The 43956-nt window shown below is 67.6% G+C and carries 35 protein-coding genes and 1 pseudogene; 17 read left to right on the top strand and 19 right to left on the bottom strand.

Annotated features, from left to right (window positions below; all coding sequences use genetic code 11):
* Positions 1 to 153 precede the first annotated feature (153 nt).
* The 5 genes from ABZ194_RS25385 to ABZ194_RS25405 form a co-directional block, all read right to left on the bottom strand.
* Complete coding sequence (locus ABZ194_RS25385) at positions 154 to 975, bottom strand: integrase (RefSeq protein ID WP_355599512.1); 822 nt, start codon at positions 973 to 975, stop codon at positions 154 to 156.
* Position 976: 1 nt separating this feature from the next.
* Positions 977 to 1852 (bottom strand): sigma factor-like helix-turn-helix DNA-binding protein, encoded by an 876-nt coding sequence (locus ABZ194_RS25390; RefSeq protein ID WP_355599513.1) that lies wholly within the window; start codon positions 1850 to 1852, stop codon positions 977 to 979.
* A gap of 146 nt (positions 1853 to 1998) precedes the next feature.
* Positions 1999 to 2271, bottom strand: a complete 273-nt coding sequence (locus tag ABZ194_RS25395) for a hypothetical protein (RefSeq protein WP_355599514.1) — start codon at positions 2269 to 2271, stop codon at positions 1999 to 2001.
* Positions 2268 to 2675, bottom strand: a complete 408-nt coding sequence (locus ABZ194_RS25400; RefSeq protein ID WP_355599515.1) for an ATP-binding protein — start codon at positions 2673 to 2675, stop codon at positions 2268 to 2270. The genes ABZ194_RS25395 and ABZ194_RS25400 overlap by 4 nt, the downstream gene beginning before the upstream one ends.
* An 81-nt stretch (positions 2676 to 2756) precedes the next feature.
* Entirely contained in the window at positions 2757 to 3611 is an 855-nt protein-coding gene (locus ABZ194_RS25405) for a helix-turn-helix transcriptional regulator (protein ID WP_355599516.1), read from the bottom strand.
* 440 nt (positions 3612 to 4051) lie between these two features.
* Between ABZ194_RS25405 and ABZ194_RS25410 the strand changes: the two genes are divergently transcribed.
* On the top strand, positions 4052 to 5071 hold the full coding sequence (locus ABZ194_RS25410; protein WP_355599517.1) for an IS630 family transposase: 1020 nt from the start codon (positions 4052 to 4054) through the stop codon (positions 5069 to 5071).
* A gap of 93 nt (positions 5072 to 5164) precedes the next feature.
* On the opposite strand, the gene ABZ194_RS25415 is transcribed toward ABZ194_RS25410, so the two are convergent.
* The 3 genes from ABZ194_RS25415 to ABZ194_RS25425 all read right to left on the bottom strand — a co-directional run bounded on the left by ABZ194_RS25415 (position 5165) and on the right by ABZ194_RS25425 (position 10106).
* Complete coding sequence (locus ABZ194_RS25415) at positions 5165 to 6430, bottom strand: hypothetical protein (RefSeq protein WP_355599518.1); 1266 nt, start codon at positions 6428 to 6430, stop codon at positions 5165 to 5167.
* A gap of 185 nt (positions 6431 to 6615) precedes the next feature.
* Positions 6616 to 8400: a Helicase associated domain protein gene (locus tag ABZ194_RS25420; RefSeq protein ID WP_355599519.1), complete on the bottom strand. Its 1785-nt coding sequence runs from the start codon at positions 8398 to 8400 to the stop codon at positions 6616 to 6618.
* 716 nt (positions 8401 to 9116) lie between these two features.
* A complete protein-coding gene (locus ABZ194_RS25425; protein WP_355599520.1) occupies positions 9117 to 10106 on the bottom strand; it encodes a DUF4238 domain-containing protein in 990 nt (329 codons plus the stop codon).
* A 90-nt stretch (positions 10107 to 10196) separates the two neighbouring features.
* Between ABZ194_RS25425 and ABZ194_RS25430 the strand changes: the two are divergent.
* The 3 genes and pseudogenes from ABZ194_RS25430 to ABZ194_RS25440 form a co-directional block, all read left to right on the top strand.
* Positions 10197 to 10541, top strand: a pseudogene (locus tag ABZ194_RS25430) (Imm21 family immunity protein); the annotation flags it as partial.
* 461 nt (positions 10542 to 11002) lie between these two features.
* Positions 11003 to 12208, top strand: a complete 1206-nt coding sequence (locus ABZ194_RS25435; protein WP_355599521.1) for a methyltransferase domain-containing protein — start codon at positions 11003 to 11005, stop codon at positions 12206 to 12208.
* A 102-nt stretch (positions 12209 to 12310) separates the two neighbouring features.
* On the top strand, positions 12311 to 12499 hold the full coding sequence (locus ABZ194_RS25440; protein ID WP_355599522.1) for a hypothetical protein: 189 nt from the start codon (positions 12311 to 12313) through the stop codon (positions 12497 to 12499).
* A 39-nt stretch (positions 12500 to 12538) separates the two neighbouring features.
* Here ABZ194_RS25440 and ABZ194_RS25445 read toward each other — a convergent pair whose 3' ends face one another.
* Both ABZ194_RS25445 and ABZ194_RS25450 read right to left on the bottom strand, forming a co-directional pair.
* Positions 12539 to 13417 (bottom strand): DUF3037 domain-containing protein, encoded by an 879-nt coding sequence (locus tag ABZ194_RS25445; RefSeq protein ID WP_355599523.1) that lies wholly within the window; start codon positions 13415 to 13417, stop codon positions 12539 to 12541.
* The gene (locus ABZ194_RS25450) at positions 13414 to 14229 is read right to left on the bottom strand and encodes a HipA family kinase (protein ID WP_355599524.1); all 816 of its coding nucleotides are present in this window, start codon (positions 14227 to 14229) and stop codon (positions 13414 to 13416) included. Before ABZ194_RS25450 ends, ABZ194_RS25445 begins: the two co-directional genes overlap by 4 nt.
* An 800-nt stretch (positions 14230 to 15029) precedes the next feature.
* On the opposite strand from ABZ194_RS25450, the gene ABZ194_RS25455 reads away from it, so the two are divergent.
* The 10 genes from ABZ194_RS25455 (at position 15030) to ABZ194_RS25500 (ending at position 29685) form a co-directional block, all read left to right on the top strand.
* Entirely contained in the window at positions 15030 to 16061 is a 1032-nt protein-coding gene (locus ABZ194_RS25455; protein WP_355599525.1) for a conjugal transfer protein, read from the top strand.
* Between the two features lie 155 nt (positions 16062 to 16216).
* The gene (locus ABZ194_RS25460) at positions 16217 to 16486 is read left to right on the top strand and encodes a hypothetical protein (protein WP_355599546.1); all 270 of its coding nucleotides are present in this window, start codon (positions 16217 to 16219) and stop codon (positions 16484 to 16486) included.
* 47 nt (positions 16487 to 16533) lie between these two features.
* Positions 16534 to 19221, top strand: coding sequence for a TcpE family conjugal transfer membrane protein (locus tag ABZ194_RS25465; RefSeq protein WP_355599526.1), 2688 nt, complete (start codon positions 16534 to 16536; stop codon positions 19219 to 19221).
* Between the two features lie 252 nt (positions 19222 to 19473).
* Positions 19474 to 21966, top strand: coding sequence for an ATP-binding protein (locus ABZ194_RS25470; RefSeq protein ID WP_355599527.1), 2493 nt, complete (start codon positions 19474 to 19476; stop codon positions 21964 to 21966).
* Positions 21963 to 24362, top strand: coding sequence for a type IV secretion system protein (locus tag ABZ194_RS25475; protein WP_355599528.1), 2400 nt, complete (start codon positions 21963 to 21965; stop codon positions 24360 to 24362). Before ABZ194_RS25470 ends, ABZ194_RS25475 begins: the two co-directional genes overlap by 4 nt.
* Positions 24363 to 24364: 2 nt before the next feature.
* Complete coding sequence (locus ABZ194_RS25480; protein ID WP_355599529.1) at positions 24365 to 25027, top strand: hypothetical protein; 663 nt, start codon at positions 24365 to 24367, stop codon at positions 25025 to 25027.
* Entirely contained in the window at positions 25024 to 26112 is a 1089-nt protein-coding gene (locus ABZ194_RS25485; RefSeq protein WP_355599530.1) for a bifunctional lytic transglycosylase/C40 family peptidase, read from the top strand. The genes ABZ194_RS25480 and ABZ194_RS25485 overlap by 4 nt, the downstream gene beginning before the upstream one ends.
* 14 nt (positions 26113 to 26126) lie before the next feature.
* Positions 26127 to 26519 carry a (deoxy)nucleoside triphosphate pyrophosphohydrolase gene (locus tag ABZ194_RS25490; RefSeq protein WP_355599531.1) on the top strand — a complete coding sequence of 131 codons (393 nt, stop codon included), beginning with the start codon at positions 26127 to 26129 and terminating at the stop codon, positions 26517 to 26519.
* Between the two features lie 79 nt (positions 26520 to 26598).
* Entirely contained in the window at positions 26599 to 28254 is a 1656-nt protein-coding gene (locus ABZ194_RS25495) for a hypothetical protein (protein WP_355599532.1), read from the top strand.
* Positions 28255 to 28338: 84 nt separating this feature from the next.
* Positions 28339 to 29685 (top strand): hypothetical protein, encoded by a 1347-nt coding sequence (locus ABZ194_RS25500; RefSeq protein ID WP_355599533.1) that lies wholly within the window; start codon positions 28339 to 28341, stop codon positions 29683 to 29685.
* 122 nt (positions 29686 to 29807) lie between these two features.
* Here the strand turns inward: ABZ194_RS25500 and ABZ194_RS25505 are convergent, their stop codons facing one another.
* The 9 genes from ABZ194_RS25505 to ABZ194_RS25545 form a co-directional block, all read right to left on the bottom strand.
* Positions 29808 to 30569: a succinate dehydrogenase/fumarate reductase iron-sulfur subunit gene (locus ABZ194_RS25505; RefSeq protein WP_355599534.1), complete on the bottom strand. Its 762-nt coding sequence runs from the start codon at positions 30567 to 30569 to the stop codon at positions 29808 to 29810.
* A 2-nt stretch (positions 30570 to 30571) separates the two neighbouring features.
* On the bottom strand, positions 30572 to 32464 hold the full coding sequence (locus ABZ194_RS25510; RefSeq protein WP_355599535.1) for a fumarate reductase/succinate dehydrogenase flavoprotein subunit: 1893 nt from the start codon (positions 32462 to 32464) through the stop codon (positions 30572 to 30574).
* A gap of 10 nt (positions 32465 to 32474) precedes the next feature.
* Positions 32475 to 33260, bottom strand: a complete 786-nt coding sequence (locus ABZ194_RS25515; RefSeq protein ID WP_355599536.1) for a hypothetical protein — start codon at positions 33258 to 33260, stop codon at positions 32475 to 32477.
* 289 nt (positions 33261 to 33549) lie between these two features.
* Positions 33550 to 33999, bottom strand: a complete 450-nt coding sequence (locus tag ABZ194_RS25520; protein ID WP_355599537.1) for a response regulator — start codon at positions 33997 to 33999, stop codon at positions 33550 to 33552.
* Complete coding sequence (locus ABZ194_RS25525) at positions 33992 to 35578, bottom strand: ATP-binding protein (RefSeq protein WP_355599538.1); 1587 nt, start codon at positions 35576 to 35578, stop codon at positions 33992 to 33994. Before ABZ194_RS25525 ends, ABZ194_RS25520 begins: the two co-directional genes overlap by 8 nt.
* A complete protein-coding gene (locus ABZ194_RS25530; protein WP_355599539.1) occupies positions 35575 to 36729 on the bottom strand; it encodes a SpoIIE family protein phosphatase in 1155 nt (384 codons plus the stop codon). The genes ABZ194_RS25525 and ABZ194_RS25530 overlap by 4 nt, the downstream gene beginning before the upstream one ends.
* A gap of 111 nt (positions 36730 to 36840) precedes the next feature.
* Positions 36841 to 37605, bottom strand: coding sequence for a hypothetical protein (locus tag ABZ194_RS25535; protein ID WP_355599540.1), 765 nt, complete (start codon positions 37603 to 37605; stop codon positions 36841 to 36843).
* On the bottom strand, positions 37602 to 38903 hold the full coding sequence (locus ABZ194_RS25540; RefSeq protein ID WP_355599541.1) for an AAA family ATPase: 1302 nt from the start codon (positions 38901 to 38903) through the stop codon (positions 37602 to 37604). The genes ABZ194_RS25535 and ABZ194_RS25540 overlap by 4 nt, the downstream gene beginning before the upstream one ends.
* An 81-nt stretch (positions 38904 to 38984) precedes the next feature.
* Complete coding sequence (locus ABZ194_RS25545; protein WP_355599542.1) at positions 38985 to 39917, bottom strand: LysR substrate-binding domain-containing protein; 933 nt, start codon at positions 39915 to 39917, stop codon at positions 38985 to 38987.
* A gap of 198 nt (positions 39918 to 40115) precedes the next feature.
* On the opposite strand from ABZ194_RS25545, the gene ABZ194_RS25550 reads away from it, so the two are divergent.
* The 3 genes from ABZ194_RS25550 (at position 40116) to ABZ194_RS25560 (ending at position 43734) form a co-directional block, all read left to right on the top strand.
* Positions 40116 to 40889, top strand: a complete 774-nt coding sequence (locus ABZ194_RS25550; protein WP_355599543.1) for a succinate dehydrogenase cytochrome b subunit — start codon at positions 40116 to 40118, stop codon at positions 40887 to 40889.
* A 58-nt stretch (positions 40890 to 40947) separates the two neighbouring features.
* Positions 40948 to 42876, top strand: a complete 1929-nt coding sequence (locus ABZ194_RS25555; RefSeq protein WP_355599544.1) for a fumarate reductase/succinate dehydrogenase flavoprotein subunit — start codon at positions 40948 to 40950, stop codon at positions 42874 to 42876.
* Positions 42877 to 42996: 120 nt separating this feature from the next.
* The gene (locus tag ABZ194_RS25560; protein WP_355599545.1) at positions 42997 to 43734 is read left to right on the top strand and encodes a succinate dehydrogenase/fumarate reductase iron-sulfur subunit; all 738 of its coding nucleotides are present in this window, start codon (positions 42997 to 42999) and stop codon (positions 43732 to 43734) included.
* Positions 43735 to 43956: the final 222 nt, after the last annotated feature.

The following is a 43956-nucleotide window of genomic DNA, read 5'->3' on the forward strand; positions in this document are numbered from 1 at the left end:
CCGCGCTGAGCTGGATCTGCCGACTCACATCCAACCCGCTCAGGCCTGGCCACCGCGAGCAGCGACCCGGTGAACGTTCCCGGTCACCGCACTAGAGGGCTATGCGGCAACGGTGGGTCGGTGATGGCGAGCGTCTAGAGGGGATGATGTGTCCTAGGAAAAACTCCAGAACACAGCTGTGGCATCGTCATACGCCTTGCCCCGAGGCCACCGGGAACCGTCCGGGTCACCGCGTTCGGCCTCACGGGTCCGGCGGATCAACTCCTCAGGACCGGATCCGTCCAGCAGATCGAGAACCTGCCGCCAGGTGGCCAAGCCGAACAGATCGACCAGCCGGGAGGCCCCGTCGCTGAGCAGCGCGGCGGCCCGCAACCGATCAACCGGGACGCTTCCCGTCAGGGCGTGCTCGGCCGCCAGCGGGTCGGCGGCGGCGACCCAGAAACCGCCCTCGCGGTTACGGTGCTCGCGCAAGGTCTCCACATACCGGCGAAACGCCTCGGTGTGCTCAGGGCTTCCGCTTCTCAGGTCGTCCATTCGCGCCCGGTAACGCGCTCCGATCCGTTCCACGCGGTCGTCGCAGATCACGATCGGCTGTGCCGGGCCGGTGTCGAGAACCACAACGGAGTCGGCCAGCACCAGCCACTCCACCGCGTCTTCGGTGCGGCGCAGCATCGCGACCGTGGCCGAGGGGGACCCGGCGTGGGACAGATCGCAGGTGAAGTCATGCAGCGAGGCGACGGTCCTGATCGCCTGGGAGAGGATCTCGGCTAGGGGGCCGGTGTTCTGGGTCACGGCGGCCAGCAGGGTGGAGCCGAGGGTATGGGCGTACCAGGCGACGCCGTGAGAGCAGCCCGACTCCAGGCCCGCCGGAGTGCCGGCCCCGTCCACGACGACCACCGCGTTGGAGGTGACCCCGGCGAAGTCCTCGTTGGGCCGAGCAGGGGAGGCGGGTTCGGTGGCCAGGCGGAGCCGCATGTCAATCGTCCTCGCGATCTTCCCTGTGGTCTTCTTCGTGGTCGTCTTCGTGCCGGTAGAGCGGGGCGACGAGCTGTGTGCGGACCGGTTCCCCGGTTTCGGGGTCGTATGCGACGCTGACGACGGTGGAGAAACGCCGATCACCGACCTGGCCCCACAGGGTGGCGATCTCGGCGGCGAGCAGGTCGATCACCCCCAGGGAGCCGTTGGGGTGGATACCGGCGATGGCCAGGAACGTGCCGTTACCGTCCGGGCGAGGCAGCCGGCCCAGATAGGCCGAGTCGGCCGGCTCCGGTGGGGTGGTCTGGCTGCCGGAGCGGTAGACGGCGCCGGTTCGCCTGTCGCGCAGCAGCCAGCCGAGGTCATCGCGCTCCCACCGGATGACCGGGTCGGTGTCGTAGGCGGCGCGCATCTGCTCTGACATGCGGGGGCCGCAGATGACGAGCAGGCCGGGCCGGTTGAGGTCGATCTTCCCGTCGACGGAGACGTTGTCGGAGGCCACCGCGAGGCCGAAGGAGCGGGCAAGGTCTTCCAGCCGTTTTCCCGAGCGCATGTCGTCCAGGGTGAGCATGGGCCGGTTGTGTTCGGGGTCCAGCCGCAAGGGGGTCACCACGGTCACCGCGCCGGTGCCGAGGAAGGCGCCCTCGGGAGCCGGGCCGGTGTGCTTGATCTGGTGGATGCGCCCGCGCGACAGCCCGGCCTGCTCAGCGATCTGAGCGTAAGAGACGCCTTGGGCGTGGAGTTCCTGGATAACGCGGCGGCGCAGCCGGGCGAGCTCGGTCACCTCCTGCTGCGCGGCGTTGAGCCGTTCGGTCGCGGCCCGGATCAACCGGTACGGGTCGTCGATGGCGGCGATCCGCTCAAGGTCACTCGGCACGGCTACATCCCCTCGGTGATACTCCGCCGAGTCTAGACCCCTAGACGATATGCGGTCGATCGCCCAGAAGAGTACAGATGTGAGCCTTTCGCCGGTGCTGGGGCTCGTCGCCCGGATCGCCGAACGTTTCCTCGGCACACCCCGGGTCATCGCGCCTGTCCTGTCAGCAGCGCCGCCCACAGCTTCCGTGTCTCGCCCTCACGGCCTCGGGAGGTCTCGGCGACGGTTCGGTGCGCGCCCTGTACGGTGCGGCGGATGAAGAACTGCCCGCCCGCCGAGCACAGCTCGTAGACGACCGACCGGCAGCCACACGTCCAGTCGAGCACCCGGCACCGCTCACCGAGGCGCGGCCTAATCCAGGCCAGCCGGGCAGGGTTGGACTGCGGCACGGGCAGATGGGAAGACAGGCAGCCGCTCATCGCGGGGACACCTTGTAGGGGGCCAGGTCCATGGAGGCCCACACGATGCGCCCGCCGGAATCTCCGGTGACGCCCCAGTTCATCGCGAGTCCGGCGACCAGTGTCAGGCCGCGCCCGCCCTCCCCGTCCAGCGGCGGGGGAAGGGGGCGCGGGATGCGGGGGCCGCCTTGGTCCAGGACGCCGAGCCAGACCTTGTCGCGGTCGATCTGGATGGAGACGGTGAAGCAGCCGCCGAACCGGCCGCTTGCGGAGTGGCGGACGGCGTTGGTGGCCAGTTCGCTGACGATCAGTTCGGCGTCGTCGACCCCGGGCCATCGGCGAAGGAAGGCGGTGACGAACCGGCGGGCCTCGGCGATGGCCACGGGGGAGCCGGGGAAGGTGCGGGACATGCGCCACGGTGGCATGGCGAGCTCCGATGTCTAGGGGGCTATACATCCAGGCTGCCAGGGTAAGAGTGACACTCCAAGTATCTCAAGGCATTCGACTTATAAATAAGTCTCTTCGTTGAGGCGGGTCGCCAACTCCTGATAATCCGCCCCGACCTGTCCCAGAAGATTCCGCAGCCCCTCGCCGTACACCGCCACCGCCGCGAACGCCTCGAAGATCTCCATATGAGCGGCCAGCTCGTCCGGCCCGCTCAGTGTGAGATCACCGGTCAGGCTCTCCACCACACTCACCGCACCGTCAAAGACCGTGAACCCGTGCAACGGAAGAGCCGGAGCCTCCACCGACCACGGCACCACCCCCAGCCGCACGCAAGGAAGCGTCGAGATCTGAACCAGCCGATCCAGCTGAGCCCGCATCAACGCCGGCGACCCCGGCCAGGTCCGCACCGCCCCCTCCGCCAGCACAAAGCAGAACTCCCGCCCCGACTCAAACAGAACGGCCTGCGCCCCCACCCGGACCGCCGCCGCCCTGGCCACGTCCTCACCATCGACATCCCGGCCGAAGGCCAGAACAAGCCGCGCGTACTCCGCCGTCTGCAACAACGCCGGAATCATCCCCGACTGAAACGACACCACCCGACGAGCCGACCGCAACCGGGCCGCGTTCGCCGACTCCTTGCCGGCCAACCCCCCTTTGAGACGGGAAACCTCATCGCGCAGCCGCGCAAGCAAGGCATCCAACTCCCCGCGGCGCACCTCATCCAGCCCCAGGGCCTCGGCCAGCCGATCAACCGTATCCGGGACGGGAAGAAGCTGCCCCGTCTCAATCTGAGAGATCGTCGGCTGAGTCACCCCAGCCCGCAGCGCCAGCTCCTTACCCGTCAGCCCCGCATCCTTACGCAGCCGACGCAGCAACCCACCCAACACCCGAAGCCGATCCCGACGATCCTCCACACCCAGCGTTCTACCAGCCACCCAACTGCCGGAGGCCGCCCATCCGGGATCACTGCCGAATTGTTCTCATGGGTATCAAGGCGGCGGCGCGGCGCGCCGCCGCACGGCCCGCCGCCCGAACGCCGCCCGAGCGTGCGGCGTGGGCGCCGGTCTCGGCCGGCGGCGGGACCACGGGCCGCCCACCGCACGGAGCCCCCGCCGTACCAAGCCGCACCGCCGACCAGGGATGCGCCGCCGCAAAGATGCAGCACGACGATCGCCATGCTATGGCCGGCCATCACACGGGGTTGGGGGCGATCGAAGGTCTGGGACTTCGTTCCTCAGCCCCAGCCCACCGAGAGGCAAGATTTGGCGCAGCCGCGTTACGACCAGGAACGCCTTGATCTAATCCGTTCATAGGTTTCCGGACTCTTGCCGGTGTTGTATGCCACGATTGACGCATGGCGAAGTTGGGGCGGCGGGCCACCTTTGAAGAGCGCCTACGCGCGTGTCAGTTGATCGAAAGCGGCAAGTCACCGGATCTGGTCGCCGAGATCCTCGGCTTCGGTCGCGCCACCGTCTTCGAGTGGTTGCGCGAGTACCGCACGCTCGGCCCCGGCGGGCTGCGCACCAAGAAGACCCGCGGGCCGGCGGCCAAGCTGACCGACGTCCAGCTCGCCCGCCTGCATGCGCTGATCGTCGGTACCGACCCCCGGCAGCTGAGCTTCGGATTCGCGCTGTGGACCCGGGCGATGGTGGCCGAGCTGATCCGCCGCGAGTTCAAGGTGAAGCTGTCGCCGGTGAGCGTCGGCCGCGTCCTGGCCAGGCTCGGCATGTCCCCGCAGCGTCCGCTGTATCGCGCCTACCAGCAGAATCCGGCCGCGGTGGCCGAATGGAAGCAGCAGACCTTCCCGGCCATCGCCGCCGAGGCCAAGCGGCTGGGCGCGGTGGTGTTCTTCGCGGATGAGGCCGCGGTGCGCACCGACCACCACGCGGGCACCACCTGGGCGCCGATCGGCTGCACGCCGGTGGTGGCCGCCACCGGGGCCCGCCGCTCGGTCATGATGATCTCGGCGGTCAGCCCTCGCGGTGAGCTGCGTTTCCAGCTGTTCGACCAGGGCCTGGACGCTGATGCGTTCATCGGGTTCTGCAAGCGCCTGCTCGCCGATGCCAACCGGCCGGTGTTCCTGATCGTCGACAACTCCCGCGTCCACCGGGCCAAGAAGGTCAAGCGGTTCGTTGAGGACAGCCGGGGTCGGCTGTCGCTGTTCTTCCTGCCGCCGTACTCGCCTGAGCTGAACCCGGACGAGTGGGTGTGGAAGAACGTCAAGCATGACCGGATCGCCCGTGCCTCGGCGCGCAGCGTGGAGGAGCTCAAGACGTTGGCGCTGGGCGCGCTGCGGCGCTTGCAGAAGCTGCCCGCCCTGGTGCGGTCCTTCTTCGCCGATCCGCATCTGGCCTACATCGGGGAATGCCTCTGAAGAGTCCAGAAACCCATGAACTGGTTAGATCATCCTGCAGATGCAAGACCTGGATGGGGCCATTTTGGCATGGCTTTTGCCTAAGAGGTTGTGCTAGCTGCGCTTGAACATGTCCGAGATTTTTTGAACACCATCAAGGCGCTCCGCCGCCTGTGGATCTATAGCCAGAAGTAGTTGAAGCGCGGAGAACGCAAGACACGCGACTATTATTGGCTGAGAGAGCGGGCCCAGCAGACTTTCGAAATATGTCCATATAGCCAGGGCGGTTCCCGCGGGGATTGTTATCGCAAAGAACCGCTTTGCTGCTCTAGTAAATCGCCCTTGAGTGAGCTTGATGTCGGAAGCTTCTTCGGGCACCAATAACTTCCAGTTGCCTTCTGTGGCATCGACAAGCGCCTGTTGCAACGATTTGTTAACGTCGCGAATGTGCGTGCCGATGAATATAAATTGTAGTTGCCATCTTCTGAATGCGAAAGCTATTCCATTTGCATGAGAAGCGATCTCATATCCGGCAATGCCGTAATGGCGTCGCATAAGTCGAGGCCATGGTCCGCTCGCTATTCTAGATAATTCAACGCATTTTCTGTCGAACCATTCTCGACGGCCGATCAGAACCGATTCGTGTGCGCTAGTCCTGTGTGCCAGGCTACTGTCTAGCTTGCTGGCTAAGTCAAGTAGTCCCATAAGGATAAGCGCTGAACAGTATTCGGCCCTATAGGTCAATATTCTAGGGTCGATGTGAGTGGTTATGAGTATATTGAGGCGGAGAAACAGATATATCAAACCTATGAGACTTGCAGCGCTCAACGTCCAAATCATTCCATATGAAAATGAGTAGATTGCTATCTGTTGAGGTTTAAGTGTTAGAGATGGGAACAGTTCTGCCAGGAACGCCGGAGGCTGGAGTGTGACTGTGTTCCAGGCCGCTTTAGTGGAGTCTTGGAATATGTGAAAACGCCAACTCATATATATGGCTAGAGCTGTGCCAGCTAATTGGGCTAGAACGGTGCCTCGATGGCGCTGTCTAAGGCGGATGGTGGCGAGTAGCTCTAGTGCAATGAGGGCGCAGAGGGCGCCGAACACTCCACTACCATCTAAATTTGGCGGCGGCAAAAAGCTGTTTATCATGAAGAAGAGGGCTGCTAAAATCGCTGCAGCAATGCTTATCTTAACGCGTGGTTTAGACTTAAGTGCGGCGCGCAGTGGGGGAAAGTAGTTCTGTGCTTGATAGGACCGCGCTGCGTCAAATATTACTGGCCTCAGTCTGTCTATTGTATCGGAATCAATTTCACTGAGATCTTCGAAATCTGAAATGCGTTTGTCGATTGCAGCGTAGAATTCGCGGCTGTAGTCGCCCAAGAGAGTTGAGTACTCTCGGCGGGTTGCGCTCGCTGCACGTCCGATTTTTCGCAGGACAGGTCGCACCTTTTGCTCCACATGGTAGGGGGATTTCCTGTACATACTCGGAGCACGCCGAGGATCTCGCAAGCCTTCTAACTACTTCTAACGCAGGATCTAGTGCCGTGACGCTTTTTAGGCACTCTCTAGTTCCATTCCTCGCCATACTGTGCGAGCAGCGCCCTGAGACGCTGGGCTCGCTCGTTGTCCTGTCCCCGCAGCTTGCTCCTGTACTTGTGCTTCCACTTTGCAAGAGCATGTTCGTGCTCATCGCCGAGTGTCAGGGAAGGCTTGAGGTGGCCATTTGCTTCTCCAAAGGCAGCTAGAGCAGCGATTTTGGAGTTCCAGGCGTCCGCATTCTTGCTCCAAGTCCAGCCGGGAAGAGATTCCAGCTTCTTGATCTGTTCGACAGGCAGCTGAGGTCGGCTGGAACGCCAGTTAGTGATCCACATACCGATCTTGTGTCCCTCCCATACATCTTTGTCCTTGATGCTTGCGAGAGTGGTGTCCAGTTGGCGGCAGTAATCGGAGAGCACATCGATCTGCTCGTCGAAGCGACTGTCACGCGGTGTCCAGCACCAACCCGGAATCTTGTCCATCGCCTGGATCTGGTAGGCCGGAAGGTCTCGCCCGTCGTTTAGGAGCTTTCTGCGGCGCTCGCGCAGCTTTTGGGCCCACCTTCGAGCGGGCCGGACATCGGCATCGGGGTGACGCTGACCGGTGCCCTGCCAGTTGAAGGCGTACTGGTACTGATCGAGGCCCTCCCAGAACCTTCCGCTTTGCACGTCGAAAGTCCAGGAAGGTATAGCTGTGAGATGTTTCTGGCGCTCCTTGGAGAGCGTCCCCTTCCGGAAAGAGGCGCGCTGTGTGTAGCACCAGGTGCGCAAGTCAACGTCTTTGAGGAGGATCCCATAAGGGATATTGCAGTGACCGAAGTACTCGTGGAAGCTGACTAAGATCTTATACATCCGATCCCACTTGTCCTCAAAAGTATCGGATTCGGCTTTGGATGTGGGGTTTCCAAGGCGATCGATGATCCAGCTGTCCGACAGGTTCTTGGCTTGGAGGCATCCGGCCCGGCGATAATCCTCGGCAGCATCTGCGGGAATGTAACCGAGGTTGGAGAGGTGGGTGATCACAGTGGTCGCGACGCGGTAAGGATGGGCATCCTTGCCAACGGTAACGTCGAAGACGGGGTCAATTTTGGTGAGATTGTGTTCTCGGACTCTAACCACTGCCCAACCCGCCTCCCTGAGGTGGCCGGTTTTCACCGTGTCGCGCTCCAGTCTCCCCGGGAGACCATGACTGTAGGCGCCGTCAAATTCGACTATGAGACGCACCGAGTGATCCGCGATGTCAACTTCTTTCGCCCCTTCGCCGTCGACCTTGATCTTGTTGAGCTCAGGCGAGATGGTCAGGAATCTACTGAGCTCAGCCTTGAGCCTCAGTTCGGGCCGCGAGGTGCGAACGAGGTAACAGTTAGGACAGCCAGTACCTTCCCGGGTTGCGCTGCCGGCCCGATCTGAGACTGACGCTGGCCAGGACGGATGCTTAGGATTGTTCAGGCAATCCCAGATGATGCGCTTGTTGCTGGCTATCGACACCAGATCGGGAGTGAGCGGAAGGTTCCTCTCCTTGTTCCAGGAGAGGATCAAGTCTGGACGTAAGAGGGATAAGCGGTTGGCGTTCGTGACGTTCGTGCCGAGCTTCTGACTGCGAGGGCATTCTGGGCATTTCGCGGGGTATCTCGAACGAGTGCGCGTACTAATCAATGCTTCATAGGAATTGTGACCCTCTGGGCATTTCCACCACCGCTTCTGTCTGCTTGAACTAATCGAGAACTGGTCTGGTGTGAAGGGGAAATTCTTCTCGTAGTCCCAGTCTGCGGCCACATCCGGGTGACACAGCGAGAGACGATTCGCGTCGGTCATCCTCGCCATAGTGGACCCCTGAGCAGCATGTGAGCACTGGTTGCTAGCTTCGGAGCGGTCTTGCTTGTCAACCGGACGCCCCAGCGAGAAGGGTCGCATGAGCTACTGACAATTTGAATGCGGCGACGGACCCTCTTTGAGGCCCGGCGAATCTAGGCACGGGCTGCTTTCGCTGCCCGCGATGGTGCCGAACGGGCTGGCTATCCCAGGAAGAACACGGGCGCAGGCCGCTTCCACCTTCGGGCGTTGCAGGTCGCTGATCTCGCCCCCGATGATGATCCGCTGTGGAGTCCGGACCGGCTGACCTCAGACGTCCTGGAAGCTCTGCCCTTGGGCTTAGAGCAGGCAAGGGCTTGGGTGATCGATTGGTGCACCCGTCCTCGACACGAGATCTTAGCCTTACGCATGTGTAAGAATATCCCCGGCCCAATGGAGTTGATCCCGGATCGACTGGCGGTGGGTCCGGTAAGAACTCAGATCGATCCCTGGTCGGCCCTTCAACCTCACCTGCCGTGACGTGCAATATACGTGCAATGATCATGGTGGCGAGAGCGGTGCAGAGATATAACACCGCAGGTCGGAAACCGTGCCATGCCGGGGACGGGCATGGCCTGTAAAACCGTCGGCGTCGCTAGCCGAAGCTTGGAGCCCCTCCATGCCTTTTGTCGATGTATCGAAATGACCTCACCTTAGGGTGAAGATGAACAGGTGGCTGTCTAGACTTCTGTTGAGCGATGTTTTGGTCGGTACCGGCAAACTTCTCTAACGAACTTCTCCGTTTCGCTATCTGGCCTGAAGAAGACATGTCGATTAGCGGCGATGGCCTGTAGCTTATTCAGATCATCGACCTTGGACTTGGGAATAGAGCCAATCAAATTATTGGGGCCAAGGGCGATTAGATGCTTAGGGCCAATAGGTAGAACGACAGTGTGCGCGTCTCCGATGGCCATGTTGTAAGTTCCGTCGTGGCGCATCGTAATTGCAGGATTGTCGCCGATAATAAAAGCACCCGATTCGGGTGCGATGATCTCAATTTTAAATTTGGCTAGAAAGAATCGAATTTTATCGAACATCTCCTCAATGTTGTTTCGAAATAACCTTCCACTCTTATGGTCTTTAGTTGGAGTGGAGTTTTCCATAATGCGATCGAGGTATGCCCCCAGGGTGTGTGGTCCCGGCAAATGCAAACCCGTCTCGCGCAATGCTTCGACTCGCAATAATTCTTCATTATTTCGTAGGAGGGTGGTTCGTAGTCTTTTATAGACGTCAGAGAAAGCGTTGTGATGGACCTTGTGGTAGCGATGAGAACGGACCATATGCACTGCAATCAGATTGCGGAGCGTTTCGGCATGTTTGGGATCGTTGAATACCGTTCCGTCATGCACGGCCATGAGCGTAGGCGGAACCTCCTGCTCTACCCTTCCCCATAGATTTTCCGCAGAAGCCGATTCGATTCTTACGAAGTCTTCAACCCAACCGCATGCGCGAGGTGACTTTGGCTTCTGGGAACGTTCTGGATAATCTAGATCAAATTTGATCAACTGTAGGCCGCTGCTCTTGGGTCTCGGTACGGCGAACTGTTTCAACAGAACTTGAGACACCACATGCTGCCTGGACACATGCTGAATTCCGACGGTTGCCGGCGTGCCTCCAGCGGATGCACCTTGTGAGGTATGAGCGGCCGCCTCGTCTTTTTTGGCAGTCACGAGCTAATCCTGCCAGATGCGGTCCGATGGCCCAGCCGATTTCTGTAGGTCCAGCGGTTTTTGTGATGGGGATGCAAAACCGTCGCTGGCTACATCGGTTTGATCGATGTCGGACCGGACAAGGCCCTTGTTCTCGGTGACCATCCCGTCGACACCGCGTTCCTGTCCGAATACAACCTCTTTGTCCGATGGGTCGCTACGGACATCCTTCAGGCTGCTACCGAGGTGGTCGGTTCTGCGCAGTGGGAGGAGGAATTGGTGTGGGACATCAGAGGAGCCATTCTTCTCTTCGACTCCGTCCACGGTCATGCCTACATCGACGTCGAGGAACATCTTAGGGTGGACCTTCCACCAGGGCGCTACACCGTCCGTGCCGCTTATGCTCAGACCGAGGCCGCCTACATGGTGATCGTTCAGCTTGTCCAGCAGATCTGATCCTGTGGGATATGCGCGGGATGATCTTCCAGTCCCTATGCTGGAGCACATGTATCGCAGCAGCTCAGGGCCGTTGTCGAGGCCAGGAACGCAGTCCTCTTGAAAACCGCTAGGGCCGGTGACGGTCCTCGTGGGTTCGAATCCCGTGCTCTCCGCTGAAAAGGCAAAACGTCGAGAGTCGGTCTCGGTGTCCACATCCAAGGGGAAACGCCCGCTCAGCGGCTCCTCAGTGAGAACGGAGGGGGATCGGCGATGTATGAACCTATCGCGGAAACGTCTACCAAGCCCCTCTGTATGACTCTACGCTTACGAGTGAACGCTCTACGTCAGGAGTCAAGTGGGGAGAAGCGCATGGGAACACATGAAGGTCCCCGCAAGCCACCCCCGAAACCCGTAACGCTGCCGAAACCGCACCCTGACGGCAGCCCGCCACCGGGGCAGCACGAGAAGCCGACGCCGAAGTGACCTCCGTCGTAAAAACACCCTGGCAGGAATTACGAGAACTCCTGCTGAAGACCGGGACGATGGCGCCGGACTGGGCGCGGGCGGGCGACGCGGTTCCCCGACGGGTCTTTCTCCCCGACCTGATGTGGCCCTTCGACAACGACCTCGACATCCCCGTCTCCAAGACGGCCGACCCTGAGGCGTGGAGCCGCTGGGCCGATTCCAACGTCCCCATCACCACCCAATGGGACGATGGTCACCACACCGGGACCGCGCCCGGCGAGTGGCGGACCAGTTCCAGCTCCACACCCAGCCTGGTGTTCTCCATGTTCCGGGACCTGTCGGTGTTCGACGGCGCGAGAGTGCTGGAGATCGGGACGGGGACGGGCTGGTGCGCCGGTCTGCTGTCGGCCCGGCTGGGTGAGCGCAACGTCGTCTCGGTCGAGCTCGACGAGGCGGTGGCCGACCGTGCGCGCGAGGCGCTGCACGCGGCCGGATGGCATCCGGAGGTCGTCACCGGCGACGGCCTGCTCGGCTGGCCGAACCGGGCACCGTACGATCGGATTCTGGTGACCGCCGCTGTCCGTGACGTGCCCCGGGCCTGGATCGACCAGGCCCGGCCCGGCGCCGTCATCGTGATGCCCTGGGGCACGCGCTACAGCTATCGGGACGCCGTCGCCCGCCTGGTCGTCGCCGACGACGGGACCGCGGGCGGACGTTTCACCGGGCCTGCGGGGTTCATGCCGTTGCGCTCCCAGCGCCTGGACTGGCCGCGGCACACCGATTACATTCCCGGCGACAACTGGCCCGCAGGCACTCGTGAGTCGGTGACCAGGCTGGCCGCGTCGTCGGTTGTTCCGGAGAACTCCTACGCCGCCGCCGTGTTCGTACTCGGGCTGCTGGTCCCCGACTGCGTCCACAACCACGGCCGTGCTGACGACGGCACGCCTGTCATGTGGCTGTACGGGCTGGCGGATCGGTCATGGGCGGCGGTGTACTTCTACGGCGTAGACGGCCGCTCGGTCTCCCAGGTGTATCAGGGCGGTCCGCGCAACCTGTGGGACGAGGTGGAGGCTGCCCACGGGTGGTGGGTTGATCGGGGGCGGCCGGGACATGAGGAGTTCGGGCTCACCGTCATGGCGGACGGGCAACAACGCGTGTGGCTGGGTGATCCCTCCAACCTGGTCTCCCGCATGACGGCCGGGCCCGGCGGGACGCGGTGAGGACGCTCTCTCCCATCGAAAATCTCGGCGGGGGACCTCGCCTTCAGATGATGGGGAATGCCGTCCTTAACGGCCCGGTCTCGTACACGCGGGGGCTGGTTGGTGACCTGTGTACTTCTCGTCGAGGATGACATCGTCGGCCCCACATCCGCGGGGTTGGTTTCCGCGCCGCGCCGCCACGGTTGGGGGCGGTCCAGCCAGCCCCGCGTCTGCGGGGTTGGTCTGCTCGGGTACGGCGCGGCCCTTAACGACGTCGTGGTGCTGGCAGCCGACCTGGAGCGCACCGGCTGAACCCATGGCGAAGCGCCCCACTCCCACAGGTGGGGCGCTTCACCCAGCCGACTCCAGACCCTTTACCAGCATCTCGGCGCGGGCTCCCACAGCGTTGGCATCATCCAGCGAGTGAACCTGCGCCCCCAGACCGGCGAAGATCTCTTTCGCCTCGTCGAAACAACGCTCCTGCGACGCGGTCTCCGGTGGCATGACGACCACCTGTAGATCCACCGCCGCGTCGATCGTGCTGATCTGCCGGGTGGCTGTGTCGATCACCCGGGCCTCTTCGCCGCCTCGGAGCCGATCCAGTGCGTACCCCCATGCCTTCACCTGCATCGACACCTCATCGAGGCTGGATCGCCTGAACGACCATGCCTGCGTCAACTGCACCGCGTGCCCATTGGCGATCGCGAAGTCCACCGTGTAGTTCACATGAGCGCCCACGAACACCTGGGGGCGCTTGCGGACCAGTGATGGGTCGATGTCCACGCGGCGGTATACGTCTCGGAGCTCGCGGGTGATGGCGTCTTTGTTCATTGAGACCTGACGGGGCTGGGGCACCGGATCAATGATCATGTGCCCGAATATGAGTTCCAACGCTTCCTGGGCGCTATTCGCCAGGATCGGTGCCGGCGGGCTGAGCTGGACGATATTGCGGTGATCGTGGTGCAATCCCCGCAGCCACTCCTCGTCGAGGATCTCACTCTCCAAAGGCGTGCGCTGGGCATCGATCATCGTCTCCAGTCGCAGCATGAAACCGCTTGCGACGTCCAGCACGGCGACGGGGGCGAACCTGCGGATCCGGTCGGTCCTGCTGAGCTGGCGGATTCCCCAGTCTCCAGTGACCGGATCTCCCGCTATCGCCCCGTAGTTGACAAACTCGCCTGTTTGTGGATCGGGGAGACATCTGATGATCGAGTAAATATAGCGACTCATCTGGACTTAACCTCCCTTCCAACCAATGCTCGGATACGACTGGCGACAGATGGCGCCCGGTATTCAAGGAACCAGCCGAGCGCCTCCAGATCGCCGTTACTGACTGGCCACGATGCTGGCACGCCACACAGGATGTTGACGAGAGCATCGCGATTGATTTTCTCAAGGGCCACCGACACTTCCTCAACCGCCTCCTCGTTGAGGTCGCGCGGAACGTCGGGGAGCTCGTTGGGCTCGTCGGCACACTGGACCAGGTACCGCCTCTCCCAGCATCCGTCGTTAGAGGGCAGGTAGAGGCCGTGGTCGTGGCTGTAGACGCTCTCGTCGTTGTCGAGGTCGTACAGCCATTGAGGATCACCCCCAAAGCACCAGTCCCACAACGCGTAGACGCCCGCCTGCCGCCGCCGGTTGTCGTCGCGTGTGCGTGACTCCAGGGCATACCGACGTTCAATGACTTTGGACAGTGCGAGGCTCGCGTGGGCCAGCCCTGCCTGGAGGTGTCCTTTACCCAACGGCCAGCCGGCCAGTTCCTCGGGGATGCGGATGAGGTTGCTTTCGCATACGGGTGCGTTGATCAGCCGTCCGACGTTGGACACGATGTGCTCGATGGCCACGGACATTTTGGAGTGTTGTGGGCATGTGTCGATGCACTTGACCCAGTATCTTCGGCCGTCATCGGCGGCAGCCAGGAACGGGCGCGCGAAGCTGTTTCCACCTGTCGACAGGAGAGCGGTCATCCTCAAGTCGTTGAAGTCGTCGTTCCGATCCTTGATGAGACCGTTCCAGTCTTCCAGCTCAACCAATGCGACCACTTCTCGTAGTGGAGTGGAGGGGCCCCGCCTTGGAGCACCTTAGAGCAATAGCGGAATCGCGGTGTCAGGTTTTGTCGGATAGAGACAGGTGGAAGGGATCTGCGGTTCAATGTGGATTGCGGACTTTGCTGTTATATCGGGCGGCCTGTAGCTCTTTACTCTTTTTCATGAGGTTTTTGGGTTGGGCCACCGGTGGGGCCGTGGACGAGGTGTCCCGGGCGATGACGACCTCTGAATGCCCGGCCTGCGCGACGTGCGGGCGGCCGGGGCTAGCCGGGGCTATGGGTGTCAGGCGCGTCACCGACGCACTCGCTTCGCGGGCGGACCGAGCCTGTCCTCTCGGCGGTGCCGCCACGGAGGCGTTCGCTCCGGGGGGCCGGGGCGAGGATGATCGAGCCGGCGCGGCCGTCCTTCTCGGTGGGGGTGTCGTCGGCCGGCCGGGGAGGGGGCGGTCTTGGCCAGGGGCGTTCCGGGGTTTGGTGACGCTGGGTGATGGGTGCTTCGGGGTGAATGTGCAGGTCGCGACAGTCACCGTGCCGTTTAGACAGCAATGCGTGGCGTTTGGGTAATCAGTTCACCTGCTGGCCAGGCGTAATGTGCTTTTTCGCACTGCCTGCCGGGATGGGCCCCCTGCCAGGCTCCAGACACGGTTTGCTCAGTAACCACGATGCCTGCAGCATAGGCGTGGCTTTCCTGGAACAATCGACAGGGCGGTTAGAGTAAGTGCTTGACCATGGTTAACGGGGTCGGGAGTAATACGACACCGCGTCAGCCGGGGGATTGGCGCGAGCGGAGGCAAGATGGCTCGAAGGTCAACCGTCCGTGATCCTCGGATCACCGGCGACCCTGAGCTGTCGGCATACCCGGGGTCACCGCACGACCCCGAGTTCGACCGCGCTCCGGCCCAGGGCCGGGGGACGCCGTCCCGGGCTCGCTGGTCCGGTGGTGGCGGGCGCTGGCTGGTGTGGACCGGCCGTGCCGTGCTTTGGGCGCTAATAGTGGTCATCGTGGTGAACGGGGTCCGTGCACCTTTTGAGCGCTTCACTCAGCGGAGCGGTTCGGGTGGGGCGTCTCCCGTTTCCCCCGACACCGGATTTCCCGTCACCCGGGCCACCTCTTTCGCCGGCCAGTTCGCCGCGGTCTATCTGAATTTCGAGGCCGTCCGCTCACAGGAAAGGGCGGCCAGGCTGGCTCCCTACCTGCCCGACGGCGCCGAGCCGCAGTTCGGCTGGGACGGGCTCGGGCGGATGGCCGCCGGCGCGGTGCAGCCGTACGGCTCGGAGGTCGTCGACGAGGAGAACATCGTCGTGACGGTGGCCTTCCAGTCGGGAAGCCGCCGCCAGCTGCTGTCCGTGCCGGTCTTCTACGACGCCGGAGCGGACAGGTTCGTTGTCTCCGGGCGTCCTGCGATCCTGCCGGCGCCGAGGCCGGCCGATCTGCCTCCGGTGGGCGCGGGCGAGAGGGACGACGCCGCCGAGGCCGAGCTCCGCACGCCCCTGGCCGACTTCTTCAAGGCGTACGCCGCGAGCGACACCGTGTCCCTGCAGCGTTACGCCGCGGCCGGGGTCACGCTGGAGGGCTTCGGCGGCGCGTTCACCTTCGTGAACCTCAAGGACCTCGCCGTTCCCGCCGGTGGTGGCGCCACCCGGGACGTGACCGCGACGGTCGTGTGGGGGGTGCCCTCGGGGGCGACCCCGTCCGCCAGCCCCAGCCCCTCCGACCCGGGGAACATGGGTGGGAAGCTGGAGCAGTCCTACCGGCTCACCGTGGTCAAACAGGGCGACAAGTGGTTCGTCAAGGACATCCGAGGCGCGAAACGGTCTGTGGGGTAACACATGATCGAATGGTGCCGGTTCACAGTGAGCAGACCCCCCCTGGTCGGCGATCCGGCGTTGGGCGGGTTCGAATATGCGCGTCGCGAGCCCGTGACCCCCCGGGGCGCGATCACAAGCACGGAGGACGAGAAGTGATCTTGAAGACCATCCTGTTGAACGTGATCGACCTCGCCCAGCCAAGCACCCCTCCGGCGACCGTGAACACGCAGGGCCTAGCCGACTTTCTCCGTAAGTTCTTCGGCCCGCTCTTTCTTGTGATCGTCTCCGTTGTCGCACTCTTCTTCCTCTTCACCCGTGAGATCACCAGGTTCATGCAGTTCATCATCCTGGCGATCGCCATCGGAGTGATCTTCTACGTGCCCAACATCATCGAGGTGACAGCCAAGGCGATCGCGAGCGCGCTGGGCATCACGGGGGGTTGAGACCGCCTCCGAGCGGTCAAACAACGAGTGGCGGAGAGGAGGAGCGCGTGGACCTGCCCACATATACCAATATCTGGAGGATTGAGAAGCGGCTCTACAAGCTGTACGACCTACGGCTGCCAACGCCGCTTCCGATCGTCTGGATCGGTGTGTTCGTGGGTGTGGTGGCCCCGTGGTCGCTTCTGCTCGCGTTTCTCGGCCTGCCCTTCGACGCGCCGTGGCACGTGCTCTACCTCGTACCGCCCGGGATCGTCACCTGGCTGTCCACCCGCCCGGTGATCGAGAGCAAGCGGCTCACCGAACTGCTGCAGTCGCAGGTCCGTTACGTGGGCGAGCCGCGCACCTGGTGCCGGATGGCCCCCGCGGCCGAGCCCTCGGAGATCACCCTGGCCGGCAGGGTGTGGCGAGCCGCCCCCGAGCCGGTCGCCGAGACCCGAGACAAGCTCGCGGGCAAGGTTGGGCGCAGGGCCCGGTACGGCCAGGGCGGGCGGGCGGCGGCACCCTCTGGCGAGGTCCGTCCCGCCGTGGCCGCCGCCGTCGCGGCGGCCACCGTTCCCACCGTCCGTGAACGCGCCCGGGGTACGGCCCCCGCTTCCCGCCGGGGCACCGCTCCGGCCCTCGGCCGGTCCGTTGCCGCCGAGATGTCCAGGGGCGTGGCCTCCACCGAGCCGGCTAAGACTCCGGTGCCCTCGGCAGGGTCCCTGCCGCCCTCGGCCGGGTCCGTGCCGTCGTCTTCCGCCGAGTTTGTGCCGCCGCCTTCCGTCGGGTCTGTGCCGCCTTCCTCCGCTGGATCAGCGGCCCCGGCCTCCGCCGGATCGGCGTCCTCCGCCACACCTGTTACCTCGGCCTCCGCCGTACCGGCCGATCGGAATCCCGCGCCTGCGGCCTCGACGCCCGCCGTAGCGGCCACCCGGCCGGATCCGGACTCGGCCGGTACCGCTCCCGGTGCTCCCGGCCCGAGCGCCGCCGCGCCGAGTGTCGCCGTGCCGAACGTCGCCGCGCCGAACGTCGCCGCGCCGAGTGTCGCCGCGCCGAGAACTTCTGTGCCGAGGACAGCGGCTGTCCCCGCTGAGACCGAGGCGTCCGCGGCCTCGAAGGCTCCGGACGCTCCGATCGGCACCGAGGCGCTGCGGCGGCTGCGCAGGCTCGCCGCCTCCGCCGAGGTTGAGCGCGCCGCCTCGTTCCGGGCCGAGCCCATCGCGCCCCCCGCGCCTTCGAGGGCTCCCAGGATCCCCGGGACCTCCAAGGCTCCCGGAGGCGCCGGGGCGCCGGGGACGGCAGTGCCACCGACGGCCGCGCGTCGTTCCGACGGCCCCGACCCCGCCGGACGGTCCTCCGCGCCGAGGTTCGTCGGCCCCGCCCCGGCTGGACGGCGTGCCGCCGAGCCCGTGGGGAGGGGAGCGGACAGTTCACCGGGGGACGTCCCGGCGACGGAGGTGCCGGCGGATGTTCAGCCGGAGGACACCCCGCCGGGAGACGCGTCGTCGAGGGACGTGCCGGTGAGTGATGTTCCGTCGCGTGACTCCCGGGCGGGTGACGTGCCGGTGGGAGGTGTTCCGCCGGGGGACGCGCCGGTCGGGGAGACTCCCGCCATGGTCGAACAGGACGCTCGGGCCCAGCATCGCAGGGGACAGCCCGCACCGGCGGCGCAGTTCGCCGAGCAGCGGCGGGCGCGACCGCAGGAGCGGCCCACCGGGACACCGGCGGGCGTCTCGATCCGGGCGGTTCCCTCAGGTCCGGCCACCCCCGATCCGGTGGCGCCCGCGGTGCCGGTGCCCCGGCCGGCCCAGGCCGAGACCAGGGTCCGCCGGGTGGAGTCGGTTGTCGGCAGGGATTCGGCCGGTGGCTGGCGGCGGCTGGCACAGGTGGTCATCGGACCGGGCGGCGGGAGCCGTACGGACGGGTCGGAGCTCGACGAGGCGCGGGCCAGGGCGCTGTTCAGCGGCAGCCGCCGGGTGGTGGTGCTGGGCTGCACCGGCGGCGCCGGGCAGACCACGACCGCGCTCATGCTCGGTCACACCCTCGCGCGTTACCGCGAGGACAGGGTTCTCGCGGTGGACGCCAGCACCGGCGCCCACGCCCTGTCCCGCCGGATCGAGGCCGAGTCGCCGGAGACCCTGACCTCCCTGCTGGCCGGTCTCGACAACGTCCACGGCTATCTGGGCATGCGCGCCTACACCAGCCGCTGCGCCTCGGGCCTGGAGGTCGTCGCCGGGGACGCCGACTCCGGCGCCGAGCAGCGGCTCTCCGACCGCACGCTCTTCTCCGACCGGCGGCTCGGCAGGACCATGGACATCCTGGACCGGCACTACCGGCTGGTCGTCGTCGATCCGGCCGCGGCGCTGGCCGCCCGGGTGCTCCCCTACGCCGACCAGCTCGTCCTGGTCGTCCCGGCCAGCGAGGACGGGCCGGACGCGGTGGCCATGACCTACGAGTGGCTTGACGGGCACGGCTGCGCCGACCTGCGCCGGCGCGCGGTTCTCGTCGTCAACGGGGTGAGCCGCCGGAGCATGGGCGACGTGGAGCAGGCCGAGGCGGTCGCGCGTGGCCGGTGCCGGGCGATCGTGCGGGTGCCCTGGGAGGACGAGCTCGCCCCCGGCAGGTCCGAGCGGGTGGAACCGTCCCACCTGCGCGCACCGGGGCGCCGGGCGTATCTCGCGCTGGCCGGGGTCGTGGTGGCGGGCTTCGGAGCGGTGCAGGCGGTTCGACCGAGCGAGGAGGAAGTGGCCCAGTGATCCCCCGGGCGCGAGGAGCAGCGGTGAACGGGCGTAACGAGGTTCTCAGGTGAGCGCACGCGGCGAGCGGACCGGCGGTTCCGGCGGCCAGGCCGTACGAGCGCCGGCCGTGCCGACGTCGGCCGTACGAGCGCCGGCCGTACGAGGGGTGACGGTACGACCGGTGACCGCACGAGGGGCGGTCGCACGGCCCGCGGCTGTACGGCCGCCGGCCGTGCGAGAGGTGACCGTGCGAGCGGCGAGGGAGGGGATGTGAGCCGTCCCTCGCGGGCACGCAACCGTCTTGCCGTCCGATACTTCGACGACCGCATCCTGCTGACCGACTCCTCGGTCTGGGCCTACTTCCGGCTGCCGACCGTGAGTTACGAGTTCATCACGCCCGAGGAGCGGGAGGCGCTGGCCACCAACGTCACGATCGCGCTGGCGGCGATCCGGATGCCGGACGCCGAGGTGCACCTGCGGGTGGCGCACCGCACCTATCCGGCGGCCGAGTGGGCGATGGCGCTGAACGCCACCTCCGACGAGGGCCCCGGCTGGCGTGACTACCTGGAGGAGATGTACCGGCACGTCTGGGCCAAGGACTTCTGGACCAAGGAGGTCTACCTCGGCGTACGGCTCGGCGCACGCGGCAGGCAGCTGGGCGCCGGGGTGCTCTCCCAGCTCTTCGGCTTCTACCAGCGGGGTGAGAAGGCCCTGGGCATCGAGGACGACCACGTGCCCAAGGCCGAGGTCGCCAGGTGGAGCGAGCAGGCCGAGCGGCTGGGCCGGGCGCTCTCGTCGAGCGCCCTCTACGCCCGGCACGCCACCTCCACCGAGATCGCCTGGCTGTTCCAGCACGCCGCGACCGGCTCCCTCGGCGACCCCCCGGCCTCGGCCAGCCCCAAGCGGCGCTGGGGCAGGGGGGAGATCGAGGCCCTCGTCGAGGGGCAGGTCCACAACGGCAGGTCGCTGCTGCGGATCGAGCAGCCGCACGGTGACTCCTACGTCGCGCACCTGTCGTTCGCCCGGTTCCCCGACCTGATGCCGTTCCCGGACGGCGAGCCGTGGATGCATTTCGCCGACCAGCTTCCCTTCCCGGTGGAGGTCAGCTCCAGGATGCGGCTGATCTCGCCGGTCAAGGCCAGCAAGGACGTGGCGCGCAAGCTCGCCCACGCCCGCGACATGGACATCCACATCCGGGAGGCGGGCGCGGAGGCGCCGCTGGCCCTGGCCGAGCAGATCGACGCGGCCCGGATGCTGGAGCACGGCATCACCAAGGAGCGCCTGCCCTTCGTGTACGGCTGGCACCGGCTGATCGTGTCCGCCCCGACGGAGGAGATCTGCGTGCAACGGGTCGAAGCTGTGGTGGAGCACTACCGTGACATGGGCATCGACATCGTCAACTCCACGGGTGACCAGTTCTCGCTGTTCTGCGAGGCGCTGCCCGGTGAGAAGGTCCGGGTCAACGCCTACGCGCAGCGGCAGCCGCTCCGCACCATCGCGGGCGGCATGGCGACCGCCACCGTGGACCTGGGCGACCGGGTGGACGAGGGCAACGCCGGCTGGATGGGACCGTATGTCGGGGAGACCCTGGGGCGGGCCCGCAGCATCGTGCACTTCGATCCGCTGGTGGCGGCGACCCGCAACCGGCCGACCGCCATCGCGATCACCGGTGAGCCGGGCGGCGGCAAGACCACGCTGGCGCTGCTGATGATCTACCAGATGGCGTTGCGCGGGGTGACGGTCGCGGTCATCGACCCCAAGGGCGACGCGGACTCCCTGGTCCAGCTGCTGCAGCGGCGGGGCAGGAAGGCGCGGATCATCCCGCTCGGCTCGGCCGCGCCCGGCCTGCTCGACCCGTTCTCGTTCGGCGACGACCTCGCGGCCAAGAAGACGATGGCCAGCGAGACCCTGCGGCTGCTGCTTCCCCGCATGTCGGAGGAGCGCGAGTCGGCGATGATCCAGGCGGTCGCCGCGGTCTCCAACGGAGACGGTCCCTCGCTGGGCAAGGTGGTCGACCATCTGGAGCAGACCGAGGACGCCGCCTCCAAGAACCTGGGCGCCGTGCTCCGCTCGATGTCGGAGATGCACCTCGCCCGGCTCTGCTTCGACCCCTCGGGCGGCGACCAGATCGACACCGAGGGCTGGACCACGGTCTTCACCCTGGGCGGTCTGACCCTTCCCGACGCCTCCACCGGCCGTGACGACTACTCCTACGAGCAGCGGCTCTCGGTGGCGCTGCTCTACCTGGTCGCGCAGTTCGCCCGGGGGCTGATGAACGGCCTGGACCGGCGGACGCCCAAGGCGATCTTCCTGGACGAGGCGTGGGCCATCACCTCCACGCCCGAGGGGGCCAAACTGGTCCCCGAGGTCAGCCGGATGGGCCGGTCCCGTAACACCGCGCTGGTGCTGGTCTCGCAGAACGCCGGCGACCTGCTGAACGAGCAGGTGACGAACTGCCTGTCGTCGGTGTTCGCGTTCCGCTCCACCGAGCGGGTCGAGGTCGACCATGTGATGGCGCTGCTCGGGGTGGAACCCTCCGAGGAGCACAAGGCCGTGCTCCGCTCACTGGGCAACGGCGAGTGCCTGTTCCGGGATCTGGACGGCCGTGCGGGCCGTATCGGGGTGGACCTGATCTCCGACGAGCTGCTCCGCTGGCTCGATACGAATCCGACCCACGACAAACCCGACGAGAACATGCATGATCTCATCGGGGGCGATGGAGTCAGTAGGCCGGGGGCCGCGGCGCTGGAGGTACGGTCATGAAGGGCTCCCGGAAGGGACGCGGGCACTCCCGCAGGGGACGGCTGACCAAGCGGATCGCCATCGCACTGGTGGCCCTGTCCGCCTTCCTCGTCTTACCGATGCTCCTGCCGACGGGCACGTCCACCGCCGTCGCGGCAGCCCCCTGTGACCTCTCCCCGGATCTGTCTCCCGAGGTCGCGGGGTCGGGCGTGGACGGGTTGCTCAAGCCGCCGCCCCCGGATCCGGTGGCCCCCGGGGTGTCGGCGGTGCCCGCCCCGGTCGCCCCGCAGGGCAACTACGCCGTCTACGGCATGAGCGGCCTGTTCTGGCACACCCACAACCTCGGCTGCGACGACGTCGCCGCGGTGATGGGCAACATGACGGCCAACACGATCTTCGCGTGGGCCAAGGCGCTGAACCGGCTGACCATCACCACCTACCAGGCGGCGGCGACCGAGGGCCCGCTGGACTCGATCAAGAACGTCGTCGACGACATCGTGATCAACCTGTCCGAGGCGATGTACTGGCCGTTCCTGCGGCCGATCGTCATCCTCGGCGCCATCTGGCTCGCCTGGTACGGGCTGATCCGCAAGCGCGCGACCACCACCGCCGAGGGCGTCATCTGGATGGTCCTCGCGGTGACCGTCGCGGTCTGGTTCTTCAGCCGTCCCGGTGACTTCACCGGGCTGGGCAAGGTCGTCACCGACAAGACCGGCGAGGTCGTCAACTCGGCCTTCTCCGGTCTGCCCCGCGCGGGCGGGGTGTCCTGCCTTCCGGCCAAGGGTGACGCCAATCCCCAGGTCAAGCCCGGTGGTTACGGTCAGAGCGGTGTGCCGGGAGTCGACCAGAACGCCGAAGCCCTCTGGTCCACCCTGGTCTGCAAGCCCTGGTTGATGGGTGAGTTCGGCACCGCCGACGCCAAGGCGCCGGTGGTGCAGGTGTTCGGTGCGAAACTGCTGGACATCCAGGCGCTGGACGCGACCGAGATGCGTGCGGACCAGACCGCCAACACCAATGCCCACCAGGCACGGTATGAGGAAGAGGTCGCCAACAAGCTGCAGAACACGCCCATTTTCTTCCTCTTCCAGGGAAAGGATTGGACGAACCGCCTTGGCATCGCGATCGGCGCGCTGATGGCGGCCATGGTCGCGGGGCTGCTGATCTTCCTGGTGGCCGTCTCGCTGCTGGTGCTGAAGGTCGGGTTCCTGCTCCTGCTGATCCTCGCGCCGGTCTTCCTGCTGCTCGGCGTCCATCCGGGCTCCGGCCGGATCATCGCGATGCGCTGGCTGGAGATGCTGGTCGGCACGTTGCTCAGGCAGGCGGTGCTGGCCCTGGTCCTGAGCGTTCTGGTGTACGGCTACGCGCTGATCATCTCCACCCCGATGCCGTGGGGTATGCAGGTCATGTTCATGGCCCTGCTGACGATCGCGGTGTTCTTCTACCGGCGGCCGTTCCAGCACCTGTTCGCCTCCATGGACGGGCACACGCTCACCACCCGCATGCTGGGTGACGCGGCCTCCGCGCCGACCCTGCAACGTGCGGCGGGCGCGCTGCCCCCGGTCACGGCGGCCAGGGTGGGCCGCTGGGGCATGCGCAAGGCCGAGCCCGTCCTCCAGGCGGCGGCCATCGCCGGTGGCGCCTCCGTCGCGACGGCCGCCGCGACGGTGGCCCAGGGCAAGGTCCGCGGCGAGGACGGCGGCCAGGGCGGCACCCCCTCGGGCACCCGGGTCCCGGCCGGGGCACAGCCCACACCGCTGGACACCGACTCCCAGACGGGCACGCGGCGCAAGGGCGCGGGGCGTCCGGTCACCGCGGCCCGTGCCGGTTCGGCGCCGCCGCTCAACCTGTCCGGCGGCGGTACGGCGGGCGGCGCGTCCCCGGCCAGGTCGGCCGGCCAGGCCCGGAGCGGCGCCGGTGGCGGCTGGTTCGGCGGCCGGCCCGGCGGCGGCTGGGCCCCGCAGGGCGGCTCGGGTTCGGCGGCCGGTTCGGCCCCGGCCTCCGGCGGCAGGCCCTCCGCGCCCTCGTCAGGGGGCAGGCCCTCCGGCGGGCCCGCGGGGGGCGGCCGATCGGGCGGCGGCATCTTCGGCGGAGGCGGCGGTGCCGGTAGTGGCGGTGGCGGCATCTTCGGCGGCGGTGGCGGTTCCCGGCGCTCGGAGCCGAGTTCCCGCGGCTCGGGCTCGCGGAACGGCTCCGGTTCGGGGAACGGTTCCGGCTCCCGGGGCGCTTCGAGGTCGGGCGGCGGCATCTTCGGCGGGGGCTCCGGCTCCTCCGGGTCGAGGGGCAACGGCTCCGCGCCCGGCGGCCGGTCCTCCGAGGCGCCCCCGCTCTGGCTGCCCAGCCGGCCGGACCGCGGCAGGGAGGCCGACGAGGTGGCCGCGCCGTTCTGGCTCCGTGCCTCGAATCCCGATAAGGACTGACGATGATCGAGGGGGGCAACCGCAGGGGATTCGTCTTCGCGGTGCTGGTCGTGATGCTCGCCGCGGTCGGCGTCTACCTGACCATGTGGCCGGACTCCGACGGCGAAAAGAGGGCCGGGAGCGGTTCGGCGCCGAGCCGTACGGCGTCCGGGGCGCGGGTGAGCGCCGAACCTGAGCGTCCACGGGCGACGGCCAGCAACGCCCCCTTCGACGTCTACTCCTACCTGCCGATGACCAGGCAGGAGCTGGCCGCCGCCGCCGACTACGCGCAGCGGTTCACCGCCGAGTACGGCACCTTCGGCTACAACGAGGAGCCGGCGGCCTACGGCGACCGGCTCAAGGGGTACACCACGGACGAGTTCGCCGGGGTGCTGCTGCGCACGATCACCTCGCCGGGCACGGTCGAGGCGAACCGGGCCGACCAGGTCGTCTCCGTCGGGACGGCGAAGGTGAAGAAGATCCGGCAGATCGAGGACGCCTCGGTGGTGTTCGTGGTCACCGGGACCCAGAACGTCACCGCCAAGACCGGGGTGAAGGAGCGGATCGAGGACTACGCCGTGACCCTCATCGAGGTCGGTGCCGACTGGCGGGTCCACGACCTGCAACCGGCCGACTCCGGCCAGGACGGAGACGACCAGTCCGCGCAGACCGGCGCGCCCGGATGACGGGCGACCGGAAGGTCTACGTCGCGCTGGCCGTCGCCCTGGCAGGCCTCTGCCTGCTCACGATGGTCATGGCGCCGATGATGATGGTCGGCACCATCCCGTCCTTCACCGGGCAGGGGCTGCCCGACTGTGAGGACAAGGCCAGGCTTGTCGCCGACGAGTCGGACACCGCTGGCTCCGACATCCCGCCGGACTATCTCAAGCTGTACCGGAGGCACGCGGAGAAGATCGGCGTGCAGTGGAACGTGCTGGCCGCGATCGGCAAGAGGGAGACCGACCACGGGCGCTCGACGCTGCCCGGGGTCGGCAGCGGCACCAACTACGCCGGGGCCGCCGGGCCGATGCAGTTCCTGATCAGTACCTGGGGCGGCAAGGCGAAGATCAAGATTCCGTCGAAGTTCAACGGCTACGCCTCCGACGGGGACGGCGACGGGTGGGCGGACGTCTACAACCCCGCGGACGCCATCCTGGGCGCGGCGAAGATGCTCAAGCGCAACGGCGCGCCCGAGCAGGTGCGGCGGTCGCTGTTCGTCTACAACCGGGCCTGGTGGTACGTCGACCAGGTCATGGAGATCGCCGGAAGGTACGCCAGGGACGGCGCGGTCGGGGTGCCGCCGCAGGCGGACGCGGCCTGTGACGATCCGCTGCTGGAGGCGGCCTCCTCGGGTACGGTGGCCGGGATCTTGCAGTACGCCCTCGCCCAGCGGGGCAAGCCGTACCTGTGGGGCGGTACGGGGCCGGACGCCTACGACTGCTCGGGGATCATCTACATGGCCTACCGGAGCGTCGGCCTGACCATCCCGCGCACCACCTTCGGGCAGTGGCCCTTCGGGGTGAAGGTTCCCGACGGTGAGGAGCAGGCGGGCGACCTGGTCTTCTTCAACGCCGGTCCGGGCACCGGGGTGGACCGTCCGGGCCATGTGGGCATGGTGGTCTCGCCGGGCACCATGGTCGAGGCCAGGTGCCGCCTCTGCGGACCGATCAAGGTCACTTCCTACAGAGAACGCACCAGTATCGTGGGTTTCACCCGGCCGTTGCAGAATCCCCAGATCCTGGCGCAGCTCAAATTGAAGGAGCAGGGCTGACACAATCGGGTCCCATGAACAAGGTCGTTGTGGGAGCCGCGATCGTCGACGGCGACGGCAGACTGCTCGCCGCCCAGCGCGCCGACCCGCCCGAACTCGCCGGTGGCTGGGAGTTTCCCGGGGGGAAGGTCGACCCCGGTGAGGACGATCGCACGGCGCTGATCCGGGAGTGCAAGGAGGAACTCGGCGTCCTGGTCGAGGCGGGGGAGCAGGTCGGCGGCGACTGGCCGCTGGCCGGCGGCTACGTGCTCCGGGTCTGGCTGGCGGAGATCGTGGAAGGGGAGCCGGAGGCCAGGGAGCACCTCGACCTGCGCTGGCTGACCGCGGACGAGCTGTACGACGTGGAGTGGCTCCCCGCCGACCTGCCGATCGTGCGGGCCGTACAAGGCCGGCTCGATGAGGGTTGATCGGCTACGCGCTGTGACATAAAAGCACTGGACGTGTTGTTGTTGTCGCGTGTCCGTATCGGGGGATCGGAGAAATGCGGTGACCGGATGGTGGCGGCGTGCCCGGGTCGTGTCGGCCGTGGGGGCGGGAACGCTCGTTCTGGGTGGGGGATCGGCGGTCTACGCGATCGAGACGGGGGAGTCCGTCGCCGCGCCGTCGGGCGTGTCGGGCGTGTCGGGCGTGTCGGGCGCGTCGGGCGCGGAGGATCTCGGCTCCCGGTCACGATGGGTCCGCACCGGTGACGTGATCCGGTTCCGGGTGTGGCTGCGCGGGCCGGGGAGGGACGCGCGGCTGGTGGTCGTGACGACGCCCGCCGGGGCGTTCAGGGGCATCGACTGTCCCGCGCCGGGGGGTGACCGTGAGCCGGTCCGGATCGAGCGGCGGATGTGCCCCGTGGGCGAGGTTGGGGCACGCAGACCGGTGGACGTGCTGCTCGCCGTGCCCGAGGACGACCAGGACATCGAGTTGACCGCCGTGGCGCGGATGTTCACGCCCGAGGGCGAGTGGACGACCCAGACGGCCCGGACGAGGATCGAGGCCCCGGTGGCCCTGGCCGTGCAGGCGGCCGGGGTCGCCGCGCGGGAGAAGGCGCTGGGAACGCCGGGAACGCCGGGAACGCCGGGAACGGCGGGAACGGTGGAGGACGCGGAGGTGGGGCGGGCCGGGCGGGCGCTCACGGAGAGGGGCACGGAGGTGCCGGGGCTGGAGACGGACCTGGTGCCGACGCCGGCTCCCGGCGTGTTCCCCGAGGCCCCGGGGACGGTTCCCGCCGGCTCCCGGACGTCTGCCGGAGCTCCCGAGGGTCCGGGGACGGCCGGTACGGGCTCGGGGGGACCGGCCGCGAATTCCGCGCCCGCCACCGGCTCCACGCCCGTCACCGACTCCGCGCCCGGCGCGAGCTCCGGCGGGCTTCCTCCGGACTCCCGGGCGGTCGTCGAGGGGGCCGGGAAGGCGGGGCCGGTGGAGGGGCCCGCGGTCTCGGCCGCCCCGGCGACAGGTACGCCGACGCCGGGCGCGGCGGAGCCGTTCTCGTCGCTGAGCCCGTCGGTGCGTGAGGTTCTGGAGGTCCCCGGGGTGCTGCGGGACCTCGGGGTCGTGGGGGAGCCCGAGGCGCATGCCGTACCGCCGGTTCCGCGGCCGGAGGCGGTCCCGGCGACCTCGGGGTTCACGGTGTCGGAGAGGGGAGCGGTGCCGGAAGGGGGAGCGGTGCCGGAGGGCGGCGCGGTGCCGGAGCCCCAGATCGGGGAGCCGGAGTCGGCCGTGTGGCCCGCCTCTCCGCCGCTCAGGCCGCTCAAGCCGCTCAAGGGCCGGAAGTCGTCCCGTCCTCCGGCTGCCGGGCCGGTCGCCGGGACGGTGCCCGCGGTCCCGGTGGCGCCTCCCGCCCCGGCGGGGCTGGCCGAGGCCGGGCAGATGCCTCAGCTCTGGAACGACCCCAACCTGCGGATGCCGCTCGCCGCGCCCACGCCGATCGTGTCGCCGCCGCCTCCGCCCGTGGCGGACTCTCAGCCTCCGGGCGCGCCGCTTCCCCGTGATGTGGACGGGCCGGGGCCGGAGACCACGCCGGTCGCCCTGTCAGGCCCGTTCCTGGCGGGGGCACGGGGGCTTCCGGCGGTGGGGGCGGCGGTGGGCGGTCTTCTCGGCCTGCTCTGGTTGCAGGCGAGGATTCAGCGTCGGCGTGGACCTCGCCCTGTGTAATAAAAAGGGCTTTGCTGTTAGTTTTACCCAACTAGTATTTCCTTGACTGACTCAGCGTGCAGAGGAAATTCTCGGAGGGCGTCCGTGACACGATCCCGGCGTGCGGCAGCCGTCTCCGCCGTGTTCATGTCCTTGGGGTTGTGCGGTGCGGTGGTGTTCGCCTCCGGGCCGTTCACCGCCCCCGACTCGGCCGACGCCGCCCAGATGGCCGCGGTGAATCCCACCGAGATCCCGGGGTGTGACGTCGACCCCGCGGGCCCGTGCGAGACGGTGACGGAGGAGCCCAACCCGGTCGTCACCGTCACGGTCACCGCCGACACGCCGCCTCCGGTGCCGCAGAAGACGGTGACCACCACGGTCACCGTGCCTCCGGCGACCTCTCCCGCCAAGCCCAAGCCCCCGAAGGTCAAGCCTCCGAAGGTGACGGTTCCGGAGACGTCGGCGCCCGTGGTGGTCCCGCTGCCGACCTCGGCTCCCGTCATCCAGCCCTCCGCGGTGGTCCCGGAGCCGACGCCCACGGAGCAGGATCCGGTCTTCCCCAGCACCGAGCAGGTTCCCTCGCAGCTCTCCACCGCCCCGGCCGAGCCGACCTCGGCCGCCACGTTCGACGACCCCACCGCCGCCTCGGTGCCCTACGAGATCCGCAACGCGGGTTCCGGGTTCAACGCCCCAGAGCTGAGCCGTCAGCTCGGTATCCCGGCGCTGATCCTGGTGCTGCTGGTGCTGTTCGGTGTGCTGATCTTCGAAGGCAGGCTCCGCCGCCTGGCCCACGCCTCCGCCGTACGGCGGGCCGGTCCCCGAGCCCCCGGGCAGCGCGACTTCGTGGGCCCGATGGGATACCCGGCCGGCCCCGGCTACGTACCGGCGCCGGGTTTCCCGCCCACGGTCTACCAGAACGGCACGGCCTACGCCCCGATCATCAGCTTCGTCCCCATGCAGATGTATCCGGCGACCCCGGAGGACTACTCACCCGAGCGGTACCCCCAGTCGTACGAGCAGCCGACGGCTCACATCCCGGGGCAGGACGACGCCCCGCACTCCTTCACCGGCCCCTTCCCGCGGAGCCCCGAGGGTTTTCCCGGCGCGGCGTTCCCGCAGGAGTCGACGCTCTCCGGCGGTCAGGGGGCGGAGCCGTTCGACTACTTCGGCGACCGCTCCGGGACGGCCGGGCCGGAGCGGCCGACGCTCTCGGACGACGGCGTGGCGCGGCAGGGGTTCGGCGAGTTCCCGGGGGCGCCGTTCCCTCAGGAGCCGCCGCGCGGCGGCCGGGGACCTTTCGCGGCGGGGGGCCGGTCCGGGGGTGAGGCGCCGTTCTCCGGGCCGGAGCCTTCTCCGTCCGGGGGCGCCGAGCTCAACGAGACGGCTGTCTATCCGCTGCCGGGCCAGAAGGACGGCAGGAGGAGACGCGGTCTCTTCCGCCGTTCCAGGTGAGCCTCCGCTCCGGGTGGGCCGTGCCGGTTCTCCGGGCGAGACGCGCCGGACGCGCCGGCCGTCCCGCCGGACGCGAAGGCGCCGGTCACGTGGAGACGTGACCGGCGCCGTGGGGCGGGGGGTCAGCTCTTCGTGCCGGAGCGCTTGAAGATCTTGTTGCCCAGCCAGACCAGCGGGTCGTACTTGCGGTCGACGACACGCTCCTTCATCGGGATCAGCGCGTTGTCGGTGATCTTGATGTGCTCGGGGCAGACCTCGGTGCAACACTTGGTGATGTTGCAGTAGCCCAGGCCGTGCTCCTCCTGCGCGGAGTCCTTACGGTCGGCCACGTCGTAGGGGTGCATGTCCAGCTCGGCGATCCGCATCAGGAAGCGCGGACCGGCGAAGCCGGCCTTGTTCTCCTCGTGGTCGCGGATCACGTGGCAGACGTTGTTGCACATGAAGCACTCGATGCACTTGCGGAACTCCTGGGACCGCTCGACGTCGATCTGCTCCATGCGGTACTCGCCCGGCTTCACGTTGTCCGGGGGGGTGAAGGACGGGATCTCCCGGGCCTTCTGGTAGTTGAACGACACGTCCGTGACCAGGTCCTTGATCACCGGGAACGTCCGCATGGGCGTCACAGTGATCGTCTCGTCTTCCGTGAAGGTGGACATCCGGGTCATGCAGCCGAGCTTCGGCCTGCCGTTGATCTCCATCGAGCACGAGCCGCACTTGCCGGCCTTGCAGTTCCAGCGGACCGCGAGGTCGGGGGCCTGGGTGGCCTGGAGCCGGTGAATGATGTCGAGGACGACCTCGCCCTCGTTCACCTCGACGGTGAAGTCCTCAAGACCTCCCTCGCCGCCCTCGCCCCGCCACACACGGAACTTCGCCTTGTAACTCATGGTCACTCCTTGACCAACACGTCGAAGTCGGCCAGTTCTTCATCGGTGATGTACTTCTCCAGCTCGCCCCGGTCGAACAGCTTGATCAGGTCGTCGCGCATGGGGGACTGCGCCTTCTCCTCGACCGTCACGCCGGAGCCGTCCGGGGAGAGGCCGCAGAGCAGGATCTTGCGCCGCCACTGGGCGGACATGCCCGGGAAGTCGTCACGGGTGTGACCACCGCGGCTCTCCTCACGGAGCAGGGCCGCCCTGGCCACGCACTCGGAGACCAGGAGCATGTTGCGCAGGTCGAGGGCGAGGTGCCAGCCGGGGTTGTAGATCCGGTTGCCGGTCGCGCCGACCCCCTTCGCCCGCTCCCCGAACTTCTTCACGCTCTCCAGCGCCTCGGTGACCTCCTCGGACTTGCGGATGATGCCCACGAGCTCGTTCATCGTCCGCTGCAGCTCGTGGTGGACCTGGTAGGGGTTCTCGCCGGAACGCCTCAAGGGGGCCAGCGCCTCCGCCTCGGCGGCGGCCACGGACTCGGTGGAGATCTTCGGCCGGGCGCTGAGCCCGTTCACGTACGCGGCGGCTCCGGCGCCCGCGCGGCGGCCGAACACCAGCAGGTCGGAGAGCGAGTTGCCGCCGAGCCGGTTGGAGCCGTGCATGCCGCCGGAGACCTCGCCGGCCGCGAACAGGCCGGGGACGTCCGCCGCGCCGGTGTCGGCGTCCACCTCGACGCCGCCCATGATGTAGTGACAGGTCGGGCCGACCTGCATGGGCTCCTTGGTGATGTCGACGTCGGCCAGCTCCTTGAACTGGTGGTACATCGACGGCAGCCGCCTGACGATCTCGGCGGCCGGGAGCCGGCTGGAGACGTCCAGGTAGACGCCGCCCTGGGGGGATCCGCGACCGGCCTTCACCTCGGAGTTGATGGCCCTGGCGACCTCGTCACGGGGGAGCAGCTCCGGCGGGCGGCGGTTGTTGGCCTGGTCGGTGTACCACCGGTCGCCCTCCTCCTCGGTGGTGGCGTACTTGTCCTTGAACACCTCGGGGATGTAGTCGAACATGAAGCGCCTGCCCTCGGAGTTCCGCAGCACCCCGCCGTCGCCTCGGACGGACTCGGTGACGAGGATGCCGCGGACCGAGGGGGGCCAGACCATCCCGGTCGGGTGGAACTGGATGAACTCCATGTTGATCAGCTTCGCCCCGGCCAGCAGCGCCAGCGCGTGGCCGTCCCCGGTGTACTCCCAGGAGTTGGAGGTCACCACGTAGGACTTGCCGATCCCGCCTGTGGCCAGCACCACCGCGGGGGCGTCGAAGAGGACGAACGCGCCGTTCTCCCGCCAGTAGCCGAAGGCCCCGGAGATGGCGTCGCCGTCCTTCAGCAGGCGGGTCACCGTACATTCCTGGAAGACCTTGATGTACGCCTCGGCGTCGCCGTGCAGCTTCTCGTCCTCCTGCTGGAGCGCGACGACGCGTTGCTGCAGGGTGCGGATCAGTTCCAGGCCGGTACGGTCTCCGACGTGGGCCAGCCGGGGGTACTCGTGCCCGCCGAAGTTACGCTGGCTGATCTTGCCGTCCTTGGTGCGGTCGAACAGCGCGCCCCACGCCTCCAGCTCCCAGACCCGGTCGGGGGCCTCCTTGGCGTGCAGCTCGGCCATCCGCCAGTTGTTGAGGAACTTGCCGCCCCGCATGGTGTCTCGGAAGTGCACCATCCAGTTGTCGCTGCTGTTGACGTTGCCCATGGCCGCCGCCGCGCCGCCCTCGGCCATGACCGTGTGCGCCTTGCCGAACAGCGACTTGCAGATGATCGCCGTCCGCTTGCCCTGCTGGCGGGCTTCGATGGCCGCCCGCAGCCCTGCTCCGCCGGCGCCGATGACGACGACGTCGTATTCGTGACGCTCGATTTCCACTGGGTGATCCTTATGCGAACGGGAAGTTGACGATGCCCTTGGTGACGAGTCTCACGTAGAGGTCGGCCCCCATGACGGTGAACATCGAGATCAGCGCGAGCTCCTGGTGCTTGGCGTTGAGCTTGGAGACGAAGCCCCACGCCCGGTACCGGACCGGGTGCTTGGAGAAGTGGTTCAGACGTCCGGCCGTGATGTGACGGCAGGAGTGGCACGACAGCGTGTACAGGTTGATGAAGACGGCGTTGACCACCAGGATCCACGTCCCGAGGCCCAGCGGCTTGTCGACGAACGCCAGCACCGCGTCGTAGGCGAGGATCAGGCCGATCACGATCGCCGCGTAGAAGAAGTAGCGGTGGACGTTCTGCAGAATCAGCGGGAAGCGGGACTCACCGGTGTACTTGCTGTGCGGCTCGCTGACACCGCACGCCGGCGGCGACAGCCAGAAGCCGCGGTAGTACGCCTTGCGGTAGTAGTAACAGGTGAACCGGAAACCGGCCGGAAGCCCCAGGATCAGCAGCCCCGGCGGCAGGGTGTACCAGTCACCGAACGGCGCGAAGCCGAACAGCCGCGCCCCCTCCGGGCAACTCGTCGCCAGACACGGGGAGGAGAACGGGGCGTTGTAAGGAGGCACGAAGTAACTCGCGTCGAAGATCGCCCACGTGGCGTAGACGAGGAACGCTGTAAAGATGATGAAGGTGACCAGTGGATAACGCCACCACTGGTCGGTCCGCAGCGTACGCGCCTTGATCTGCGCGCGCTGCCTTCTGGCCGGACTGTCGGCCGTTGTCTGGGTCATCGGAGACCTCTCCACCTCCCACGGACCCTGCTCGCCAAAGGGGTCCGGGTAGTTTCAGTTGTGCCGCGCGCCGGGCCATGGTCGCGCCGGCTCACCGTGCGCGCGCGTATTGGTGGGGATACGTTACGACGCGGCTACCCGTTCATGTGAGAAGGGTCACTCACATTTTCACCGACCAGGTGTGATTCCTGTCACGTTGGTCAGGCAGGAATTACGGATTCACCACATTTTACCAGGTGAAGGGGTCTGTAAGGAGATCTTCGGTCATGCGCTCCGGGCATCGGGACTGTCAGTACGGCTGCGCGGAGCTGGGCAGTTTGACCACCGTCACGAAGAAGTCGTCGATCCGCCTGACCACGTCGATGAACCGGTCGAAGTCCACCGGCTTGGAGACGTAGGCGTTGGCGTGCAGGTGGTAGCTGCGCAGGATGTCCTCCTCGGCCTCCGAGGTGGTCAGCACGACCACCGGGATGCCGCGCAGTTCCTCGTCCCCCTTGATGTCCTGGAGCACCTCCCGGCCGTCCTTGCGGGGCAGGTTGAGGTCCAGCAGGATCAGGTCGGGGCGGGGGGCCTCGGCGTACTCGCCCTCCCTGCGGAGGAAGGCCATGGCCTGCTCGCCGTCGTTGACGACGTGCAGCTTGTTCCTGACCTTGTTGAGCTCGAACGCCTCCCGCGTCAGCAGGATGTCACCCGGGTCGTCCTCGACCAGGAGCACGTCGATCCAGCGCAGGTCATTCATTCGTCTCTCCAAGGGGGAGGGTCCAGCGGAAGGTTGTTCCCGGCTGCTCGGGCTCGCCGTTCTCCACCCAGATCCGGCCACCGTGGTATTCGACGATCTTCTTGCAGAGCGCCAGCCCGATGCCGGTGCCCGCGTAGGCGTCCCGCCCGTGCAACCGCTGGAATATCAGGAAGATTCGATCAGTGTATTTGCTCTCGATGCCTATCCCGTTGTCGGAGCAGGAGAACTCCCACACGTCCCCGTCGCGGCGTACCCCTATGTGGATCCGCGGCGGCTCCTGGGAGCGGAACTTGACCGCGTTGCCGACGAGGTTCTGGAAGAGCTGGGTGAGCTGGACCCGGCTGCCGCGCACCGTGGGCAGCTCGTCGAAGGTCACCGTCGCCCCGGACTCCTCGATCGGCACGGCGAGGTTGCTCAGCGCCGCCCGCAGGGGAAGGTGGGTGTCGACCGAGGTCCGCTCGTCGCCGAGCCTGCCGACCCGGGAGAAGTCGAGCAGGTCGTTGATCAGACACTGCATGCGCTTGGCGCCGTCCACCGAGAAGGCGATGTACTGCTTGGCCCGCTCGTCGAGCCGGTCACCGTAGCGCTGCTCCAGCATCTGGGTGAAACTGGCCACCTTGCGCAGCGGCTCCTGCAGGTCGTGGCTGGCCACGTAGGCGAACTGCTCCAGCTCGCCGTTGGAGCGCCGCAGCTCCGCCGCCTGCTCCTCCAGCCTGCCCTGCGCCTCGGAGGCCCTGCGCCACTCGGTGAGGATGCGGCGGCGCATGGCGTCCACGTGGCCGGAGAGCTCGGCCAGCTCTGAGGGGTGCTCGACCTTGAGCCTGTGGTCGAAGTCCCCCTGGGCGACCGCGCGGACCTGGTCGGTCAGCTCGGCCAGCGGGCGCAGTACGGCGTACCGCACGATGAACGTGGCGCCGATCAGGGCCAGGAGCAGCGCCACGGTCACCCCGCCGAGCGCGAGGTAGAACGCCTCCCAGCCCCGCTCCAGCCGTTCGCCGCCCTTGGCGTGCAGCCGGTCGAGGTGGTCCTCCAGCGCGGTGAGCGCCTGGCGGACCTCGGCGAACCTGGCGGCGTTGACGGGCGCGTTCCGCCGGTTACTGGCCTCGGTCCCCTCGGTCGGCACGGCGGCGATGAGCTTCTCCGCGTAGTCGCGCCGCCAGGACTCTCCCGCGGTCCTCAGCCGGGCGACCTCGGCGCCGACGACCTGAGCCTCCGGCATCCGGGGCAGCAGCGCGTCGAGCGTGGTCAGCGCGGCGGCCTCCGCGACGACCGCGTCCCGGTAGTCCTGGAGGGAGGCCGCCTCGTTGGTCCTGCCGTACGCCCGCACCGAGCCCTCCTGCGCGGTCAGCGCGTTGGAGATCTCCAGGGTGCGCAGCGCGGCGGGATCGACGACGTTCACCACGTCGACCCGGGCCGCTCGCGTCTCCTCCAAGGAGGTGATCGTGAAGAGGGCGGCGACCGCGAACAGCAGGACGACGATCGTCCCGGTGAGCAGGAACCACTGTCCCACCCGCAGTTTTCCGAAACCGGTGGCCGGGGCCGGGGCCGGCAGGGGGCGCAGACGGCCGCGGTCGCTCAACGTTTCCCTCCGCGTGAGACGTGCACGGTGGCCAGGTCGTCGCTGAGCGAGTCGCCGTTGAGCTCGATCACCCGTTTGATCAGCCGGTCGAGGTGCACGCCGCCGTGCTCGTGGACCAGGGAGAGCAGCCCCTCGGTGCCGAGCAGGTCGGGCCCGCCGCCCACGGTGGCCTCGATCGGGCCGTCGGTGTAGAGCAGCAGTGACCAGTCGTGACCCAGCGGCACCTCGATCGGCGACCAGCTCACGTCCTGGAAGATGCCCAGCGGCGGCCCGGACGGGGTGCCCGGCACCACGCCGATCACACCGTCGCGGATCAGCAGGGGCGGCGGATGGCCGACCACGTGCATCCGCGCGTGGCTGAGCGTGGGGTCGATCGTGGCGATGCAGAGCGTCGTGAAGATCTCCGCGGACTTGCGTTCCAGGCGGAGCACCGAGTCCAGGACCCGCAGCAGCTCGTTGCCGGTGTGCCCGGCCAGCACCAGGGCACGCCAGGCGATCCGGAGCGCGACCCCCAGGGCGGCCTCGTCGGGGCCGTGCCCGCACACGTCGCCCACCACCACGTGCACGGCGCCGTCGGGGCTCTGCACGGTGTCCCAGAAGTCGCCGGCGAGCAGCGCGCGCCGCCGTCCGGGCAGGTAGCGGGCCTGATGCTCCAGCTCATCGGTCTCAAGCAGCGGGACCGGCAGCAGCCCGCGTTCGAGGCGGGAGTTCTCCTTGGTGAGCAGCTCGGCCTCGACCAGCCTGCGCTGGGCCAGGTCGGCGCGCTTGCGCTCCATCGAGTAGCGGACCGCCCGCACCAGCAGCCGGGCCTCCACGTCCTGCTTGACCAGGAAGTCCTGGGCGCCCGCCGCCACGGCCTCCGTGCCCACGTGGGTGTCGTTCAGCCCGGTCAGCACGATCACCGCGGCGTGCGGTGCCATCGACAGCACCTGCTCCAGCGCTTCGAGGCCGGTCGCGTCCGGCAGGGAGAGGTCGACGAGCACACACCGCACGTCCTCGGTCAGCCGTTCCCGGCCCTCCTTCAGGCTGCGCGCCCAGATGATCTTCGGGGGGTTGGCCGCCTCGCCGAGCAGCTCCTCCACAAGGAAGGCGTCGCCCGCGTCGTCCTCGATCAGCAGGACCGTGAGCGTTTCATGGGGAGGGGCGGTCAATGACGCCTCTTTGTGGGGTCGGGGGGATCCTATTAACGCTATGCAGAATAGTGTGACACCAGGACTTATAAGACAATGGTCGGCTTGCCGGGCACCGTCCAGCTACGTCCCTCAGTCGTCCGATGTGACCGATGTCCTTCCGGAGGCGCCACTCCACGGGATGGGGACGGCGAAACCGGTGCGAAGGATCTCAAGGATGTCTCCGTCCAGGATCACGGCTGCCCCGGGTGAGTCCAGCACGCGCACCATCGCGTACAGCACGTCGGCGTGCGGCTGCCGCAGCAGTGCCTGTGCCTGGCCGTGCGCCCGCTGGTGCTCGCCTCGCGTGAGGAGCCTCGCGTAACCCCGGAGCATGTCCTGGCAGCGCTGGAAGCCGTCCTGGCGCGCTCGCTCCAACTGCCAGCGATCCAGCCGGAAGGTCCTGATGGTCGCCTCCCCCTTGGCGGTCCTCGCTCGGTAGCGCCCGGTACTGAGGATGAGCTGGAGGTGATCGCCGGGATCTTCGATGGAGGGGTCGACGAGCAGACACGCACCGGTCAGCGGGTCGCATGGATACTCGGCGCGCTTGGCATTGCTGTTGCAGTAGTCACAGGCCAGAAAGTGGTTGAGCCAGTCGAAGGCGCGCAGTGGGGCCAGCTTGATCGGTTCGAAGTGGTCGATCGCGGTGCCGAGACTGTCTCCGCAGTACATGCACCGCTCTATCCCGGCTGCCATGGGTTGCAGTCGCGCACGCAGGGCCGACCGTTCGGCGGTGGCGTTCTTCCAGCGACGGCGGGCCGCGGTCACGGTCACCGAGCGGGAACGGAGGTGATCGGTGTGGTCGCGGAGCCTGTCGGTCAGCTCCGTGGGAAGACACGGGCGTACCAGCGGGATCACGAATCGGACCCGAGAGACTGGGATACCTCCCGTACCCGGGTGGACGGCGAACTGACGAGTTCCTCGCTGAGTCGCCGGTAGTCGTCGACGTCCGCCGGTGTCGCCGTCCCGTCGAGCACCTTGACCTCCAGGTCACCGAGATCCTCGCGGAGCTCGTCCGCGCGCGAGGAGTACGGGGAGTCCACGCCGAACAGCTCGGTCACGATGGCGTCGTCGCCGCTGCCGTACACGATGCGGCGGTAGAGCTCCTCGTCCACGACACCCGGGGAGGCGTGCTCGTCCGGTCCGGGCAGCCGGATGAGGCCACCGGGGCTCGCGCTCTGGCAGATGTAGGGGCTGTGGGTGGTGACGATGAACTGGACCATCGGGAAGTGGGTCTTCAGCCACTCGCCGATCTTCTGCTGCCAGCTCACATGAAGATGCGCGTCCACCTCGTCGATCAGTACGACTCCGGGGTAGGGAAGAGTCGGACGCCCGCCTCGGTTTTCGACGGTGAGCGTTCCATACGCCACGTGCATCTGCCGTACGATGTCGAGCACCAGGGCGGTGACCGCGCGATACCCGTCGCTCATGTCACGCAGCGGTCTGCGCACGTTGTCACGGTGGACCCAGAGGCCGTCCGAATCCACCCGCATGATTTTGAATCCGTCGGGCAGGAGACCGTCTCCGAGCAGGGTGAGCACAGAGTCGAGAAGCTCCTTCGCCCCTGGACGCCCCTCCAGCTGGAAAAGACGGCGCTCGACAAGCCAGCTCACGCTTTCGAACAGGGTGGCGTCCTCGTCGAAGAGTGTTCCGGTGGCCTGATGACCCGACCTGAGCTTGGAGCCTCCCCGGCCCATCTCGGCGACCGACAGTCTGCGGAACGGCCCGTACCCGGAGAGGAACCATCCACCCCGAGGTTTGCGTAGCCAGAGACCGTCGATGCGGGGGTCGTCTCCCCGCCAGAGGCCGAGACCGTCGGGCGTCCAGCGCAGGGCGGCGGGGATGGGAGTGTCCGGCCGCGTGACGGTGAACGGGTCGCCGTGATCGAACTCCAGGTCGTAGCGGAACTCACAGCGGACGCTCGCCGTCGCGGGTTCGGCCGGGGATCCTCCCCAGCGATCGATGTCCACCCCGATGCGCGGGCCCGCGGAGGTCAGGGCGACGGCCTGCAGGAGCGTGCTCTTGCCAGAGCCGTTCCGGCCCGCCAGCACAGTCCAGCCGGCGTATGAACCGTCGGGCCGGGTGAAGTCGAGGTTGACCTCTCGCGGACCGGAGAAACCACGCACGCCGGAGATCCTCAGATTCGCGACGTACACGTCATGCCCCCTACCGCCCGCCTGTGTGAATCGCCCCGCCGTGCGCCCAACTCTAGACGCGGGGCCGGGCCGATGTCCTGGTCAATCCGAACGGATCAGTTCCAGGCCCTCGGGAAGGCTGCCGTCGTGGGCGGCCTCGGCCAGGAAGAACAGCAGGGTGTCGCGGAAGGCGTGGGCGGCGCGAGTGGGCTCGACGTCCTTGCGGTGGGCGATGGCGATGGTGCGGTGCAGTCCGGGCGGAGCCAGCGGCGTCCCGGTCAGTCCCGGGCGGCCGTCCAGGACCATCGAGGGGACCAGCGCGATGCCCAGCCCGGCCTCCACGAAGCGCAGCACCGCGTCCATCTCCCCGCCCTCCACGGCCAGCCTGGGCTCAAATCCGGCCTGGCGGCAGGCGCCGAGCGTGGCCTCCCGCAGGTCGTAGCCGCGCCGGAACATCACCATCGGCCGGCCGCGCAGCTCCTCGATCCGCAGATACGGCCTGCGCACCCGCGAGGCGGACGGGGATGCCACGACCAGGTTCTCCCGCAGGATCTCCTCGGTGACCAGGGCGGGGTCGTCGTTCTGCAGCGGCATGATGATCAACGCCAGGTCGAGCTGGCCCCGGGCGAGGGCGCGGACCAGGTCGCGGGAGCCGCCCTCCTCGACGAACAGCTCGATGCCGGGGTAGTCGCCGTGGAACCTGGCCAGCGCGCCGGCCATCAGCCCGGCGCAGACCGAGGGCGTGGCGCCCAGCCGGACCCGGCCCCGGCGCAGCCCGGCCAGTTCGCCGACCTCCCGCCGGGCGGTCTCGGCGTCGGCCAGCATCCGGCGGGCCAGCGGCAGCAGCGCCTCCCCGGCGGCGGTGAGGGTGACGTTTCCCCGGGCACGGCTGAACAGCGGCGCGCCGAGATCCGTCTCCAGGGCCTTGATCTGTTTGCTCAGCGACGGCTGCGCGACGCGCATCCGCTCGGCGGCCTGGGTGAAGTGACGGGCCTCGGCCACCGCCACGAAATAGGCCAGTTGCTGGAGCTGCACGTTTCCCTAGCGTACGGCGGTGCCGGTGGCGGATCCGGGGCGCCCCCCGGTCTTGCGAGATCATGTGAGGTTGCTCGCACCCGCGGTGACCGCGCCGGGGCGCAAGACCCGCGGACGCAGAGGTGATAGCCGGAGGCTATGGAAACGACATCCACGATGACTTGGACGGGGGGAAAGCCCGGTGTCTAGCGTCACAGGGTGACTGCCACGATTGAGCGCGGTTCCGCCACCACGCGGGTTGACCATGCCGGGGGCACCCCCCCGAAGACCTTCAAGACTCGGACGCCCGGGAGGTCCGGCGGGTTCCTGGGCTCGTCCAACGGGAAAAAGGCGGTGATGGCCGTCACGGGCGCCGTTCTGGTGCTCTTCCTCGTCGGCCACATGGCCGGCAACCTCAAGAGCTTCTTCGGCGCCGGGTCCTTCAACGCCTACGCCGACTTCCTGCGGACCATGGGCGAGCCGATTCTTCCGCGCCGGGTCCTGCTGAGCCTGGTCGAGGTCGTCCTGGCCGCGGCGGCCGGGCTGCACATGTGGTCGGCGATCTCACTGGCCCGGCGGGCGAACAGGGCCCGCCCGGTCAAGTACGCGGCCAGGCGCAAGTCCCAGGCCGGCGGCTACGCCACGCACATCATGCGCTGGGGCGGCGTCACCATCCTGCTCTTCGTGATCTGGCACCTGCTGGACCTCACGTTCGGCGTGGTCAACCCGGCCGGCTGGAACGGCACGCCGTACGACCGGCTGGTCCAGGGGTTCGAGCCGTCGCGCTGGTGGGTCACGCTCTTCTACGTGGTCGCCGTCGTCATGGTCGGCCTGCACCTGCGGCACGGCCTGTGGAGCGCGTTCCAGACGCTCGGCCTGGCCGGGGCCCGGAGCTACCGCCCGCTGAAGGCCGTCGCCGCGGTGGTCTCCACGGTGCTGGTGCTCGGCTTCCTCGCGGTGCCCCTCGCGGTCACAGCCGGAGTGATCAAGTGAGCGGGGCGCGCGCGGCCGGGCGGATCTTCCACATGGTGAATGGAGCGGTGAGCGGACGATGACCACGAACTACACCGAAGGCGCCCCGATCCGCGACACCAAGGCCCCGGAAGGGCCGATCGAGGACCGCTGGGAGAAGCGGAAGTTCGCCGCCAAGCTGGTCAACCCGGCCAACAAGCGCAAGCTCAACGTCATCGTGGTCGGCACCGGCCTCGCGGGCGGTTCGGCCGCCGCGACCCTCGGCGAGCTGGGCTACAACGTCACGTCGTTCTGCTACCAGGACTCGCCCCGCCGCGCACACTCCATCGCGGCCCAGGGCGGCATCAACGCGGCCAAGAACTACCGCGGTGACGGCGACTCGATCTACCGGCTGTTCTACGACACCGTCAAGGGCGGCGACTTCCGCGCCCGCGAGTCGAACGTCTACCGGCTGGCCCAGGTCAGCGTGAACATCATCGACCAGGCGGTCGCCCAGGGCGTGCCGTTCGCCCGCGAGTACGGCGGCCTCCTCGACACGCGCTCCTTCGGCGGCGCGCAGGTCTCCCGGACCTTCTACGCCAGGGGCCAGACGGGGCAGCAGCTGCTGCTCGGCGCCTACCAGGCGCTGGAGCGGCAGATCGCGGCAGGGACCGTGAAGATGCACACCCGCCACGAGATGCTCGACCTGATCGTCTCCGACGGCCGGGCGCGGGGCGTCATCGTCCGCGACATGGTCACCGGCAAGATCGAGCGGCACCTGGCCGACGCGGTCGTACTGGCCACCGGTGGCTACGGCAACGTGTTCTTCCTGTCCACCAACGCCAAGGGCTGCAACACCACGGCGATCTGGCGGGCGCACCGGCGCGGCGCGATGTTCGCCAACCCCTGCTACACGCAGATCCACCCGACCTGCATCCCGGTCAGCGGCGACTACCAGTCCAAGCTGACCCTGATGTCGGAGTCGCTCCGCAACGACGGCCGCGTGTGGGTGCCGGTCAAGGCGGGCGACGACCGGCCGGTGGAGCGGATCCCCGAGGAGGAGCGCGACTACTACCTGGAGCGCCTCTACCCGGCCTTCGGCAACCTGGTCCCGCGGGACATCGCCTCCCGTGCGGCCAAGAACGTCTGCGACGAGGGCCGGGGCGTCGGCCCCGGCGGTCTGGGCGTCTACCTCGACTTCGCCGACGCGATCCGCCGCCTGGGCCGCGAGGCGGTGGAGAAGAAGTACGGCAACCTCTTCGAGATGTACGAGCGCATCACCGGCGAGGACCCCTACAGCCGGCCGATGCGCATCTACCCCGCCGTGCACTACACGATGGGCGGCCTGTGGGTGGACTACGACCTGCAGTCCACCATCCCCGGCCTGTTCGTGATCGGTGAGGCCAACTTCTCCGACCACGGCGCCAACCGCCTCGGCGCGTCCGCGCTGATGCAGGGTCTTGCCGACGGCTACTTCGTGCTGCCGACCACGATCGGCGACTACCTCGCGGACGGCCCCTACGGCGAGGTCGACGAGAAGGCCGTGGCCGAGGCCGAGATCAAGGTGCGCAGGAAGATCGACAGGCTGCTGTCGAACAACGGCACCCGCACCGCCGACTCCTACCACCGTGAGCTGGGCAGGCTCATGTGGGACTACTGCGGCATGGAGCGCACCGAACAGTCGCTGCGCAAGGCCCTGGAGCGGATTCCCGAACTGCGCGAGGAGTTCTGGAAGAACGTGAAGGTCTCCGGTGAGGCCGACGAGCTCAACCAGGCGCTGGAGCGTGCCGGCCGGGTGGGCGACTTCTTCGACCTGGCCGAGCTCATGTGCGTCGACGCGCTGCACCGCACCGAGTCGTGCGGCGGCCACTTCCGCGCCGAGTCGCAGGACGCCGACGGTGAGGCCCTCCGCGACGACGAGCACTTCGCCTACGTCGCCGCCTGGGAGTACGGCGAGCAGGGCCCGGTCCTGCACCGGGAGGACCTCGACTACGAGTACGTCAAGATGAGCCAGCGGAGCTACAAGTGAGCGCGCCCGAAGTAGTGCCCGAGGCAGTGCCCGAGACGGTGGGCGAGGTGGTGGGCGGGGCGGCCCACGAGGGACGAGCGGTCCGCGCGGCGAACGAGGAGCGGTAGGCGAACCATGGGGATGAACCTCACACTCAAGGTCTGGCGGCAGAAGAGCCCCGAGGACAACGGCCGCATGGTCACCTACCGGGTGGAGGACGTGTCGCCCGACATGTCCTTCCTGGAGATGCTCGACGTGCTCAACGAGCGTCTCATCCTGGAGGGTGACGAGCCGGTCGCCTTCGATCACGACTGCCGCGAGGGCATCTGCGGCATGTGCGGCATGGTCATCAACGGGGTGGCGCACGGTGAGCAGGTGGCCACCACCACCTGCCAGCTCCACATGCGGCACTTCGAGGACGGAGCGGTCATCACCATCGAGCCGTGGCGCGCCGCGCCCTTCCCGGTGGTCAAGGACCTGGTCGTGGACCGTTCGGCGTTCGACCGGATCATCCAGGCGGGCGGCTTCGTCTCCGTCCCGGCCGGATCGGCCCCCGACGCGCACAGCGTCCCGGTGAAGAAGGAGGACGCGGACGACGCGTTCGACGCGGCGACCTGCATCGGCTGCGGCGCCTGTGTCGCGGCCTGCCCCAACGGGTCGGCCTCCCTCTTCACCGCGGCCAAGATCACCCATCTCGGCCTGCTCCCCCAGGGGCAGCCCGAGCGCGACTCCCGTGCCAGGGCCATGGTCGAGCAGATGGACACCGAGGGCTTCGGCGGCTGCACCAACACCGGCGAGTGCACCGCGGTCTGCCCCAAGGGCATCCCGCTGAACACCATCGCCCAGATGAACCGCGACTACCTCAGGGCGTCCAAGTAGGTTGAACCTGGGCGAGTTGCTGTTCGCAGTGGGGGGCAGCCGGAAAAGCCGCAAATTTCAGCCAGATATCTCGGCTGGGCCTGGGGCATCAGACCCAGCCGAGACGGGCGACGACCGGCGGCTTATAGCCGTTTTCCGGTCCGCTCGTACGGTCGGAAGGAGCGTGAGGCGGAAACGATGATAAGCGCTGTTTTCCCCGTGCAGTGCTGTTTGTTTGCCCTT

The organism is Streptosporangium sp. NPDC006007 (assembly GCF_040614315.1).
Lineage (GTDB): Bacteria > Actinomycetota > Actinomycetes > Streptosporangiales > Streptosporangiaceae > Streptosporangium.

Bases quoted from the DNA above. Each gene is read 5' to 3' on its own strand.
- ABZ194_RS25480 (WP_355599529.1), top strand. From the start codon at position 24,365: ATGATCGAGGGGGGCAACCGCAGGGGATTCGTCTTCGCGGTGCTGGTC.
- ABZ194_RS25490 (WP_355599531.1), top strand. From the start codon at position 26,127: ATGAACAAGGTCGTTGTGGGAGCCGCGATCGTCGACGGCGACGGCAGA.
- ABZ194_RS25420 (WP_355599519.1), bottom strand. From the start codon at position 8,400: ATGACCGACGCGAATCGTCTCTCGCTGTGTCACCCGGATGTGGCCGCA.
- ABZ194_RS25505 (WP_355599534.1), bottom strand. From the start codon at position 30,569: ATGAGTTACAAGGCGAAGTTCCGTGTGTGGCGGGGCGAGGGCGGCGAG.
- ABZ194_RS25515 (WP_355599536.1), bottom strand. From the start codon at position 33,260: ATGACCCAGACAACGGCCGACAGTCCGGCCAGAAGGCAGCGCGCGCAG.
- ABZ194_RS25400 (WP_355599515.1), bottom strand. From the start codon at position 2,675: ATGCCACCGTGGCGCATGTCCCGCACCTTCCCCGGCTCCCCCGTGGCC.
- ABZ194_RS25385 (WP_355599512.1), bottom strand. From the start codon at position 975: ATGCGGCTCCGCCTGGCCACCGAACCCGCCTCCCCTGCTCGGCCCAAC.
- ABZ194_RS25455 (WP_355599525.1), top strand. From the start codon at position 15,030: ATGGCTCGAAGGTCAACCGTCCGTGATCCTCGGATCACCGGCGACCCT.
- ABZ194_RS25485 (WP_355599530.1), top strand. From the start codon at position 25,024: ATGACGGGCGACCGGAAGGTCTACGTCGCGCTGGCCGTCGCCCTGGCA.
- ABZ194_RS25560 (WP_355599545.1), top strand. From the start codon at position 42,997: ATGAACCTCACACTCAAGGTCTGGCGGCAGAAGAGCCCCGAGGACAAC.
- ABZ194_RS25395 (WP_355599514.1), bottom strand. From the start codon at position 2,271: ATGAGCGGCTGCCTGTCTTCCCATCTGCCCGTGCCGCAGTCCAACCCT.
- ABZ194_RS25475 (WP_355599528.1), top strand. From the start codon at position 21,963: ATGAAGGGCTCCCGGAAGGGACGCGGGCACTCCCGCAGGGGACGGCTG.
- ABZ194_RS25520 (WP_355599537.1), bottom strand. From the start codon at position 33,999: ATGAATGACCTGCGCTGGATCGACGTGCTCCTGGTCGAGGACGACCCG.
- ABZ194_RS25445 (WP_355599523.1), bottom strand. From the start codon at position 13,417: ATGAGTCGCTATATTTACTCGATCATCAGATGTCTCCCCGATCCACAA.
- ABZ194_RS25410 (WP_355599517.1), top strand. From the start codon at position 4,052: ATGGCGAAGTTGGGGCGGCGGGCCACCTTTGAAGAGCGCCTACGCGCG.
- ABZ194_RS25555 (WP_355599544.1), top strand. From the start codon at position 40,948: ATGACCACGAACTACACCGAAGGCGCCCCGATCCGCGACACCAAGGCC.